This is a genomic window from Actinoplanes sp. NPDC051470, assembly GCF_040682035.1.
In the GTDB taxonomy this organism is placed as follows: Bacteria; Actinomycetota; Actinomycetes; order Mycobacteriales; family Micromonosporaceae; genus Actinoplanes.
Genome location: NZ_JBFBAA010000006.1, coordinates 114,913 through 172,041, shown reverse-complemented (window position 1 = coordinate 172,041; position 57,129 = coordinate 114,913). Strand labels below are relative to the sequence as shown.

Annotated in this window: 50 protein-coding genes (2 of these 50 cut by a window edge); 17 read left to right on the top strand and 33 right to left on the bottom strand. The window is 71.6% G+C overall.

Features of this window, described 5'->3' with window-relative positions; all coding sequences use genetic code 11:
• From AB0M54_RS13680 to AB0M54_RS13670, 3 genes are all read right to left on the bottom strand, one after another.
• Window positions 1-368: the 5' portion of a zinc-binding dehydrogenase gene (locus AB0M54_RS13680; RefSeq protein ID WP_364471029.1), read on the bottom strand. The gene continues 4 nt to the left of window position 1, outside the view; the window shows 368 of its 372 coding nt (coding positions 1-368); the start codon lies at window positions 366-368; its stop codon lies off the left edge, out of view.
• A complete protein-coding gene (locus tag AB0M54_RS13675; RefSeq protein ID WP_364317413.1) occupies window positions 365-562 on the bottom strand; it encodes a hypothetical protein in 198 nt (65 codons plus the stop codon). The genes AB0M54_RS13680 and AB0M54_RS13675 overlap by 4 nt, the downstream gene beginning before the upstream one ends.
• Window positions 563-649: 87 nt before the next feature.
• On the bottom strand, window positions 650-1,591 hold the full coding sequence (locus AB0M54_RS13670) for an alpha/beta hydrolase (RefSeq protein ID WP_364471027.1): 942 nt from the start codon (window positions 1,589-1,591) through the stop codon (window positions 650-652).
• 77 nt (window positions 1,592-1,668) lie between these two features.
• Here AB0M54_RS13670 and AB0M54_RS13665 point away from each other — a divergent pair, with 77 nt between their 5' ends.
• Window positions 1,669-2,268, top strand: a complete 600-nt coding sequence (locus AB0M54_RS13665) for a TetR/AcrR family transcriptional regulator (protein ID WP_364317417.1) — start codon at window positions 1,669-1,671, stop codon at window positions 2,266-2,268.
• Window positions 2,269-2,383: 115 nt separating this feature from the next.
• On the opposite strand, the gene AB0M54_RS13660 is transcribed toward AB0M54_RS13665, so the two are convergent.
• The 8 genes from AB0M54_RS13660 to AB0M54_RS13625 form a co-directional block, all read right to left on the bottom strand.
• Window positions 2,384-2,815, bottom strand: coding sequence for an MBL fold metallo-hydrolase (locus tag AB0M54_RS13660; protein WP_364471025.1), 432 nt, complete (start codon window positions 2,813-2,815; stop codon window positions 2,384-2,386).
• Window positions 2,812-3,963 (bottom strand): LLM class flavin-dependent oxidoreductase, encoded by a 1,152-nt coding sequence (locus tag AB0M54_RS13655; RefSeq protein WP_364471023.1) that lies wholly within the window; start codon window positions 3,961-3,963, stop codon window positions 2,812-2,814. Before AB0M54_RS13655 ends, AB0M54_RS13660 begins: the two co-directional genes overlap by 4 nt.
• Window positions 3,964-4,172: 209 nt before the next feature.
• The gene (locus AB0M54_RS13650; protein WP_364317420.1) at window positions 4,173-4,844 is read right to left on the bottom strand and encodes a pentapeptide repeat-containing protein; all 672 of its coding nucleotides are present in this window, start codon (window positions 4,842-4,844) and stop codon (window positions 4,173-4,175) included.
• Between the two features lie 9 nt (window positions 4,845-4,853).
• The gene (locus tag AB0M54_RS13645) at window positions 4,854-5,696 is read right to left on the bottom strand and encodes a TauD/TfdA family dioxygenase (RefSeq protein WP_364471021.1); all 843 of its coding nucleotides are present in this window, start codon (window positions 5,694-5,696) and stop codon (window positions 4,854-4,856) included.
• On the bottom strand, window positions 5,693-6,469 hold the full coding sequence (locus AB0M54_RS13640; RefSeq protein ID WP_364471019.1) for an ABC transporter ATP-binding protein: 777 nt from the start codon (window positions 6,467-6,469) through the stop codon (window positions 5,693-5,695). Before AB0M54_RS13640 ends, AB0M54_RS13645 begins: the two co-directional genes overlap by 4 nt.
• Window positions 6,456-7,475, bottom strand: coding sequence for an ABC transporter substrate-binding protein (locus AB0M54_RS13635; RefSeq protein WP_364471017.1), 1,020 nt, complete (start codon window positions 7,473-7,475; stop codon window positions 6,456-6,458). Before AB0M54_RS13635 ends, AB0M54_RS13640 begins: the two co-directional genes overlap by 14 nt.
• A gap of 14 nt (window positions 7,476-7,489) precedes the next feature.
• The gene (locus AB0M54_RS13630) at window positions 7,490-8,341 is read right to left on the bottom strand and encodes an ABC transporter permease (protein ID WP_364471015.1); all 852 of its coding nucleotides are present in this window, start codon (window positions 8,339-8,341) and stop codon (window positions 7,490-7,492) included.
• A gap of 62 nt (window positions 8,342-8,403) precedes the next feature.
• Complete coding sequence (locus AB0M54_RS13625; protein WP_364471013.1) at window positions 8,404-9,240, bottom strand: Rieske 2Fe-2S domain-containing protein; 837 nt, start codon at window positions 9,238-9,240, stop codon at window positions 8,404-8,406.
• Between the two features lie 76 nt (window positions 9,241-9,316).
• On the opposite strand from AB0M54_RS13625, the gene AB0M54_RS13620 reads away from it, so the two are divergent.
• The 3 genes from AB0M54_RS13620 (at window position 9,317) to AB0M54_RS13610 (ending at window position 11,598) form a co-directional block, all read left to right on the top strand.
• Window positions 9,317-9,712, top strand: a complete 396-nt coding sequence (locus tag AB0M54_RS13620) for a hypothetical protein (RefSeq protein WP_364471011.1) — start codon at window positions 9,317-9,319, stop codon at window positions 9,710-9,712.
• Between the two features lie 84 nt (window positions 9,713-9,796).
• Window positions 9,797-10,471, top strand: coding sequence for a DUF6766 family protein (locus tag AB0M54_RS13615; RefSeq protein ID WP_364471009.1), 675 nt, complete (start codon window positions 9,797-9,799; stop codon window positions 10,469-10,471).
• A gap of 41 nt (window positions 10,472-10,512) precedes the next feature.
• Complete coding sequence (locus AB0M54_RS13610; RefSeq protein ID WP_364471007.1) at window positions 10,513-11,598, top strand: sigma-70 family RNA polymerase sigma factor; 1,086 nt, start codon at window positions 10,513-10,515, stop codon at window positions 11,596-11,598.
• Window positions 11,599-11,616: 18 nt separating this feature from the next.
• Here the strand turns inward: AB0M54_RS13610 and AB0M54_RS13605 are convergent, their stop codons facing one another.
• A complete protein-coding gene (locus tag AB0M54_RS13605; protein ID WP_364317436.1) occupies window positions 11,617-11,970 on the bottom strand; it encodes a VOC family protein in 354 nt (117 codons plus the stop codon).
• Between the two features lie 41 nt (window positions 11,971-12,011).
• On the opposite strand from AB0M54_RS13605, the gene AB0M54_RS13600 reads away from it, so the two are divergent.
• Window positions 12,012-12,281, top strand: a complete 270-nt coding sequence (locus AB0M54_RS13600; protein WP_364317437.1) for a DUF6582 domain-containing protein — start codon at window positions 12,012-12,014, stop codon at window positions 12,279-12,281.
• On the opposite strand, the gene AB0M54_RS13595 is transcribed toward AB0M54_RS13600, so the two are convergent.
• Together AB0M54_RS13595 and AB0M54_RS13590 are read right to left on the bottom strand one after the other, a co-directional pair.
• Complete coding sequence (locus tag AB0M54_RS13595) at window positions 12,278-13,522, bottom strand: hypothetical protein (RefSeq protein ID WP_364471004.1); 1,245 nt, start codon at window positions 13,520-13,522, stop codon at window positions 12,278-12,280. The two genes, AB0M54_RS13600 and AB0M54_RS13595, sit on opposite strands and share 4 nt — an antisense overlap.
• 18 nt (window positions 13,523-13,540) lie before the next feature.
• Window positions 13,541-14,344, bottom strand: a complete 804-nt coding sequence (locus tag AB0M54_RS13590) for an SDR family NAD(P)-dependent oxidoreductase (RefSeq protein WP_364317440.1) — start codon at window positions 14,342-14,344, stop codon at window positions 13,541-13,543.
• A 61-nt stretch (window positions 14,345-14,405) separates the two neighbouring features.
• On the opposite strand from AB0M54_RS13590, the gene AB0M54_RS13585 reads away from it, so the two are divergent.
• Window positions 14,406-15,590 carry a zinc-dependent alcohol dehydrogenase gene (locus AB0M54_RS13585; RefSeq protein ID WP_364471002.1) on the top strand — a complete coding sequence of 395 codons (1,185 nt, stop codon included), beginning with the start codon at window positions 14,406-14,408 and terminating at the stop codon, window positions 15,588-15,590.
• Here AB0M54_RS13585 and AB0M54_RS13580 read toward each other — a convergent pair.
• Genes AB0M54_RS13580 through AB0M54_RS13570 form a run of 3 tightly spaced genes read right to left on the bottom strand, consistent with a single transcriptional unit; the run spans window position 15,580 to window position 19,295 of the window.
• Window positions 15,580-16,305, bottom strand: a complete 726-nt coding sequence (locus tag AB0M54_RS13580; RefSeq protein WP_364317444.1) for an ATP-binding protein — start codon at window positions 16,303-16,305, stop codon at window positions 15,580-15,582. The genes AB0M54_RS13585 and AB0M54_RS13580 overlap by 11 nt on opposite strands.
• Before the next feature lie 47 nt (window positions 16,306-16,352).
• Complete coding sequence (locus AB0M54_RS13575; protein ID WP_364471000.1) at window positions 16,353-18,197, bottom strand: CheR family methyltransferase; 1,845 nt, start codon at window positions 18,195-18,197, stop codon at window positions 16,353-16,355.
• Between the two features lie 33 nt (window positions 18,198-18,230).
• Complete coding sequence (locus AB0M54_RS13570) at window positions 18,231-19,295, bottom strand: chemotaxis protein CheB (RefSeq protein ID WP_364470998.1); 1,065 nt, start codon at window positions 19,293-19,295, stop codon at window positions 18,231-18,233.
• Window positions 19,296-19,401: 106 nt separating this feature from the next.
• Here AB0M54_RS13570 and AB0M54_RS13565 point away from each other — a divergent pair, with 106 nt between their 5' ends.
• Entirely contained in the window at window positions 19,402-19,752 is a 351-nt protein-coding gene (locus tag AB0M54_RS13565) for an STAS domain-containing protein (RefSeq protein WP_364470996.1), read from the top strand.
• A 52-nt stretch (window positions 19,753-19,804) separates the two neighbouring features.
• On the opposite strand, the gene AB0M54_RS13560 is transcribed toward AB0M54_RS13565, so the two are convergent.
• The 5 genes from AB0M54_RS13560 to AB0M54_RS13540 form a co-directional block, all read right to left on the bottom strand.
• Window positions 19,805-20,686: a hypothetical protein gene (locus AB0M54_RS13560; RefSeq protein WP_364470994.1), complete on the bottom strand. Its 882-nt coding sequence runs from the start codon at window positions 20,684-20,686 to the stop codon at window positions 19,805-19,807.
• 90 nt (window positions 20,687-20,776) lie between these two features.
• Entirely contained in the window at window positions 20,777-22,279 is a 1,503-nt protein-coding gene (gene dacB / locus AB0M54_RS13555) for a D-alanyl-D-alanine carboxypeptidase/D-alanyl-D-alanine-endopeptidase (RefSeq protein WP_364470992.1), read from the bottom strand.
• A 55-nt stretch (window positions 22,280-22,334) separates the two neighbouring features.
• Window positions 22,335-23,207 carry a class I SAM-dependent methyltransferase gene (locus tag AB0M54_RS13550; RefSeq protein WP_364470990.1) on the bottom strand — a complete coding sequence of 291 codons (873 nt, stop codon included), beginning with the start codon at window positions 23,205-23,207 and terminating at the stop codon, window positions 22,335-22,337.
• Window positions 23,208-23,219: 12 nt separating this feature from the next.
• Window positions 23,220-23,417: a ferredoxin gene (locus tag AB0M54_RS13545; protein ID WP_364317455.1), complete on the bottom strand. Its 198-nt coding sequence runs from the start codon at window positions 23,415-23,417 to the stop codon at window positions 23,220-23,222.
• A gap of 5 nt (window positions 23,418-23,422) precedes the next feature.
• Window positions 23,423-24,625 carry a cytochrome P450 gene (locus AB0M54_RS13540; protein WP_364470988.1) on the bottom strand — a complete coding sequence of 401 codons (1,203 nt, stop codon included), beginning with the start codon at window positions 24,623-24,625 and terminating at the stop codon, window positions 23,423-23,425.
• 109 nt (window positions 24,626-24,734) lie between these two features.
• Here AB0M54_RS13540 and AB0M54_RS13535 point away from each other — a divergent pair, with 109 nt between their 5' ends.
• Both AB0M54_RS13535 and AB0M54_RS13530 read left to right on the top strand, forming a co-directional pair.
• Window positions 24,735-25,385, top strand: coding sequence for a helix-turn-helix domain-containing protein (locus AB0M54_RS13535; RefSeq protein WP_364470986.1), 651 nt, complete (start codon window positions 24,735-24,737; stop codon window positions 25,383-25,385).
• A 136-nt stretch (window positions 25,386-25,521) separates the two neighbouring features.
• Window positions 25,522-26,634, top strand: coding sequence for a hypothetical protein (locus tag AB0M54_RS13530; RefSeq protein ID WP_364317461.1), 1,113 nt, complete (start codon window positions 25,522-25,524; stop codon window positions 26,632-26,634).
• Here the strand turns inward: AB0M54_RS13530 and AB0M54_RS13525 are convergent.
• Window positions 26,606-27,445 (bottom strand): class I SAM-dependent methyltransferase, encoded by an 840-nt coding sequence (locus tag AB0M54_RS13525; RefSeq protein ID WP_364470984.1) that lies wholly within the window; start codon window positions 27,443-27,445, stop codon window positions 26,606-26,608. The two genes, AB0M54_RS13530 and AB0M54_RS13525, sit on opposite strands and share 29 nt — an antisense overlap.
• Window positions 27,446-27,660: 215 nt before the next feature.
• On the opposite strand from AB0M54_RS13525, the gene AB0M54_RS13520 reads away from it, so the two are divergent.
• On the top strand, window positions 27,661-29,193 hold the full coding sequence (locus AB0M54_RS13520) for a heparinase II/III family protein (protein ID WP_364470982.1): 1,533 nt from the start codon (window positions 27,661-27,663) through the stop codon (window positions 29,191-29,193).
• Here the strand turns inward: AB0M54_RS13520 and AB0M54_RS13515 are convergent.
• Window positions 29,190-30,089 (bottom strand): DMT family transporter, encoded by a 900-nt coding sequence (locus AB0M54_RS13515; RefSeq protein ID WP_364317466.1) that lies wholly within the window; start codon window positions 30,087-30,089, stop codon window positions 29,190-29,192. The genes AB0M54_RS13520 and AB0M54_RS13515 overlap by 4 nt on opposite strands.
• Before the next feature lie 71 nt (window positions 30,090-30,160).
• Here AB0M54_RS13515 and AB0M54_RS13510 point away from each other — a divergent pair, with 71 nt between their 5' ends.
• Both AB0M54_RS13510 and AB0M54_RS13505 read left to right on the top strand, forming a co-directional pair.
• Entirely contained in the window at window positions 30,161-31,078 is a 918-nt protein-coding gene (locus AB0M54_RS13510; RefSeq protein ID WP_364470980.1) for a LysR family transcriptional regulator, read from the top strand.
• 21 nt (window positions 31,079-31,099) lie between these two features.
• A complete protein-coding gene (locus AB0M54_RS13505) occupies window positions 31,100-32,149 on the top strand; it encodes a S66 peptidase family protein (protein ID WP_364470978.1) in 1,050 nt (349 codons plus the stop codon).
• A gap of 160 nt (window positions 32,150-32,309) precedes the next feature.
• On the opposite strand, the gene AB0M54_RS13500 is transcribed toward AB0M54_RS13505, so the two are convergent.
• The 4 genes from AB0M54_RS13500 to trpB form a co-directional block, all read right to left on the bottom strand.
• Window positions 32,310-32,927, bottom strand: coding sequence for a GNAT family N-acetyltransferase (locus AB0M54_RS13500; RefSeq protein WP_364470976.1), 618 nt, complete (start codon window positions 32,925-32,927; stop codon window positions 32,310-32,312).
• 111 nt (window positions 32,928-33,038) lie between these two features.
• The gene (locus tag AB0M54_RS13495; RefSeq protein WP_364470974.1) at window positions 33,039-33,959 is read right to left on the bottom strand and encodes a GntR family transcriptional regulator; all 921 of its coding nucleotides are present in this window, start codon (window positions 33,957-33,959) and stop codon (window positions 33,039-33,041) included.
• 11 nt (window positions 33,960-33,970) lie between these two features.
• Window positions 33,971-34,747 (bottom strand): tryptophan synthase subunit alpha, encoded by a 777-nt coding sequence (gene trpA, locus AB0M54_RS13490; protein WP_364470972.1) that lies wholly within the window; start codon window positions 34,745-34,747, stop codon window positions 33,971-33,973.
• Entirely contained in the window at window positions 34,744-35,895 is a 1,152-nt protein-coding gene (trpB, locus tag AB0M54_RS13485; RefSeq protein ID WP_364470970.1) for a tryptophan synthase subunit beta, read from the bottom strand. The genes trpA and trpB overlap by 4 nt, the downstream gene beginning before the upstream one ends.
• A gap of 105 nt (window positions 35,896-36,000) precedes the next feature.
• Between trpB and AB0M54_RS13480 the strand changes: the two genes are divergently transcribed.
• Window positions 36,001-37,320 carry a GH1 family beta-glucosidase gene (locus tag AB0M54_RS13480; RefSeq protein WP_364470968.1) on the top strand — a complete coding sequence of 440 codons (1,320 nt, stop codon included), beginning with the start codon at window positions 36,001-36,003 and terminating at the stop codon, window positions 37,318-37,320.
• A 376-nt stretch (window positions 37,321-37,696) separates the two neighbouring features.
• The gene (locus tag AB0M54_RS13475) at window positions 37,697-39,478 is read left to right on the top strand and encodes a phospholipid carrier-dependent glycosyltransferase (protein ID WP_364470966.1); all 1,782 of its coding nucleotides are present in this window, start codon (window positions 37,697-37,699) and stop codon (window positions 39,476-39,478) included.
• Between the two features lie 129 nt (window positions 39,479-39,607).
• On the opposite strand, the gene AB0M54_RS13470 is transcribed toward AB0M54_RS13475, so the two are convergent.
• Window positions 39,608-42,781 carry a penicillin acylase family protein gene (locus AB0M54_RS13470; RefSeq protein WP_364470964.1) on the bottom strand — a complete coding sequence of 1,058 codons (3,174 nt, stop codon included), beginning with the start codon at window positions 42,779-42,781 and terminating at the stop codon, window positions 39,608-39,610.
• A gap of 114 nt (window positions 42,782-42,895) precedes the next feature.
• Between AB0M54_RS13470 and AB0M54_RS13465 the strand changes: the two genes are divergently transcribed.
• A complete protein-coding gene (locus AB0M54_RS13465; RefSeq protein WP_364470962.1) occupies window positions 42,896-44,047 on the top strand; it encodes a ring-hydroxylating oxygenase subunit alpha in 1,152 nt (383 codons plus the stop codon).
• On the opposite strand, the gene AB0M54_RS13460 is transcribed toward AB0M54_RS13465, so the two are convergent.
• The 4 genes from AB0M54_RS13460 to AB0M54_RS13445 are packed head-to-tail and all read right to left on the bottom strand — an operon-like array spanning window position 44,028 to window position 48,297.
• Entirely contained in the window at window positions 44,028-45,011 is a 984-nt protein-coding gene (locus AB0M54_RS13460; RefSeq protein ID WP_364317485.1) for an alcohol dehydrogenase catalytic domain-containing protein, read from the bottom strand. The genes AB0M54_RS13465 and AB0M54_RS13460 overlap by 20 nt on opposite strands.
• Complete coding sequence (locus AB0M54_RS13455) at window positions 45,004-45,837, bottom strand: patatin-like phospholipase family protein (RefSeq protein WP_364317487.1); 834 nt, start codon at window positions 45,835-45,837, stop codon at window positions 45,004-45,006. The genes AB0M54_RS13460 and AB0M54_RS13455 overlap by 8 nt, the downstream gene beginning before the upstream one ends.
• Before the next feature lie 46 nt (window positions 45,838-45,883).
• Window positions 45,884-47,608, bottom strand: a complete 1,725-nt coding sequence (locus tag AB0M54_RS13450) for an ATP-binding protein (RefSeq protein ID WP_364470960.1) — start codon at window positions 47,606-47,608, stop codon at window positions 45,884-45,886.
• Window positions 47,605-48,297, bottom strand: coding sequence for a response regulator transcription factor (locus AB0M54_RS13445; protein WP_364318120.1), 693 nt, complete (start codon window positions 48,295-48,297; stop codon window positions 47,605-47,607). Before AB0M54_RS13445 ends, AB0M54_RS13450 begins: the two co-directional genes overlap by 4 nt.
• A 186-nt stretch (window positions 48,298-48,483) precedes the next feature.
• On the opposite strand from AB0M54_RS13445, the gene asnB reads away from it, so the two are divergent.
• Both asnB and AB0M54_RS13435 read left to right on the top strand, forming a co-directional pair.
• Window positions 48,484-50,379, top strand: coding sequence for an asparagine synthase (glutamine-hydrolyzing) (gene asnB / locus AB0M54_RS13440; protein WP_364317490.1), 1,896 nt, complete (start codon window positions 48,484-48,486; stop codon window positions 50,377-50,379).
• Window positions 50,380-50,502: 123 nt separating this feature from the next.
• A protein-coding gene (locus AB0M54_RS13435; RefSeq protein ID WP_364470958.1) for a LamG-like jellyroll fold domain-containing protein crosses the window boundary here: on the top strand, window positions 50,503-57,129 show its 5' portion. Its footprint extends 2,343 nt past the window's final position; only the first 6,627 of its 8,970 coding nucleotides appear in the window; it begins with the start codon at window positions 50,503-50,505; the stop codon falls past the right edge of the window.

Sequence of the window (57,129 nt, the reverse complement as noted above, 5' to 3'; positions counted from 1 at the left end):
TCCTCCGCGACCCGGAGGACCAGCTTGCCCCGGGTGCGCCCGGTCTCGCCGCGCCGGTGTGCCTCGGCCGTGTCGGCCAGCGGGAACACCTCGTCGACCTCGGCGGCCACCGCGCCCGCGTCGATCAGGGCCGCGATGGTGGTCAGGGCCGCGCCGTCGGGCTCGACCAGGATGCCGGTGGCGCGCTTACCGGCCTGCTGCGCGGCCGTCGCGAGCTCGGCCGAGACCCCGCTGGGTACGGCGATGACGAGCCCCCCGGGCCGCAGAGTTCGCAGCGACCGTACGCCGGTCTCCCCGCCCACCAGATCGAGCACGACGTCGACATCCTCGGCCACGTCTTCGAACCGGGTGGCGTGGTAGTCGATCATCTCGTCGGCGCCGAGGCTCGCGAGCCACTCGTGCCGGCGCGCGTCTTCCAGTCGACCGGGTTGATCCCCGCCGCGGTCACGCGCACCAGCACCTCGGTGGGCAACGGCTCCGGCCGCGGCGCCCGTTCCACGGTCAGCACCTCGGGTCCACCGAACTCGCGCTGGGTGACGGCCCGCATGGTGTTGTCGGCCATTGCTCCTCCTCGGCTCAGGTGCGGTCGACGTCAAAAAACCTTTACCCGGTTACCCGCAAGGCCCCCGGCTCACCTCAACGATGCTCCTCAGGCTTTCCTGCTGCCGAGAAAGCCGACCAGCGCCTCGTTCACGATCTCCGACGCCTCGAGCTGTGGCCAGTGACCCACACCCGCTATCGGCAGGAACCCCTTGAGGTTCGGCACGGTCCTGGCGACATCCTCCTCCTTGAACGCTCGCATCTTTACTGTGCCGTCCGCTGTGCCGAACGCGAAGAAGGCGGGCTGTTGGATTGTCGCCCCGGCGAAGGCTTTTGCCTCGTCGAAGTAGGGCTGCATGGCGCGGTAGATGTTGAGCGGGCCGTGGAAGCCGTCGCGTTCGAAGCCGGCGATCGCCGCCTCGACGTCCTCCCGGTTGGCGAAGGGCGGAATGCCGATCGGCGACGGCCGGTTGAGGCTCTTCTTCGGGTCCATCGGATCCCATGCCTCGGAAGCATCGGGCAGGCCCGATGTCCAGTAGAGCATGCCGGGCAGGGTCGTGGCGGCGTCCGCCCACTCCCTGTCGGCCTCCGGCCGCATCTGCCTGAACATGTAGAAGTCGTCCTCCTTGCCAGCGGACTTCAGCCGCTCGAGCATGCTGGGACCACCCGGTAGCACCGGCGGGACGCTGAGACAGAAGACCGCGTCGAACAGATCCGGCCGCATCATCGCCGCGCTCCAGCTCACCGTCGCCCCGAAGTCGTGCCCGACCAGGGTGGCGCGCTCGATCCCGAGTTCCGCGAGAACGCCGACGAGGTCCCCGACGTGGTAGAAGACCGTGTAGAGCGCGGGATCCTCGGGCTTGGATGTGCCGCCGTAGCCTCGCGTATCAAGCGATATCGCGCGGTAACCCGCGGCCGCGACCGCTGACATCTGCCGGCGCCAGCCCCGCCAACCGTCGGGGAAGCCGTGCACGAACAGCACTGCGGGGCCTTCGCCTTCCTCGACGACGTTCAGCGTGATGCCGTTGGACGCGATGTGCGCCTGCTTCATGGAGGTGCTCCGATCTGTAGCGGTGACTACAGAAGGACGCTACCAGAGATCTGTATTCGGTGTTATAGAATCGGCGCATGGCAGCGTTGGGGCGACCACGTGGATTCGACCGCACCGTCGCACTCGAGGATGCGCTGCAGGCGTTCTGGGAGCAGGGGTTCGAGTCGACCTCGATCGCCGATCTGACCCGCCGCCTGGGCATCAGACCGCCGAGCCTGTACGCGGCATTCGGCGACAAACGCGCCCTGTTTCTCGAGGTTCTGGACCTCTACTACGACCGCTTCGTCCGGTTCCTCGACCTGACGCTCGAGGCGCCGGGTGCCAGGCGGGACGCGATCGCCGCGATGCTGCTGGGCATCGCGCGGTTCTACTCGACGCCGGGACTGCCGAAGGGCTGCATGGTGAACACCATGGCGGTGCCGACCGGGGAACCTACGCTGCTCGCACGGCTCGCCGAGTTGCGGTCATCGGTGCAGGAACGCCTGCGACGCGAGATGCGCGCGGCGGCCGACGCCGGTGAGCTGCCACGAGACATGGACCCGGATGCGCTGGCCGCGGTGATCTGGACCACCGTGCTGGGCATGTCCATGCGGTCCCGCGACGGCGCCGACCGGAACGAGCTCGAGGCGACCGCGCGGTCGATCATGACGATCTGGCCCCCGCCTGATGACTGCTGACTCCGCCAGGAGCGGCCGCGACCAGGGCGGCGAGCCGGGGCCGCTCATGTCGTGGTTGCCGAGGTGGTGGAGCACCGGTCCGGGAAGGTCGAGCAGGTCGCGGGCCGGCTCGTAGTCAGCGGATCAGCAGCCACAGAAGACCGCCGAAGCAACTGACGAGCATCAGGGCCGCGGCCAGGAAGAGCTGGCCGCAGCCTCGGTAGTCGGACTCGCCCCACTCGCTCATGACGTGAGGCCGGCCGCCACGGCGTTGTCCCACTGGTCGTCGACGTGGACCACGTGGTGGCCGGCGCGCAGCAGCAGGCTGGCGCCCGCGGCGGCCCAGGTAGGCCGCGCCGGTGACCCGGGCCAGGGCCAGACCGCCGGACACGTAGTCGTTGTGCAGGTGGGTCTCGGCGACGTGGGTGATGCGTACGCCCAGCCGGCCCGCGGCCGCGAGCACCCGGTCGATGTCGCGCTGGGGGTCGATCACGACCGCGACGTCACCGTGATGCAGCAGGTACGTCCGGTCGCCCAGGGACGAGGTCTCCACCACGGTCACGTTCATGAGGCCGCCGTGGGTTCGGGCTGCGCGATGCCCGCGAACGGCACGGACGTCAGGGTCTCGGTTCTGTCCGGATGGCGCCAGAGACCGCGGCGGGTCAGTTCGGGGAGCACACCCTCGCCGAACCAGTACGCCTCCTCGAGATGCGGGTAGCCGGAGAGGATGAACTCGTCGATGCCGAGCGCCGCGTACTCCTTAATCCGGTCGGCGACCTCGGTGTGGCTGCCGACCAGGGCGGTTCCCGCGCCGCCGCGGACCAGGCCGACGCCGGCCCACAGGTTCGGCGAGACCAGCAGGCCGTCGCGGGAGCCGCCGTGCAGGGCGAGCATGCGCTGTTGCCCGACCGACTCGCTGCGGCGCAGCCCGGCCTGCACCGCCGCGATCGCGTCCGGCGAGATGCCCTGGAGCAGGCGGTCGGCCTCGGCCCAGGCCTGCTCGGCGGTGTCCCGGGTGATCACGTGCAGGCGGATGCCGAAGCGCAGGTGGTCGCCGCCGAGGCCGCGGATCCAGGCCAGCTTCTCGGCCACCTGGGCCGGTGGTTCTCCCCACGTCAGATAAACGCCCGCATGATTCACGGCCACCGGGCCGGCGGCCGCCGAGGAACCGCCGAAGTAGATGGAAGGGATCGGGTCGGGTAGGCGGCTGAGCCGGGCGCCCTCGACGTGCAGGTGTTTGCCCTCGTGGGTGACGGTCTGGCCCTGCCACAGGGCCCGGATGATGCTGAGGAACTCGTCGGTGCGGGCGTACCGCTCGTCCTTGCTGAGGAAGTCGCCGTACGAGCGCTGCTCGGCCGCCTCGCCCCCGGTGACCACGTTGAGCAGGAGCCGCCCGCCGGACAGCCGCTGGAAGGTGGACGCCATCTGGGCGGCCAGGGTCGGCGAGATCAGGCCGGGGCGGAAGGCGACCAGGAACTTCAGGCGCTCGGTGACCTCGGTCAGCATGGCCGTGGCCAGCCACGCGTCCTCGCACCAGGCCCCGGTCGGCGTGAGCGCCCCGGTGAAGCCGAGCTGCTCGGCGCTGCGGGCGATCTGGCCGAGGTAACCGACGGTCAGCGGCCGGACGCCGCCGGCCGAACCGACCGGCGTGCCGTGGCCGCCGCCGACGATGTCCCGGCTGTCGCCGTTGGTCGGGAGAAACCAGTGGAAGTCCATACCTCACCCTACCCACAATCCCTATCTACTCGATAGGGTTAGTCAATGCTGACCGTACGGAATCGGCGCGGCCGCCCTGGCCGCCGCCTGCCGGGCCCTCGCCGGCGCCGACCGCAGCGGCGAGAACGCCCTGGTCAGCCTGTTCCGGTCGGCGCTGGCCGGGCTGCACCGGGTCGAGGAGCGTGGACCGCCTGATCAGCTGCCTGGCCTCACTCGGCTGAGATGGCGATGCCCAGCGCGCCGGCGAGAGCGCGGGACAACGCCGGCAGGTCGTCCGGGTGCACGATCGCGCCGGCCCAGCTCGTGATGCCGCCGACCCCGTCCAGCTCACAGTGCCGGAACCGGCAACCCGCCATCCGCGCCTGGTCGAACTGGGCCCCCGACAGGTCACAGTCGACGAAGGTCGCGCCGCGCAGGTCGGCCTGGCCGAAGTCGGCCCTGGACAGGTTGCACGTCTCGAAGGTCACCGCGGCGAAGCGGGTGAACCGCCAGTTGGCCAGGTCGATCTTGCAGTCGGTGAAGGTCGCGTCGATGACCACGCCGTCGTTCCAGGCCAGCCCGGTCAGTCGGGCGCCGGTCACCCGCACCCGCTCCATCGCGCTGCGTTTCGCCCGCAGGTTCGACAGGTCGGACGTCTCGACCAGGCAGTCGGCCATCCGCAACCGGTCGAGCTCCGACCCGGCGAGGCGCGCCTTGCGGAACCGGCACTGGAGGAACTCGACCCCCTCGGCCCGCACGCCGGAGAGGTCGCTCTCGTCGTAGGCGACCTGCTTGACCGTCTGCTCGTCGGCGAGATCGAGCTGGACGCCCTCGGCGAGCCGGAGATCGGCGGGCGCCTGGGGCCGTTTCGGCGGCCCCGGGCGTGGGGTACGGCGATTCACGCCGCCAGGTTAGCCGGTGGGACCCTTCGGGATGTCGCCGCGGAGGGTGATCCGGTGCATGACCCGGCGCTCGGTGCCGTAGTCGCGGTTGGCGTAGTGGGACGTGCTGCGGTTGTCCCACAGGGCCACGTCGCCGAGGCGCCAGCGGTGCCGGACGATGTGCTCGGGCTTGGTCAGGTGGGCGTAGAGCAGGTCGAGGATGGCGCGGCTCTCGAACTCGGACACACCGACGATGTGCGACGTGAAGCCCGGGTTGACGAAGATGCCCTTGCGGCCGGTCTCGGGATGCACCCGCACCACCGGATGCTCGACCGGGTCGAGCTTGGTGACGATCTCGCCGTCCCACTCGTTGCCCTGGCCGCCGCGGCGCTGGGCCAGGTAGTAGCCGAACTCGCGGGTGCCGTCGTGCACGGCGGTGAGCTGGTCGGCCAGCCGCCGCACGGGCGCGGCCAGCGAGTCGTAGGCCAGCTGGGAGTCGGCCCAGTTGGTGTCGCCGCCGGTCGGCGGGAGGATCACCGAGCGCAGGATCGAGCCGAGCGGCGGCCGCTTCATGAACGTGACGTCGGTGTGCCACACGTCGGCGAAGCCGTTGTCGGTGCTGTCCAGGGCGTACACCTCGGGGTGGGCCGCGTCGACGCCGCCGACCACCGGGTGCGAGGCGGTCAGCTCGCCGATCCGCCGGCCCAGGTCGACCTGGGCGTCGTCGTCCAGCTTCTGGTCGCGCAGGAACAGCACCTTGCGGTCGACCAGGGCGGCCCGCAGCGCCTTGACGTCGTCGTCGGACGCGGTCAGCAGGTCGAGCCCGTGGACGATCGCACCGAAGTGCGGGCTCAGCGGTTCGAGGTCGCTCATACCGAGGTTCCTTCCAGACGGGCGGCGGCACGCACGGCGTGGCCGATCTCGGATCGCAGGGCGGCATAGGCCGGCAGGCCGCGCAGTTCGTCCGGGGCGATCCCGCTGCGGGGCAGCTCGATCGGCAGGTCGAGGACGACCCGGCCGGGCCGGGCGCTGAGCACCACGACCCGGCTGCCCAGGAACACCGCCTCGTCCACGCTGTGGGTGACGAAGACGGACGTCCGGCCGGTGGCCCCGCTGACGTTGCGCAGATCTTCCTGGAGACGCTCGCGGGTGAGCGCGTCCAGCGCCGCGAACGGCTCGTCCAGCAGGAGCAGCGGGTTCTCCACCGCGATGGCCCGGGCGATCGCCACCCGCTGCTGCTGCCCGCCGGAGATCTCCCAGACCCGCCGGTGGGCCACGTCGTGCAGGCCGACCCTGGTCAACAGCTCGTCGACCTGGGAACTCCCGGAGGAGAGGCCGGCGTAGCGCAACGCCAGGGCGACGTTGCCGCCCACGGTCTTCCAGGGGAACAGCCGCGGCTGCTGGAACACGATCCCGGCCCCCCGCCCGGGCACCGGCGGCTTCCCGGCCGTCACCACGGTTCCCCGGGTCGGCTGCTCGAAGCCGGCGATCAGCCGCAGCAGCGTGCTCTTGCCGCAGCCCGACGCCCCGACCAGGACCAGGAACTCGCCCTCGGGCACGGTCAGGTCGACCGGGCCGACCGCGGTGACGTCGCCGTAGGAGTGCTCGACGCCGGTGATCGCGACGGCCGGGTCAGCCGAGGACATCGGGCAGCCCCTTCACGTACACGGCCTTCTGGACGGTTTCGAGCGTCGGCACCGCGTCGATCTTCTGCTGGTCCTTGAGGAACTGGGCCGCGCTGACCAGGTTGTCGGCCAGCTTGCCGACCTTGGCGTCGGTGCCCAGCCACTCGGCGCTCGCCAGGTAGGCCGGCTTGAGGTAGACGCCCTGGCTGAGCTGCTTCTGCGCCTCCTCGGGGCTGAGGTTGAGCTCGGCCCCGATCGACTTCGACGCGGCCGCCGGGTCACTCCCGATCAGGTTCAGCGCCTGCGCCTCGGCCTTGCGCCACGCGTCCACCGCCTCCGGGTGGGCCTGGATGAACGCGGTCGACACCACGCCCAGGTCGAGCGTCGGCTTGCCCGCGGTGGCGAGCTGGCGGCTGCTGATCAGGACCTTGCCGGTCTTCTTGAGCTCGTCCAGGGACGGCAGCCACGAGTACGCCGCGTCGATGTCGCCCCGGGTCCAGGCGGCCAGGATGTCCTGCGGCTCCAGGTCGACGATCGTGAGCTCGGACTCCTTGACCCCGGCCTGGTCGAGCGCGGCGAGCAGGCTGTAGTGCGAGGTCGAGGCGAACGGCGTGGCCACCTTCTTGCCGCGCAGCCCGGCGACGTCGGTGACGCCGCTGCCGTTGCGGGCGACCAGCGCCTCGTTGTCGCCCGCAACGTCGAGGACGAAGGCCACCTGGTACGGGATGTTCAACGGGGCGGACAGCCCGCGGGCGACCGGGCTGGACCCGATCGCGGCGATGTCCACGCTGCCGGCCACGAACGCCGTGTTGATGCTGGCCCCGGAGTCGAACTTGGTCCAGGTGATCTTGTAATCGGGCAGTGCCTTCTCGAGCAGCCCCTGGTTCTTCACGACCAGGTCACCGCTGGGGAAGGCCTGGTAGGCGATCCGGATGGTCTTCGCGTCGGCGGCCGGGCCGCCACTGGCGGCGCCGTTGCCGCAGGCGGCCAGGAACAGGACCGTCAGAAGAGCGAGGGCTTTACGCACGGGAGGTTCCGTTTCTATGCACGGCCCCGCCACGGGATCAGCCGGTTCTCGGCCGTCCGCAGCAGGGCGTCGATCAGCAGGCCGGAGAGGCCGATGGCGAAGAGGCCGAGGACGACCACGTCGGTCTGTGAGTAACGCTGGGCGTCGCGGACCATGCCGCCGATGCCGGGGATGCCGTTGATGGTCTCGGCCGCGACCACCGACGAGTACGCGATGCCGACCGCCAGCCGGATGCCGGTGAAGATCTCGGGCAGGGCGCTGGGCAGCACCACGTCCCGGATCACCTGCCCCCGGCCGGCGCCCAGCGCCCGGGCCGCCTCGACCAGGCCGGTCGGCGCCGAGTAGACCGCCGAGGCGGTCGCCACCGCCACCGGCGGCATGGCGGCGATCGCCAGCAGCCACAGCTTGGGCGTCTCGTCGATGCCGAACCAGATGATGAAGAGGCTGAAGTACGCCAGCGGCGGCAGCGCCCGGACGAAGGTGACCACCGGCTCGGCGACCACCCGGATCCAGCTGACCGTGCCCATCACCACCCCGGCGACCAGGCCGGCCCCGACGCCGACGACCGAGCCGATCAGGATCCGGCGCAGGCTGACCCCGAGGTGCTCGATCAGCAGGTGACCGCTGTAGCCGCGGACGCCGTCATGGACGGTCGAGGTCTCGATCAGCTGGTGCCAGACGGCCGCGGGCGCCGGGATGAACGTCGGGTTCCGCATGACCCGCGCGGTGATCTCCCACAGGGCATAGAGGACGGCCAGCGACAGCAGTCGCAACAGCACGCGGCGTCGCCGGCCACCGCGCGGGGCCAGGGCGCCGGGTCGGGGCCCGGTGTCGGCCGGCGCGGGCGCCGTGAGGGTGGTGGTCACCCCCAATTCCTATGTTGCCGATGGACTTAATGGCAATGGGCTACACAGGTCTGTAACACATGTCAGCGCGAGCTGACCTCGACCGAGCCGCCGGTGACCCGGGTCCGCAGCAACGGCTGGTCGTTCGCGGCCGGCCCGTGCACCACCTTGCCGTCGATCAGCCGGAACGTGCTGCCGTGCCACGGGCAGACCACGCAGGCGTCGCGGGCCTGGCCACGCACCTCGCCGTCGCCCAGCGGACCGGTCTCGTGGCTGCACCGCTCGATCATCGCGGTGACCCGGTCGCCCAGCCGGTAGACGAGCAGGGGCACGTCGGCCACCGTCCGGACCACCGGCTTGCCGTCCGGCAGGTCGGCCAGGGAGCCGATCACGGTCCACTCCTCGGGCACCCGGATGGTCTCCGGCGCGGCCTGGTTGGTGCCGCCGGCCTGCGCGTACGCCAGGTGGCCGCCGAGGTAGGCGCCGAGGCCGGCGGTGGACAGCCCGGCGTACCCGAGGAGTTTGCCCAGCCCCGCACGGCCCCGGAGGCGCGCGACCAGCGACCCGGCGTAGAGCCCGAGCGCGACGCTGTTGACCGCCGCGTGCACCAGTCCGACGCGGCGGCGCTCCGGGCCCATCTGCGACCAGTCCTGCAGCCCGGCCGCCATGGCCGGCGCCGAGCCCGCCAGCCCGGCCGCGATCAGCGTCGTGGCCGCCCGCCCGCTCCCCCGGCCCGGCAGCAGGTCGAGCAGGGCGGCCGACGCGAACGAGCCGATCGGGAACTGCACCAGCACCGGATGCAGCGGATGGCCCAGCCAGGCGCCGTGCAGGAAATCCTTCAGACGCTGCGGCTTCGTCGCGGCCGTGACCGCGCTCTGCAGCTTGTCACCGGGAGCGTCCAGGAACCGGGCTTCTTCCACGCGGCGGAGGATCTGCATGACAACACGCATTCCCCCGATGCGCCGCCCCAATCGTGCCGGGGACTAATGTCGGCTCGTGATCAGATCGGTCCTGGCCGGCGTCACCGCGCTGGCCCTGCTGACCGCCTGCTCCCCGGCCGGTGGCCGGGAGCAGGCCGCGGATGAGGTCGCCGAGCGGCTGTACGCCGCGCTCGGCGCGAGTGACGGCCGCGCCGCCTGTGACCTGCTGGCCCCGGACACCGCGGCGTCGGTCGCGGACGATCAGCCGTGCGCCGAGGCGATCCTGGACGAAGATCTCCCCGATCAGCCGGGCCGGGTCACCCGCACCGCGGTGTACGGCCAGCAGGCGCAGGTCAAGCTCGCCGGCGACACCGTGTTCCTGGCCGCCTTCCCCGGTGGCTGGCGGGTCGTCGCCGCCGGGTGCACCGCGCGCGGCGGTGGCCGGCCCTACGACTGCGAGCTGGAGGGGTGACGCGATGCGGGCGTTGTTCGTGCTGACTCTCGTGGTCGTCGTGGTCGGACTGGTGTACTTCACCGCGCTGGGGGTGCTGCACCGATGAGGCGGCGGCTGCGGGACAACTCGCTCGGGCTGGTCTTCGGCGGCCTGTTCCTGGTCGTGCTCGGTCTGCAGGCGCTGGCCGGGCACGCCGACTTCAACCAGCGGCAGCTCACCGAGGGCCTGCCACCGATCAGCCTGGGCCGTTACGTGACCTCGGCCAGCTTCGGCGCCGACGTGGCCGAGAACTGGCAGTCCGAATACCTCCAGTTCTTCCTCTACGTGGTGCTGACCGTGTTCCTGATCCAGAAGGGGTCGCCCGAGTCCAAGGCGCCCGGCCAGTCCGGCCTCGAGTCGGACAAGGAGCAGAAGATCGGCGCGTACGCCGAGGAGCAGTCGCCGCGCTGGGCCCGCACCGGCGGCTGGCGCACCCGGCTCTACAGCAACTCGCTCGGCTTCGCGATGGGTGTGATCTTCCTGGGCTCGTGGCTGGCCCAGTCGATCGCCGGGGCGGCCGCCTTCAACGAGGAGCGCCTCGGTGACCAGCACGACCCGGTCTCGTGGGCGCGCTACCTGACCGAACCGGACTTCTGGAACCGCACGCTGCAGAACTGGCAGTCCGAGCTGCTCGCGGTCGCCTCCTTCGCCATCCTGGCGATCTACCTGCGCCAGCGCGGCTCTCCCGAGTCGAAGCCGGTCGGCACCCCGCACACCGCTACCGGGATCGAAGGATAGAACGGCGTTTAAGGGGCACGCGCGCGGGCACCCGGCAGTGCGTGGTAGATCTCCGCATCGCCGCAGCCCGGGATGACGACCTCGATCTCGCCGCGGCAGAATATGCCGCCGGCGAGCGTCCGGCCCGTCGCGACGACTTCATCCACTACTGCCTGCCCTTCGCCGACCGGCTCGCGCACCGCTACGCCGGGCGCGGCGAGCCGCTCGACGACCTCGAACAGGTGTCGCGGATGGCGCTGGTCAAGGCCATCGACCGGTACGAGCCGGACCGCGGGTCGTTCACCGCGTACGCCGCCCTCACCATGCACGGCGAGCTCAAGAAGCACTTCCGCGACCGGACCTGGGGCGTGCACGTCACCCGCCGGGTCCAGGATCTCGGCTTGGCCGTCGGCCGGGCCGTCCGCGACCTGACCGGCGAGCTGTTCCGGCCGCCCACCACGGCCGAGATCGCCGACCGGGTCGGTGCGACCGTGGCCGCGGTCGACGAGGCGCTCCTCTCGTCCGCCGGGCACACCACCGCCTCGCTCAACGCCCCGATCCGGGAGGGCGAGGGGGACGAGCTGGGCGACCTGTACGGCGGCGCCGACCCGGATCTCGCGTCGGCCGACGACCGGCTGACGCTGGCCGTCCTCCTCCGTCGCCTGCCCGCCCGCGAGCAGCGCATGCTCGCCCTGCGCTTCCACGGCAACCGCACCCAGCAGGAGATCGCCGCCGAGTTCGGGGTCTCCCAGATGCACGTGTCGCGGCTGCTCGCCCGGGCCCTGACCTGGCTACGGGAGTCGATGCTGAGCGACGCGGCCCCGACCTGGCCGGGTGTCGAGGGGACGGCGTGGGACCTCACGGTCCGGCGGGCCGCCGGGGTGCCGACCGTGCGGGTGCGGGGCGAGGTCGACCGGGACACCGCCGGGTCGCTCCGGACCTGCCTGATCCAGGTCGTCGGCGCGGCCGGGCGGGGCGACACCGTTGTGCTCGACCTGACCGGGGTGCCGCTGATGGACGCGGCCGGCGTGGCGGTGCTGGCCGACGCCGCCCGGGCCGCCGGGATGGCCGGGGTGGACCTGCGGCTCGCCGGCGTGCAGCCGACGGTGCGAGCAGTGCTCGACGCCCTCAGGTCCGCATTGCGCTGAACGGCCGCCGCGGCCCGTTCAGAAGACCAGGCAGAACGGGTGACCGGCCGGGTCGGCGTACACCCGGAATCCTCGGTCGGGGGTGTCGTCGAGCAGCGTCGCGCCCAGGGCGAGCACCCGCTCCTGAGCCGCCTCGACGTCGTCGACCCGGATGTCGAGGTGCAGCTGCTGCGGGTGGTCCGGGTCGGGCCAGCTCGGCGGCACCCACTTCTCGGCGCGCTGGAACGCCAGCTGCCGGGCGCCCGGCTCGACGCCGATCACCACCCAGTCGGGGCTGTCCTCGTTGACCCGCATGCCGAGCACCGCGGCGTAGAAGGCGGCCAGCTCACGAGGGTCGGGGCAATCAATGACGGTCTTCTCCAGCACAGCCATCGTCCGTGCATACCCGGCTCGGGACGGGGTATGTCACCGACATGGCTGGAAAGACGAAGAGCAACGAACTGGACGCGGCCGAACGGAACGCGATGCCGGACAGCACCTTCGCGTTCCCGCGGGTTCGCAAGGAGCCGCTCAACGACGCCCGGCACGTCCGGAACGCCATCGCGCGGTTCGATCAGGTCCGCGACGTGAGTGACGCCGAGCGCGAGGAAGCGTTCCGCCGGATCAAGCGGGCGGCCAAGAAGCACGGCGTCGAGATGACCGAGACGCGCTGGCAGGACCTCGGCAAGCCGAGCGCCGGCTAGTCGGCCGTACGCCGCACGGCCACCACCCCGGCCAGGCCGGCCACCTCGTCGGTCAGGGCGGGGAAGGTGGCCGTGTTCGACAGGTCCACATCGAAGTAGTACGGCAGCGTGGCGACCGCTTCGTCGGGCACCGGCCCGCCGCCGCAGTAGGTCTCCCGGAACCCGGACGAGCTCGGCTCCCAGACCAGCTCGCCCAGGCTGCCGGCGCGGCTGCGGAAGATCGCCGCGTCGATCAGCGCCCGCTCCTGCGGGGTGGACGTGTTGCTCACGAAGATCTTCACGTGGGTGCTGTCCCGGGCCTCGGCCGGCAGCCCGCTGGGTTCGCACGGCGGGACACCGGCCATCCGCAGCCCCCACGGCAGCACGGCGGCGAGCAGCGCGACCAGGGCCACCGCCCCGACGACGCGCGGCCGGCGGGCCAGGAATCGGACGGTCGCGCGGACGGCCGGTTCGCGGGTCAGCGCGTACAGCAGGATCGCGCCGCAGATGATCGCGGCCAGGACGGCCGGGCCGAGCCCGAAGTAGTAGAAGCCGCCCCACCAGGGACCGTCCATCGGGGTCTCCTGACCGGGGGTCAGGGTGCTCGGCAGCATCAGGGCCACCGAGACCAGGGCGCCGACGGTGAGCGGGCCCCGGGCGGCGGGCCGGGCCCGGCGGTAGACCCACATGGTCAGCAGCAGGACGATCGCCGCGCCGCCGATCGCGCCGCCCCAGGCCGCCGCGGGCATCCACGACGGTTCCTGGCGCCACAGGTCGAAGGCGGCGGCGCCGGTCGAGTCGTACGCCGGGCGCCCGGTCCAGAAGTGGTCGGAGAAGCTCAGGACCAGGCCGGGGCGGGTGGCCCAGAACGTGGCGTCGTACGCGTTGCCGCCGTCGACCAGGGCCTCGGGGGTGGCCACGTCGTAGTCGTGCACCGTCCAGCCCGCCGCGGTGAGCCGCTGCCGGACGCCGGCGCTGTACGCCGCCACGTCCTGGGTCGCGGTGGTGTGCTTGACCCAGTAGCCGACCGAGCCGTAGCGGATGCCCTCACCGTCGCCGTACGGCTCGATGATCTTCGCGTTCCCGCCCCCGTAGACCTGAAGCCCCGGGAACGCCGTCTCCTTGAGCCGCCCGGCCGCCGCCCCGGAGGGCAGGTCAGGGGCGAACTCCCAGGCCAGGCGGCTGCCGGCGAAGGCGCCGACCCACGCCCCCGCCAGCATCACCAGCATCGCGACCACGATGATACGCAACCGTTTCGTCATCAGGTCGAAGACGATAACTCATCCTTGCAATTGCTCTCCGTCGGTGGCGCCGCCCGGCTCGGCCATCTTCCGGTGCATGGCCGCCTTGGCGCTGTCCGGCATCACCTTGGACGCCGTACCCTGCACCTTGGTCTTCACCGAGCCCGCGACCACCTTCTCCTTGCCCTTCCGCATCGCCTCGAAGCCCTGCTTGGCGACCAGCGCCGGGTCGTCCTTCGAGCCGGCGCCGACCGGGGTGTCGTCCATCTCGGCGCGGTGGAAGAAGTTGGTGTCGGTCGGCCCGGGCATCAGCGCGGTCACCGAGACGTCGGTGTCCCGCAGCTCGTCCCGCAACGCCTCGGCGAACGACTGCACGAACGACTTGGACGCGTTGTAGACCGCCTGGTAGGTGCCCGGCATCATGGACGCGATCGACGACGTGAACAGCACCTGGCCGCCGTGCTCCAGCATCTCCGGGAGCAGGCGCTTGGCCAGGTGGACGGTCGACGTCACGTTCACGTCGATGATGTTGATCTCTTCGATCAGGTCGGTCTCGCGGACGAAGTCGCCGCCGAGGCCGCGACCGGCGTTGAGCGCCAGGGCGTCCAGCCGCCGCCCGGTGCCGATCACCGCGCGATAGACCTCCTCACAACCCTCGTAGGTGGCCAGGTCGGCCTGCACGGCGGTCGCGCCCAGCTCGGCCGCCTTCTCGTGGATTCCCGCGTCCTCGGCCACGACGAGCAGGTCGTAGTCGTGCTGGGCGAACTGCTTGGCCAGCTCGTACCCGATGCCGCTGGACGCGCCGGTGATCACGGCGAACTCTCGTGTGTCTGGTGTTGTCATGCTGACTGCATCCCCCGCGCGGGCCATGATTAACGCGTCGGCGTCCGGGCATCCGCCAGACATGCGAGCACTCACCTGGCAAGGCACCGGCAAGGTCGCCGTCGAAACCGTCCCCGACCCGAAGATCCAGGAGCCGACCGACGCGGTCGTACGCATCACCTCCACGGCGATCTGCGGGTCCGACCTGCACCTGTACGACGTGCTCGGGATGTACCTGGACAAGGGTGATGTCCTCGGGCACGAGCCGATGGGCATCGTCGAGGAGGTCGGCGCCGGGGTCACCCACATCAAGCCCGGCGACCGGGTGGTGATCCCGTTCAACATCTCCTGCGGGCACTGCTGGATGTGCTCCCGCGGCTTCTACGCCCAGTGCGAGACCACCCAGGTCAAGGACCAGCACAAGGGCGCCTCGCTGTTCGGCTACACCAAGCTGTACGGGCAGGTGCCCGGCGGCCAGGCCGAGTACCTGCGGGTTCCGCAGGCGCAGTTCGGCCCGATCAAGGTGCCGGACGGGCACCCGGACGAGCGCTACCTGTTCCTCTCCGACGTGCTGACCACCTCGTGGCAGGCGGTCAAGTTCGCCGACGTCCAGCCGGGCGACACCGTGCTGGTCACCGGGCTCGGCCCGATCGGCCAGATGTGCGCCCGCATCGCCCGCCACCTGGGCGCCGGGCGGGTCATCGCGGTGGACAACGTCCGCGAGCGGATCACCATGGCCGAAAGGCACGGCATCGAGGTGCTGAACTTCGACTCGATCGACGACATCCCGGCCGCCGTGCTCGACCTCACCCACGGGCGCGGCGCCGACGGCGTGATCGAGGCGGTCGGCATGGAGGCGCACGGCACGCCGTTCCAGTCGGCCGCGATGAAGGCGGCCGGCCTGCTGCCGGACCCGCTGGCGCGCAAGGCCACCGAGACGTTCGGCGTCGACCGGATGGCCGCGCTGCGGACCGCTTTCGCGAGCGTACGGCGGGCCGGCACGATCTCGATCATCGGCGTCTACGGCGGTGAGGCCGACCCGTTCCCGATGATGGACCTGTTCGACAAGGGCGTGACCATGCGGATGGGTCAGGCCCACGTGAAGCGCTGGGTCGACGACATCATGCCGCTGCTGACCGGCGACGACGACCCGCTGGGCGTGGACGACCTGGTCACCCACCGGCTGCCGCTGGACGAGGCGCCGCACGCGTACGACATCTTCAAGAACAAGCAGGACGGCTGCATCAAGGTCGTGCTCAAGCCGTGACGGCGAGCGTCGCCCAGACCACCTTGCCGCCCTCGGTGGGCAGCCAGCCCCAGCTGTGCGCCATGGCCTGAATCAGCAGCAGACCACGGCCGCGCACGGCACGCGGGTCGTCCGACGGCACCGGCGGCTCGGACGAGCCGTCCTCGACGGCCATCATCAGGAAGTTCGGACGCAGGGTCAGACGCAACGTCGCCATCGTGTTCGCATGATCGGCGACGTTGCTGACCATCTCGTCCACGATCAGGCTGGCCGGGCCGACCAGGCCGGGCAGCTCCCAGCGGAGGCAGGCCTCAGTGGCGAGGCCGCGCGCCTCCCGCACCGCGCCCGCGATCGGCAGCAGCTGATCAGAGATCGAGGGCAGGCTGTGCCGATAGTCGTCCACCTGGGCCGCCGCCCTCTCGATGGTCGGGAACACCGGGAGCCGGCGGTACGCCGGCCGGGCCAGCATCGCGCCGACCAGCGCCGCCGGAGCACACAGCAGCACCGGGATGCCGGGCCAGCGGGCGGCCTGCCGGGACACCGCGGCGAGCACCGTCAGCGCCAGCGGTTCCGCCACGGTCAGCTCGGACAACTCCACGAACAGGGCGTGCGGCTGCTCGGCCAGGCACTTGAACAGGCGCAGCCGCAACGAGCCCACGTCGGACATGGTCAGCGAGCCGCTCAGCGCGACCTGAAGACCGGCCTCGTGGTCCGTGACCACGCAGGTGACCGCCATATGTGCCCGCCTTCCCTACCGAGATCGCGTTCCCCGGGTTGTCCCGGTCAAACGCTTCTCGCCTCGGTGGACTCCATCGCGATGATCGCACCGTCCTTGCCCTCCGAGGCGTTGGCCGGTCCCAGCGGAACGCACGACACGCGGACGAGAACCGCGCGGCCGCGCCGGTTGACGGCCTCGATCTGGGCCTCCCCCGGCTCCCCGGCCAGCGCCCCGCGCAGCATCGGCCGCAGCCGCTCGAACGGCAGGCCGATGTCCAGGTTGAGGAAGTGCTGGCCGATCACCTCGTTGGGACGCAGGCCCCAGAGCTCCACGGCCTGCCGGTTCCACGTCCGGATCCGCAGGTCCTGGTCGACCACGGCGACGCCCGCGCGCAGGCTGGTCAGCACGGCATCGAGGAACGCGTTGGTCTCGTCCAGCTGGTCGGTGCTGAACCGGAGCTGGTCATTGATGGTCTGCAGCTCGTCGTTGGTGGACTGGAGCTCCTCGTTGATGGTCTCCAGCTCCTCGTTGGTCGACTGGAGCTCCTCGTTGGTGGTCTCCAGCTCCTCCACGGTCGACTGCAGTTCCTCGTTGGTGGTCTCCAGCTCCTCGTTGGTCGACTGCAGTTCCTCGTACGCGGTCTCGAGCTGCTGGTTGGCGTGCTCCAGGTCGTCCTGGAGGTGCCGCGCGACGGTGACGTCCTGGAAGACCACGTGCACGCCGAGCAGGCTGCCGTCGGCATCGGTGAGGGGGCTGAGCTGCACCTCCAGGTGGGTGATGTCGCCACCCCGGTTCCATTCGACGCCGGTGACACGCACCGTCCGGCGCTCGACCTGGGCCTGCTCGATCGAGCGCCGCAATTCGACCGGGCGGTACGACAGGTCGAGATCGCGGAACGGGCGGCCGACGTCCCGGGTCGAGACGCCGAACACCTTCTCCAGCTGGCGGTTGGTGATCGCGATCAACCCGTCGGCGGTGAGCACCATCTGGGCCAGCGGGTTCACCGCGAACGCCTCGCTCCGCAGCTGATCGAGGTGGGTCATCGGGCCTGGTGGCAGTCGCGGGTAGTCGGCGGGATCGGACCCGGCCGGTGGCGTCGCCCGCGGCGCCCGGCGGAACACCCGGCGCTTGAGGTCGACCGGCGTGAACAACCGGCCGTGGCTGAGCAGCATCTCGGCCTTGCCCAGGAACAGGGCCCCGCCGTCGTTCAGGGCGAAGTGGAACCGGCGGAGGATCTTGGCCTGCGTCTCCGCGTTGAAGTACATCAGCGTGTTACGGCAGGTCAGCAGGTCGATCCGGGAGATCGGCGCGTCCTGCACCAGGTCGTTGCGACCGAAGATCACGCAGCGCCGGATGTCCTTGCGGAACATGAAGCGGTCGCCGGCCGGCTCGAAATAGCGTTTCCGCAGCTCGGCCGGCACCGCCTCGATGTCCCGCGCGGTGTACACGGCCTGCCGCGCGTCGTTGAGCTGCTCCTCGTCGACGTCGGTGGCATAGATCTTGACGCGGTCCCGGAACGCCTCCGGCCCCATCGTCTCGGCCAGCACCATGGCCAGCGTGTAGGCCTCCTCGCCGGACGCGCAGCCGGCACACCAGATCCGGATCACCGCTTCCGGGGGCTTGGCCGCCAGCAGCGGGCCGAGCACCTCGGCCCGCAGGTAGTCCCACGCGTCCAGGTCGCGGAAGAAGCCGGTCACGTTGATCAGGATCGTGTTGAACAGCGCGGTGAACTCGTCCGGGTGAACCTGGAGGTGGTCGAGGTAGTCCGGGTAGCCGGCCACGTCGACCTGGCTGAGCCGCCGATCGACCCGGCGCACCAGGCTGGACCGCTTGTAGCCGGTGAAGTCGAAGCCCCGCACCTCTTTGAGATAGGTCAGCAGCGATTCGAAGCCGGGATCGGTGGGTTCCATGAGGCCTTCCGGTGCGTCAGCGGCGCGATGACGTTAGCGCACGCCGGGCGCCGGATCGGTCAGCGTGCCTGGACCGCCGGTCGGCGGCGCGGGATCGTCCGTCGCGGGCAGCGAGGAGCCCACCTGCGAGATCAGCTGACGGATGGTCTGGCCCGCCGCCTCGGCGTCGGCCGCGATCCGGCGGAACCGGTCGCCGCTGGACCCGTGCCGCCGCTGATCCCGCCCGGCCAGCCGCCGGCTGAGCGCCGACTTCTCCTCCAGGGCACGCAGCGCCATCCAGAGCGCGCCCTCGAGGGCGATCGCCTGCTCGTCCAGCAGGCTCTCCGGCGACCAGGCGTGCCCGACCCGGCAGCGGTACCGAGGCGTCCGGTCGACATCGATCTGGAACAACGCCCCGCCGCACGACGGACAGCCGTAGCCGGACGGCGGCAGGGCCAGCTCGTCGGAGGTGAGCGGGCCCAGCTCCGACATGCTGACCTCGGCGTCCAGCATGGCGTCGGACAGCCGGGCCTGCGTGTTCTCGGGCAGGTCCATGGCGGTGATCCCAGCGATCAGGCCGCCGAGCTTGGCGGCGGACTCGACGTGCTCGGTGTCCACCTCGGCGAGAGCGGCGCGCGGCATCCAGGGGTAGAGGGCGTCGTCCGGGTCCTGGACCACCGCGGTGCCGCCCCGCCCCACGATGCTGGACAGCCCGGCGGCCCCGTCGTCACGGGAGCCGGAGAGCACCACACCGACCGCCCGGGGGCCGACCGCCCGCGCCACCGACCGGAACAGCGGGTCGACCGCGGGCCGATGACCGTTCTCGGCCGGTCCACGGGTCAGCCGGAGGTGGCCGTCCAGCAGCAGCAGGTGGTGGTCGTTGGGGGCCACGTAGATCCGGCCCCCGCGCAGGTGCTCGCCGTCGACGGCGGTCGCCGCGGGCAGCGGGCCACTGCGGCTGAGGATGCCCGGGAGGGCGCTGGGAGCGTCGCGTGGCACATGCAGCACCACCAGCACAGCGCCCGGGTAGTTCGGCGGCAGCCCGCCGACCAGCGCACGCAACGCCTCGACGCCCCCCGCGGAGGCGCCGACCGCGACCACATCTCGATGACCCGCCATCGGTCTGTCATACCCCCGGACCCCGAGATTACGCCTCGTGTCGACCCGTGCCGCATCGATCCGGCCCGGGTAGGGTGAGAGCAGTTCCTCGACCCGGGAGTACGGGATGACACCTCGTCAGCTCTCCCTCGACTCGGTGGGCGAGCCGATCTTCCAGGTTGTCGAGCCGAGTCACGCCGGCCACGACGGTTCCGTCCTCGCCGTGACCGGTGAGCTCGACCGCGACACCGCCGGCCTGCTGCTCGATGCGCTGGTCCGGGCGCCGGGCGCCGGCGGCACGATCGCCCTCGACCTCGCCGGCCTGACATTCATCGACGCCGCCGGCGCCCGTTCCCTGCTCGCCTGCCGGTCCATCGCGGCCGGGCACGGCATGATGCTCACCGTGCGCAACCTGCGCCCCGCCGTCCGCCGGGTGCTCGAGATCCTCGACATCCTGGGCCGTCTCGAAACCCCCTGAGCGCGACCACGCACGCGGCGCGGCCGGGACTCCCCGGCCGCGCCGCTTCGTGTCACGCCGACTCGAACACCGTGAACTGCGTGCCGGCCGCCGTGCCCTCGATGACCGTGCCCTTGTCGTCGGCGCCGGCGTCCACCCGGACGTTGGCCTCGAACTCGGTCCACGCCGAGTCGGTGAGGAACGGGAAGGTCAGCGTGGCCGACGCCCCCGCGGCCAGCGGCTCGGCCTGGCACACCGTCTTGTCCCGCTGCCCGAACACCACCGGGCAGTCGCTCCACAGCGTGTGCTCCGGCGTGCCGGCGCTGCTCGGGAAGCTGATCAGCGGGTACGGGACGGCCCGCTTGGTCAGGTTGGTGATCGTGACGGTGGTGCTGCCCCGCCGGAACCCGTCCTCCTCCACCGGCCCGTACCGCAGGTCGGTGGCGGTGATGTCGAAGGCGCCGGTCAGCTTGGCGAACGACACCCGGTAGCTGGTCCGGCTGACGGTGCCGGCCTCGACGTTCCCGTCCCGGTCGAGACCCTTTTCGATGCGTACGTGAGCCACTCCGCCCGGCGGCCGCTGGTTGGTGCCCCACGGCAGCGTGAGCGTGGTGGTCTCCCCCGCCGCGATCGGCTCCGTGATGCAGACGAGCTCGTTGGAACGCCCGAACATCACCGGGCAGCCGCTCCAGTCGGCGTGCATGGCGTGGTCCCGCCCGTTCACCGGGAACGTCAGGACCGGGAACTCGATCGCCTCCGACGTGGTGTTGGTGAAGGTGACTGTGTTCTGAGCCGACCGCCACCCGTTGAGGTCGGGCTGCCCGTACTTCAGGTCGGTGGCCGAGATCGTGAACGGCCCGTCGGCCGGCGCCGCGACCGCGGCCCCTGCCCCGCTCAGCGCCACGAACGCACCGACCAACGCCGCGACCACGCCGCGGCGAATCCCCCGTGTCATGTTGTGCCTTCCGCTTTCTCCCGCGGACCCCCGTGGTCCACTCCGGACCGAAATGCAACCAGACGCCGTCAAGCCCCGTGGTCGCGGGAGTCAGCAGGCCTTGACCCAGGCGCACTCGACGTCGTCGGCGGGGGCTGACGCGGGCGGCGCGATGCGGGCCGTGGCCGGCGTCGAGGCGCCGGCGTTGGCCAGGGTCACGGCGGCGGCGTCGAGGATGGGTGTGGCGCTCACCAGGGACGTGTTGACCAGCATGGCGAAGACCAGGCGGCGGCCCGAGGCGTCGGTGACGTAGCCGGACAGGGCGTTGACGCCGGTCAGGCTGCCGGTCTTGGCGTGCACGTTGCCGGCCGCGCGGGTGCCGGTCATGCGGCTGCGGAGGGTTCCGCCGACCAGGCGGTCGGGCTGGCCGGCGATCGGCAGGGCGGCGTACCAGGTGGTGAACCACGGGCGGGTCTGTGCGGCCAGCAGGGCGGTGGTGAGCTGGCGGGTGGTCAGCCAGTCGCGGCGGCTCAGGCCGGAGCCCTCCACCGAACGGATCACCGCGGTGTTGACGCCCAGCGCGGACACGGCGCCGTCGATCGCGCGCATGCCGGCCGGCCAGGAGGCCTCGCCGGAGGCCTGCCGGCCCATGGTCTTGACCAGGACCTCGGCGTGGATGTTGTTGGACAGCTTGAGGAACGGGGTCAGCATCTCGCTCAGGGGCATCGACTGGTCGGTCGCCACGATCTTGGCGTCCGCCGGGGTGGCGCCCGTCGTCACGCGGCCGCGGAGTTTGACGCCGTGGCGGGCCAGGGCGTCGCGGAAGACCGAGGTCGCGTACGCCGTGGGGTCCTCGACCGACAGATAGTCCTGGCCGGCCGTGGTCGCGCCGGCCGGGACCGAGCCGGTCACCAGGATCGTGTTGGTGCCGTGCGACCGGACCGCCGACAGGGTGTTGGCGCTGCCGGGCGCGCCGGTGGTCGCCCGGTTGACGACCCGGACGTAATGGTTCGGCGGGACCAGGGTGATCGCGGCCCGCGCGCCGGCCGCCGGGCCGGGGCGGGACTCCACGATGACGGCGCCGCCGTCATAGTCGGTGTCGGGGGCCAGGGTCAGGGCCGAGATCGGGGCGGCGTACGAGTACGGCTCGTCGTCCCAGGCCCAGTCGGTGCCCAGCGGGACGTCGTCGAACCAGGTGTCGTCGGCCACCAGGTCGCCGCGGACCACCCGGACCCCGGAGCGGGCCACCTGGGTGGCCAGGGCGTCGAGGTCGCTCGCCAGCACGGTCGGGTCGCCGGTGCCGCGCAGGTAGAGGTCGCCGTGGTGGGTGAGCACGTCGGTGTGGAAGCGGTGGCCGGGCCCGAGGAGCTCGAGGGCGGCGATCGAGGTGAGGACCTTCTGGTTGGAGGCGGGGATCAGCCGCTGGTTGACGGCCCGTTCGTACAGTGAGGCGCCGGTCGCCGCGTCGCGGACCTCCACACCGGTCGTCGCGCCGGCCAGCCGGGCGTCGGCGAAGACCTGGTCGAGGGCGGCGGTGAGGGCCGGATCGCCGGGGGCGCCGGACACCTGGGACGCCGGGCCGACCGCGCCGACCAGCGCCACGACCGCACTCACGATGAGGATTCGCCTACCCCTGGTGACCATGGGGGTCAGCATAGGGGCAGCCTGGTCAGTTCCGCTGACCCACGGCGTGGAAACGATCCGGTGCGTCGTCGTAGCTGAGCAGGGACCAGCCGGTGCGGGACATCACCGCGGGCAGGACGTCGGCGGCGAGCAGTTCGGACGGATCGAGGGTGCGGCCGTGGCGGGCGGCCAGGGTGGCCCGGCCGGTCGGGTGGAAGAGGATCAGGCGGCCGCCGGGGCGGGTGATCCGGGCCAGTTCGGACAGCGCCTCGTCCTGCTCGGGCAGATGTGTCACCAGGCCCGCGGCGAACAGCGCGTCGGCCGTACCCGTCGCGAACGGCAGTTGACGGGCGTCGCCCTGCACCAGGGTGGCGGCGGAGGCTCGCGCCCGCCCGGCCGCGACCTGGAGCATCTCGGGCGTGTGGTCGACGCCGATGACCGTGCCGGCCGGCCCGACCGCGTCCCGCAACGGCGGCAGCGCCCGGCCGGTGCCGCAGCCGATGTCGATGGCCACGCCGCCGGGCCGGACCGACGAGGACGAGACCGCCGCCGTGTACGCCGGGAGATCGTCGCCGAACTTGGCGTCCCAGCGCGCCGCCCGCACCGCGAAGAACGCCCGTGACTCGGTGCTGTACCAGCGCTCGGCCGGCAGCCGGGCCGGGTCGGCGTGGCTCAGGATCGGCCACGACGGGTCGGACAGGTCGACGACGGCGGCGACGTCGTCCCGGCGGCCGTCCGAGCGCGAGGTACGCGCCCGGACGACCACGTCACCGGACGGCGAGACCTCGATCGAGCGGGCGCGCAGCCGGGCGGCGAGCAGGGCGGCCGCCTCGGCCGGACCGTCCACCGCGATCACGCCGGTCGGTCCCGCCGCGGCGGCCAGGTAGGTCAGCACGGTGTCCCAGCGGCGGTCGCTCATCCGTACAGGATGTCACTGCTCCCGAAGGGTGATGGCGACCGCCGGGCAGAGGGCGGCGGCCTGGCGCACGTCCTCGGCCGACGAGGCGTCCGAGGCATCGACGAGCAGGAACGCCACGCCGTCCTCGTCGCGCTGGTCGAAGACCTCGGGGGCGGTCATCACGCACTGGCCGGAGGCAACACACTTGTCCTGATCGATGTCGATGTTCATCGGATCTACCACCTCACCGGGAGTTCGTGGACGCCGTAGATGACGCTGTCGTGCTTGAACGGGATGCGGTCGCGGTCGACGGCCAGCGCCAGCGTGGGAACGCGCCGGTAGAGCGTGCGGTAGACCACCTGGAGCTCGACCCGGGCGAGCGGCTGGCCGAGGCACTGGTGCACGCCGAACCCGAAGGCCACGTGCCGCCGGGCGTCCCGGGTGACGTCGAGGCGGTCGGGGTCGTCGAAGACCGACGGGTCGCGGTTGCCGATGTCGTTGGCCATGATCAGGCCCTCGCCGGCGCGGACCAGCCGACCGGCCACCTCGAGGTCTTCCAGCGCGACCCGGCGCCGTCCGTTGTGGGTGATGTTGAGGTACCTCAGCAGCTCCTCGACCGCGCCCGCGATCACCTTGGGGTCGTCGGTGTCACGCAGGAGGGCGAGCTGCGACGGGTTGTCCAGCAGCGCCATCGTGCCCAGCGCGATCATGTTGGCGGTGGTCTCGTGCCCGGCGATCAGCAGCAGCACGCCGATGCCGGCCGCGTCGCCGCGGGTCAGCTCGCCGGCCCGGACCCGCTCGAGCAGGCCCGAGAGCAGGTCGTCGCCGGGCCGCTCCAGCTTCTCGGCCAGCAGATCGTCGAGATAGTCGTGCAGCGCCTGGAACGCCGCCCCGCGCTGCTCGATCGGCGCCGACCGGCTGATCAGCTGTCTGCTGTTGTGCTGGAAGAGATCATGGTCGCGGTACGGGACCCCGAGCAGCTCACAGATCACCAGCGAGGGTACGGGCAGCGCGAACGCCTCGACCAGGTCCACCGGGTTCGGCCCGGCGAGCATGGCGTCGATGCGGTCGTCCACGATCCGCTGGATGGCCGGGCGCATCGCCTCGACCCGCTTGATCATGAACGGCGCGGTGACCATCTTCCGCAGGCGGGCGTGCTCCGGATCGTCCATCAGGATGAAGCCGATCTTGCCCGGGCCCTCGCGGACCGGGCCGCCACGCGGGTAGCCGGGGTGCGTCATGTCCGAGCTGACCCGGCGGTCGGCGAGCACGGCGCGCTGGTCGGCGTGCCGGGTCACCACCCAGGCGGTGGCGCCGTCGGGCAGCCGTACCCGGGCGATCGGAGCCTCTTCCTGTAGTTCCTTGAGCGCCGGCGGCGGGTCGAACGGGCACCCGGCGGCCCGAGGCATCGGAAATTCACGGACATCTGTGTCGGGCATGGAGCGTCCTTCCCTAGCGGGGACGTATCACCGCGAATCAGCCAACCGCACCCGCCGCCCTCAATCAAGTGACTGACTTAGGCACAGAGCGCCTATTCTGACCATCACCATGAGTTCCCCGCCGCGAGTCAGCCGTACCGAACAGGTGTCGCACACGCGCGGGCTGATCCTGGCCGCCGCCGAGCGCCTGTTCGCCGAGCACGGTGTCATCGCGGTCTCCAACCGGCAGATCAGCGAGGCCGCCGGCCAGGGCAACAACACCGCCGTCGGCTACCACTTCGGCACCAAGGCCGACCTGGTCCGCGCCATCATCCAGCGCCACTCCGGCCCGATGGAGAAACAGCGGGAAGAGCTCCTTCGGCGGTACGCCCGGAGCACGGCCCTGCGCGACTGGGTCACCTGCGTGGTGCTGCCGTTCACCGCGCACCTGGCCTCGCTGGGACCACCCACCTGGTACGCCCGCTTCGCCGCCCAGCTGCTCACCGAACCCCAGCTGCGCGAGCTGGCCAGCGTCGAGATGCACGACGCCCCGACGCTGCACGCCGTCGTCGCCGGCCTGAACCGCTGCCTGCCCGGCCTGTCCCCGCCGGTCCGGGCCGACCGGGGCGAGATGGCCCACACGCTGCTGGTCCACCTGTGTGCCCAGCGCGAACGCACGCTGCCCGCCGACCCCGCGGCCGCCGCCGAGGTCTGGTCGGCGACGGCGGCCGGTCTCGTCGACGCGATCGAGGGTCTGTTCCGAGCCCCGGTCACCCGCTGATCCACAGTGGCGCGTAGGCTGCGCGATCGTTCGTGCCGCTTGCCCAACGGGGATTGTCGATTTGTCGCACTCACAGACGTTCTCCGAGGTCACCGCCGCTATTCCGGCGCAGCGGCGGCCTCCGGCACGCTCCACTGTGAGCATCGGCGTCCGCGCCGCCTGGCCCGCGGTCGCCCTCTACGCCGGACTCCGCCTGGTCGGCCTGGTGCTCGCCGCGCTCTTCGCCGCCGACCAGGGCAAGAGCTTGTGGACGATGCTCGGCCGGTACGACGCGATCTGGTACGCCGACATCGCCTCGAACGGCTACGACACCGCCATCCCGCTTAAACCGGACGGGTCCCTCGGGCTCACCGACCTGGCGTTCTTCCCGCTCTACCCCGGACTGACCGCGCTGCTCGACCCGGTCCTCCCCGGCGGCGCCCGCGGCGCCGGCATCCTGCTGTCCTGGCTGGCCGGCCTCGGCGCCGCCTGGGCCCTGTACGCGATCGGCGCCCACCTGCGCGACCGCGCCACCGGCATCATCCTGGCCGGCCTGTGGGCGGTGATCCCGCACGCGATCGTCCAGTCGATGGGCTACACCGAAACCCTGTTCACCGGCCTGACCGCCTGGGCCCTGTACGCCACCCTCCGTCGCAAGTGGCTGACCGCCGGCCTGCTCTGCCTGCTGGCCGGCCTGACCAGGCCGACCGCCGCCGCCGTGGTCCTGGTCGTCGGCCTCAGCGCCCTGCTGGCCGTGATCGGCCGCCGCGACGGCTGGCGTCCCTGGCTGGGCGGTCTGCTCGCGCCGCTGGGCCTGCTCGGCTACATGGCCTGGGTCGGCTACCGCCTGGGCCGCCCCGACGGCTACTTCCACGTCCAGAACGACGCCTGGAAGATGTCGTACGACGCCGGCTCGTACACCGTGAGCACCACCCACGGCCTGCTCACCAAGGCCAACCCGCTGGCCTTCTACACCGTCGTCCTGGTCCTGCTGGTGGCCGTGGCCCTCCTGGTCATCCTCCTGTTCGACCGCGTCCCGTGGCAGCTGACCGTCTACGCGGCCGCCATCGTGGCCATGTCCCTGTTCGGCGACGGCTACTACAACGCCAAGGCCCGTCTCCTGATCCCGGCCTTCCCCCTGCTCATCCCGATAGCGTTCGCCCTGGCCCAGGCCCGCCGCCACGTCACCATCACGGTCCTGGCCCTGCTGACCGTGATCTCGGCCGGCTACGGCGTCTACCTCATGATGGTCTGGGGCTACTCGCCGTAGGCCGGGGGCCGGCGCAGACGAAGGCGCCCATCACGATCGGGCTGGTCAGCCTGCCACCCTGCCGGTTGGCCCACTCGGCCGCGACCTGCGACGCGGCGCCATCGAGGTCGGCGCCCGTCTTCTCCACGGCGGCACGGAACCGCCCCGTCGTGCGGTAGGCCGCGACCAGCTCGGCGGCGTCCGCGAACACCTGCTGGTCGCGGAAGGTGTGCAGGGTGACGTCGTGGAACGACCGGCGCAGCACCGCCTCGCCGTTGCGCAGGGAGAACGTGGACGGTTCCGCCGGCTCGGCCGGGGCGCCGATCCGGTCCAGGGCCGCCCGGTGCAGGTCGATCACCGCCACCGGGATGTCGTCGGCGTTCGTGGTGGCCACGAGAACACCGGCCGGGCGGGTCACCCGGGCCAGCTCCCGGACGCCTCGATCGAGGTCGGGCAGGTGGTACAGCACGTGGTTGGCCAGCACCAGGTCGAAGCGGCCGGCCGGGAAGGGCAGCGCCTGGATGTCGGCCACCAGCGTCCCGACCGTCACACCCCGCTGGACGGCCGCCCGGGTGATCGTGCGGAGCATGCCGTCGAACAGGTCGGCCGCGACCACCCGGGCCGGCCGGTCGGCGAGGCGCTGCGCGACCGGCAGCGTGAAGCGGCCGACCCCCGCCCCCGCGTCGAGCACATCGCCGACCTTACGAAGATCGAGACGCTCGAGGACCCAGCCGGCGAAACCGGCGCCGGCGTAGGTCTGCTGCCGATCACGAAGGAGATCGGGGTCGGCGTAGAAGGTCCGGAGGTTCTCCGGCGCCGTTTCGGAAGTCACCCCGATGGCCTACCACACGCCGGACTTGACGGCGTCTGGCGGCTATTGTCCGTTTGTTCGACAAGTCACAGGAATGGACGTATCCCCGAAGTCCGCACAACGTTTCCTCCGGACACGGCATCTGACCGTTCGTGCGAATCACACATTGGAGAGTCGCGGCAGCCGCGGCCTCTCTCGTCGCGATCGTCGTCGTCACGGCGGCGCACGTGACGGACATGGGGGAAAAGCTGACGGGTGGGCCGGAACCGGCCTGGCCGACCATCCAGGCGTCCGATGCGCGATGCGGTCCACCGGCCGCCGACCGCGTCGCGGACACCGGCCGGGTCACGGTGAACCTGCCGCCGGCCAAGCCGTTCATCGTCGGCCGCATCCCGGCCGAGACCTGGCGCCGTACACCGATCGGGGATCTGAGCTGGAAACTGAAGTTCCTGGGCCTGTCCTGGATGCGGCCGATCGCCGGGCGCGCGCACGCCGACGGCCAGACCGCGGTGCTCGACGCGCTGGTCGCCCAGGCCGTCGCGTTCCACCAGGAGAACCCGGACACCGGCCGCCAGGCCGAGGGCTGGGACGAGGGCACGGCCATGCGCCGGCTGGAGGCCGAGAACTGCCTGTACACGCTGACCCGGTCGGCGGATCTGGTGCCGGGCATGGAGGCCGACGCGGCGGTGCAGTTCAGCGGCCGCTACTACGGCCCGCCGCACCACACCGTGCACAACCACGGGCTGATGGCCAACCTTCAGCTGGTACGGGCGGCCGACCTGCTGCACCGCGCCGGCTGGAAGCGGAACGCGCTCGACCGGATCGCCCGGGAGGCGCCGCGAGCCTTCTCGCCGATGGGTACGTCACTCGAGCAGTCGGCGCAGTACCAGCACGTCAACGCGGTGCTGTGGGCGGAGGCGGCCGACCTGCTGGAGACCTCGCCGGGCAGCCGGGACACGGCCTCGAAGATCCGCCGGACGGTCGACGACGCGTACCGGATGCTGGCCTGGATGACCCAGCCGGACGGGAACCTGGTGCAGTTCGGCGACTCGGACGAGGGCAAGGGCCGGCCGCTTGATCTGGGCGCGACCCCGTCGGTACGCGACGACGTGGCCGGGTTCTTCGGCGGGCGGTGGAGCTGGACCGACCCGGAAACCACGCACTACACGGTCCGCTACGGTCCGGACCGCCGCGCGCACGGGCACCGCGACCAGGCCGGCGGCGTGACCTTCTGGGCCGACGGCGTCCGGGTGCTGGTCGGGGCGGGGCGGCACAGCTACAACCACGACGATCCCTTCCGGACGTATCAGCTGACGCCCCAGGGCGAGAACGTGGCCGTACCCGAACCGGGTTTTGTCGCCGGGGGCAAGGCCAAGCTCACCGAGGCGTCGATCACTCCGCAGAAGCACATCGTGACCGTGCGGGACGAGTTGTTCCTGGTGCCGCACACCCGCGCGATCGAGGTCGAGCCGGGCAGCATGACGGTGTCCGACTCGTTCGAGAACACCGAGAAGTGGAGCCAGTCGTGGCACCTCGATCCGAAGTGGAAGCTGACCAGCCGCTCCGGTGACTGGATGGTGTTCAAGCACCCGGGCGGGCGCACGCTCACGGTCACCACGACCGGCCGGATCGCCAAGGTGCAGCGGGGCGCGGTCGGCACCGAGACGGCCGGCTGGCATTTCCCGTCGGCGGGGGTGAAGCAGCCCGCCTACCAGATCACCATCGCCAACAACGGCCGCGAGTGCACCACCCGCTTCCAGGTGCGTTAGACCATCGCCGACGGTTGCTTCGGCAGTTCCGCCGGCGGAGCTGCCGGGGCCGGGCGCCGCGTGGACAGCCAGCAGCCCACGGCGACCAACCCGAAACCCACCAGGGTGTGTACGCCGAACCTCTCGTTCAGCAGGACCACGCCGAGGAGCACGGCGACGACCGGGTTCGCGTACGTGACCAGGCCGGCCCGGCTGGGCCCGGCGATCGCGATCAGCTCGTAGAAGGCCAGCATCGCCAGCGCCGTGCAGAGCAGCCCGAGCGCGACCAGCGCGGCCCAGGACAGCGCGTGCACCGGGGCCGTGGGCAGGGTCAGCAGGCCGATCGGGGCCAGCAGCACCGCGGCGACCGAGGTGGTGCCGGCCGCGAGCGCCTCCGGCGGCAGGCCGGCCGCGCGGCGCTGCACCATGATCGTCGCCACCGCGTAGCTGAGCGCGGCGAGCAGCACCATCCCGGCGCCGAGCAGGCCGAGCCGGTCGCCGGAGACGTCCAGCCCGACCAGCACGGCCACGCCGGCGAAGCCGACCACGAGACCGGCCGCGCGGCCGGGGGTCAGGGGTTCGCGGCGGATCATCAGCAGGGCGATGGCCGCGGGCTCGATCGCGATGAGCAGGCCGGTCAGGGACGAGGAGATGTGCGTCTCGCCGTACGTGATCAGCAGGAACGGGATCACCACGTGGATCACCGCGATGGCGGCCACGGTGCCGTACCGGCCGCGCAGGGCCCGCAACGAGCCCCGCCGCGCGGCGATCGGCACCAGCACCAGGGCGGCGATGGCGACCCGGCCGGCGACCACGAGGCCCGGCGACAGGTCTTCGATGGCGACCTTGATGAGCAGGTACGGGATGCCCCACAGGACGGAGACCAGGACGAAGAGGGACCAAGCTCGGCGATTCACAAGGTCCAGCCTCTCGGCGTACGGTATTAAGCGGTAGTGGCGACTTGCTTGTGCCGTGTTAAGGAGCGCTAATGATCGACGTACGCCGCCTCCAGATCCTGGCCGAGGTGGCCCGGCACGGCAGCTTCAACCGGGCGGCGGCCGAACTCCGGCTCACCCCGTCGGCCGTGTCCCAGCAGATCAGCGCGCTCGAGCGGGCGGTCGGCTCGGCGGTGGTCGAGCGCAGCACCCGCGGTGTCGAGCTGACCGAGGCCGGGCGGCTGCTCGTCGCGTCGGCCGAGGCCGTGACCGCGGAGCTTTCGCGTACGCGGAAAGAGCTCGACCGCCTCGCCCACGCCCGCACCGACCGGATGACCGTCGCCACGTTCACCAGCGGCGGCCAGCGACTCCTGCCCGCCGCGCTCCGGCGCCTGGCCGCCGAGCGCCCCGGCGTCGAGTTCACCGTGCTCGAGCAGGAGCCGGAAGACAGCCTTCCGCAGGTCCGCTCGGGCGCCGCCGACCTGGCCCTGGTCTACCACTTCGACGGCCCGCCACCGGTCGGCCCCGACGACCGCACCGGCCTGATCTGGACCCCGCTGATGGACGACCCGATGTTCGTGGTGCTGCCCGCCGCCCACCCGCTGGCCGGTCGCGACACGCTGACCATCGCCGAGCTGGCCGGCGAGCGCTGGGTGCACGGCTGCCTGGAGATGGGCGACATGCTCGACCGCTACGCGGCGATGGCCGGCTACGAGCCGCGCGTGGCCTGCCGTGGCACCGACTACGTCTTCGCCCAGTCGCTGGTGCGGGCCGAGGTCGGCATCAGCATGATCCCGCAGGTGGCGCTGGTCGCCGACCAGGGCGGGCTGGTGCCGGTGCCGCTCACGCCGCCCGGCCCGACCCGCTACGTCGGCGTGGTGACGGCCCGGCGCCGCCGCCCCGACCCGCTGACCGAGGCGCTGCTGCAGTCGCTGCGCGACACGGTCGCCGCCCTTCCCGCCGCGGTGTAGCCGTAGCTGTTGAATGTCGGCATGAGGCATGAGCTCGCACGTCCGCGGAAGGCCCGTCCCGGGGACCAGATCGCCGTCATCTCGCCGTCCTTCGCCGCGGCAGGCGCCTATCCCCAGCTTCACGAGCAGGCCATGCGACGGCTCGCCGACGTGACCGGCCTCGTTCCGGTCGAATACCCGACCACCCGGGTCGTCGGCGCGGCACCGGAGGCGCGAGCGGCGGACATCAACGCCGCCTTCGCCGACCCGCAGGTCCGCGGCGTTCTCGCCGTCATCGGAGGCGAGGATCAGATCACGGTCATCCCGCACCTGGACGCCGGCCTCGCCCGAGCCGATCCGAAACCGTTCCTCGGCACGAGCGACAACACCAACCTGCACCACTGGCTCTGGGCCCTGGGTCTCGCCAGTTTCTACGGCGGATCGTCGCAGGTTCACCTCGGTCCGGGCCCGGCCGTGGACGACATCCACGCGCGGTCGTTGCGGGCGGCGCTGCTCACCGGAGAGCGGTTGGAGATCACCGATCCGGGCGAATCCGAGGACTACGGAATCGACTGGGCCGATCCGCGGGCCCTCGAGTCCTTCGGGGAACGTGAGCCGACCGAGCCGTGGAGCTGGTTCGGGCCGCGGCGGTCCGTCACCGGCGCCACCTGGGGAGGCTGCCTCGAAGTCATCCAGTGGATTCTGACGGCCGGGCGGTTCCCGTTCCCCCCGGAGGTTCTGCGAGGCGGGGTGCTGATCATCGAGACGTCGGAGGAGCTGATGCCCGCCCGCGAGGTCGGCTGGATCGTCCGTTCCCTCGGCGAGCGTGGCCTCCTCGGCATGGTCGACGCGGTCGTGGTCGCACGTCCGCCGGTCTCGGATCCCACCCGGCGACCGGCCGCCGCGCATCGGGCGCGGTTGCGTGAACAACAGCGGGATGCGGTTGTCGAGGTGGTGACTCGCTACAACCCCGAGGCGGTCGTCTGCGTCGGGGTGCCGTTCGGCCACACCCGGCCGCAATGGATCCTGCCGCACGGTGGTCAGGTCACCGTTGACGGCGCGGAGCGCAGGATCTTCGCCGACTATCGCTAGGAATCGCCCCGATCCCGCGATTCTGCGCCCACGCCCACGTCATTTCTCACCCACTCCCAGGACCGACCCACCCCACTCCCAGGACCGACCCACCGACCGCCAGGACCGACTCCCCCACTGCCAGGACCGACGCAATCCTGACAGGACCGACGTGCTCGGTTCAGGTGGTGCGGTAGGCGGTGAAGGTCACCCGCCTGCGCAGGGCGAAGCCGATCGACTCGTAGAGGCGGATCGCCGACAGGTTCCGGGCCGAGGCGTGCAGGAACGGGGTCTCGCCGCGGGCGTGGATGCCGTCGGCCACGGCCCGGACCAGCCGGGTGGCGTAGCCGCGCCCGCGGAAGGCGGGATCGGTGCACACCGCGCTGATCTCGGTCCAGCCCGGCGGGTGCAGCCGCTCGCCGGCCATCGCCACGAGCCGGCCGCCGTGGCGCAGGCCCAGGTAGGTGCCCATCTCGATGGTCCGGGGCAGGAACGGGCCGGGCTCGGTGCGCCGGACCAGATCCAGCATCTCGGGCACGTCGGCCGGGCCGAGCAGCAGCGCCTCCGGGTCGGGTTCGGTGCGCAGCGCCACGTCGACCAGTTGGACGCCCTCGAAGGCGAGGCCGCGTTCCCAGCCGGGATGCTCCGCCTCGCTCACCCCGGCCAGGGTGATCTCGGCGCCCGGCCCGATCAGTGCGGCCAGGTCGGCCCACGCCACGGGATCGCGCGAGTCGGCGAGGCCGTGCCAGGGCGCGACATCGGGCTGATAGCGCCCGGCTCTCCCGCGTACCTCGGCCAACTTGGCATGTGGGCCGTTCAGCGAGGCCCACGCGGGTTGTCCAGCACGTCCCGGCCGACCGTCTCGGCGATGCTCATCGTCACTTCCCGTCGATCGTCCGGCCGGCCCGCGCTATCGCAGGCTGGGGTAGGACGAACTGCTCGCGCCGGCGGTGTGCACCGCGCGGACCTCGATCAGGTCGCCGAGGATGGTCGCCCGGTCGAAGACGATCGGCGTGTCGCCGCCGGCGTAGGTGATGCGGTCGCTGTAGAGCACCGGAGTGCCCGCCGGCCGGTTCAGCAACGCGGAGAGGCTCTCCTCCAGCAGAGCCGGCGCCAGTCGCTCCTCGGCGCGGACGGGCGCCATCCCGGCCGAGGTCAGCGCGTCGTAGAGCGACGTCACGGTCAGGTCGGCCCCGGCCAGCAGCCGTGCGACCCGCTCGGGAAGCCACGACGTCTGGTGGATCGCCGGGGTGGCCCCGAGCCGGCGGAGGCGCTCGATGCGCAACCCGGACGCCCCGCCCTGGGCCGGCTCGCTCCCGGCAATGTCGCCACGTCTAGCGTGCACCGGGTCGCCATTGCCACGCCCGGCGGGCACGCCGGCGATGTCGCCGCGGCCGGTGGGCGGACCGGCTATGTCGCCACGGCCGGCGGACGGACCGGCGATCTCGCCACGCTCGGTGGGCAGGCCGAGTTGCTCGGCCACCCACTCAGGCAGGGGACCCTCCTGCCGGGCCAGCACGATGGTGTCGACCGTGTGGCCCTGGGCCCGCAGGTCGTCGGAGAGGCTCCGCAGCGGGCCCATCGTGTGCGCCGCCTTCGGGCCCGACACGAACGTTCCGCGGCCCGGCTCCTGGCTCACCAGCCCCTGGTCGGTGAGCAGCCCCAACGCCTGCCGCAGGGTCATCAGCGTGACGCCGTAGGAGGCGCTCAGCTCGCGCTGGGGCGGCAGGGCCTGGCCGGGGCGGAACTCGCCGATCGCGATGCGGCTCTGAAGATCGGCGGCGATCGTGGCGTACTTCGGCTCTCGCCGCTCGCCGTCTCGCACCGCCACGGGCTGCTCCGTCAATCATCGGGCCCGTCCAGCGCCGCGCGCATCTCGGCGACACGGACCCCGACATCGGCCGGCGAGGCGCCCTCGAGCACCTGCTGCATCAAGGTCGACGCCACGATAACACCGTCGGCCCGGGCAGCCGCGGCACGCGCGCCGGCCGGCGAGGACACGCCGAACCCGAGCAGCACCGGCAGATCGGTCACCGCCTTGACGTTCTGCGCCAGCTCCCCCGCCGTGGCCGGCAGCGCCTCCCGCGCGCCGGTGGTTCCCATCACGCTGACGGCGTACACGAAGCCCCGGCTCCGCCCGGCGATCTCGCGCCGGCGCCCGGGCGGGGTGGCCGGCGACACGAGCAGCACCAGGTCGAGCCCGGTGGCCGCCGCCGACAACTCGTCCACCTCGTCGATCGGCACGTCCGGCACGATGAGCCCGGCGACGCCGGCGTCCCGCAGGGCCGAGCAGAACCACTCGGCGCCCCGGCGGAAGACCAGGTTCGCGTAGGTCATCGCGACCAGCGGCACCCGCAGGTCGAGCCGCGCCACGTCGCGGAGGATGCCGTCGACCGTGGCCCCTCGGGCGAGCGCGGTGTCCGAGGCGCGCTGGATGGCCGGGCCGTCGAGCATCGGGTCGGAGAACGGCAGCCCGATCTCCACCACATCGGCCCCGGCATCGGCCGCGGCGTGCAGATAGTCGGTCCAGTTCGCGGTCAGCCCACCGGTCACATAGGGGACGAGCAGCTTCCGCCCCGAGTCGCGGACCCCGCGAGTGTGCTTCTCCAACGTGTTCATGCCAGCTCCATCAGGGTCGCCATGTCTTTGTCGCCTCGGCCGGACACCGTCACCAGCACGCAAGCCCCGGCCGGGATCTCGCCGGCGGCCACCGCGTTGATCAGCCAGGCGACGGCGTGGGCGGACTCGAGGGCGCAGATGATTCCCTCGGCGCGGGCGAGCCGGTGGACGGCCGCGACCACGTCGGTGTCGCCGACCGTGACGTAACGCGCCTGCCCGGTGCTCGCGAACCAGGCGTGTTCCGGGCCGACGCCGGGGTAGTCGAGTCCTGGCGCGATCGAGTGGGCCTCGGCGATCTGGCCCTCCGCGTCCTGCAGGAGGCGGGTGCGGAACCCGTGCAGGATGCCGTCCGAACCTCTGGTCACGGCCGCGCCGCCCTCGGCCTCGACGCCGATCAGGGCGGCGTCGGTGTCGAGGAAGCCGGCGAACGTGCCCGCCGCGTTGGACCCGCCACCGACACAGGCCACCACGAAGTCGGGCACGGCCGGGACCTGGCGGCGGGCCTCGTCGCCGATGACCCGCTGGAACTCACGCACCATCACCGGGTAGGGGTGTGGGCCCATCACCGAGCCGAGGCAGTAGTGGCTGTCGTCCACCGCACCCACCCAATGTCGTAGCGCCTCGGTGCAGGCGTCCTTGAGCGTGCGGCTGCCCGTGGTCACCGGGACGACCTCGGCCCCGAGCGTCCGCATGCGAAAGACGTTGAGCGCTTGCCGCTCGATGTCACGCTCACCCATGAAGACGGTCGTCGGCAGGCCGAGCAACGCACCGGCGGTGGCGGTGGCGACGCCGTGTGAGCCGGCGCCGGTCTCGGCGATGAGCCTTCGCTTGCCCATCCGCTCGGCGAGCAGCGCCTGACCGAGCACATTGTTGATCTTGTGGGACCCGGTGTGGGCCAGGTCTTCGCGCTTCAGCAGGACGGTGACGCCCAACTCGGCCGACAGCCGCAGAGCCGGCGTCAACGGCGTGGGCCGGCCCGCATAGTCGCCAAGGAGACCGGACAGCCGGTCGCGGAACGCGGTGTCACCCCACGCCTCGTGGAACGCCCGCTCCAGCTCTTCGCAGGCTCCCACCAGCGACTCCGGGATGAAGCGCCCACCGTACCCACCGAACCGGCCGGGCCGGGCGGCCACTGTTCTAGAACTCATGGCAGTATGTGTAGCACATAGAAGGCCAGAGTTCTAGAACGAGGAAAAATCGTGAGGCTGAGCGTTCAGATGCCGGTCCGTCCGCGGGTCGGTAACGTGACCGGCGTGGATGCACTGGCAGGGTTTCCGGACAGGTTCGAGGTCGGAGTGTCGACGGCGGCCTATCAGATCGAGGGTGCGGTCACCGAGGATGGGCGCGGGCCTTCGGTGTGGGACACGTTCGCGCACACGCCGGGGCGGGTGAAGAACGGCGACACCGGCGACGTTGCCTGCGACCACTACCACCGCTGGCCCGAAGACGTCGCCCTGATGGCCGACCTGGGCGTGGACGCCTACCGCTTCTCGATCTCCTGGCCGCGCGTGCAGCCCACCGGCAGCGGCGCGCTCAACACCCCCGGCCTCGACTTCTACGACCGGCTGGTCGACGCGTTGCTCCAGCGTGGGATCGCCCCGCTGCCGACGCTGTTCCACTGGGACCTGCCGCAGGCGCTCGAGGACGAGGGCGGGTGGCTGAGCCGGGCGACGGCCGAGCGGTTCGCCGAGTACGCCGGGCACGTCGCCGACCGCCTCGGCGACCGGGTGCGCCGGTGGATCACGCTGAACGAGCCGGTCGTGCACATGGCCGAGGGACACGCGTGGGGTGGCGGCGCCCCGGGGCACAGCCTGATGTTCGGCGCGTTGCCGGTGGCCCACCACCAGCTGCTCGGGCACGGCCTGGCGGCCCGGGTGCTGCGCGAGCGCGGCGCGACCCAGGTGATGATCACGAACAACTGCACTCCGGTGCTGCCGGCCAGCGACGACGAGGCCGACGTGATGGCGGCGGCCATGTACGACAGCTTCCACAACCGGCTCTTCAACGACCCGATCCTGCTCGGCGCCTACCCCGAGATGCTCGCCTCCTTCCTCGGCGACCTGGTGCAGGAGGGTGACCTGGAGATCATCCACGCACCGCTGGACGCGCTCGGGATCAACTACTACAACCCGACCCGCATCGCGGCCGCGGCGCCCGACGCCGACCTGCCGTTCGACCCGCAGCCGATCGAGGGCGTGCCGATCACCGCCTTCGGCTGGCCCGTGGTGCCGGGCGGCCTGCGCGACCTGCTCGTCGGCCTGAAAGACACCTACGGTGAGGCGCTACCGCCGATCTACATCACCGAGAACGGCTGCTCGACCGCCGACGGCACCGACGACGCCTTCCGCATCGACTACCTGCGCGGCCACCTCGACGCCCTGAAGAGCGCCATCGACGCCGGCGTGGACGTGCGCGGGTACTTCATCTGGTCGCTGATGGACAACTTCGAGTGGTCCGAGGGCTACAGCCAGCGGTTCGGCCTGGTCCGCGTCGACTTCGAGACCCAGGAGCGCACTCCGAAGGACTCCTTCCGCTGGCTGCGCACCGCCCTGGCCGCGCGAAAGCCGGCGTAACGCGCGGAGTCGGCTGCGCGTTACGCCGGAGTCAGGACCGGCGTAACGGCCTCAGCCGCCCGGCGCGTGGTTCGGAGTCACGCCGGCGTAGCGGGCCTGAGCCGCCCCACGCGCCGGCCGGAGCCACGCCGGCATCATGGCCTGAGCCGCCCGCCTTGTCGGCCGGGAGTCGAGCCGGCGCAACGCGTTGGGCCGGCCGCGCGTTGCGCGGCGGCCGGAGGTCTGGACGGACGAGGCCGGGAACGGGCGGCCCGGCCGACTATGAGCGCCGTTCGGGCGATGCCGATCAGACGAGTGTGCACTGTGTACTGTTCCGTGGCGATGTAACCGAGATGCGCACGGGCGCACCTCTTCTGTCGCCTCAGGACGGTCCTTCATGGTCAGCACGATCCCCGCGGGGACGATGCCCTCGGCGACCGAGTCGTGGGCCGAGCAGCGGCCGGGCTGGGACCGGCGGATCGTGTCGCTCTTCGCCGTCGTCGCCTTCCTGGTCGCCGTGTTCGGCTGGATGGCCTTCGCGATGGTCACGGCCGCGCGGGAGCAGTCGCCGTCCTCGGACGAGCCGGTCTATGTCGGGGCGGCGGTCGTCCAGGTCGAGCGGCACAGCCTGGCCTACAACTTCGAGCATCCGCCGCTGGCCAAGCTGATCGTCGGGCTCGTCCTGGCCGACAACGACATCCACGCGCCGGCGAACCCGGACGGGAACCAATGGGTGCTCGGGCGCTCGGTCATCTATGGCCAGGGATACGGCGCCGAGCGGGTGCTGTTCCTGGCGCGGCTGCCGATCATCGTGCTGACCATGCTGTTCGGGCTGGTGGTGTTCCACTTCGGGCGCGACCTCGGCGGGTTCTGGGGTGGGGTGGTGGCGCTGACGCTCTACGCCTTCACGCCGGACGTGCTGGCTCACGGGTCGCTGGTCGGACTCGACCTGCCGGTGGCCGGGTTTCTGCTGACCACGGTCTGGTTGCTGTGGCGGGCGCGGCTCCGGCCGTACGTCTGTCTGCCGCTGGCCGGGGTGGCGCTGGGCGCGGCCATCGCCACCAAGATGAACGCGTTGGCGGCGGTGCCGCTGGTGGTGATCTGGTGGGCCGGGTGGCTGGTGGAACGGCGCCGGGGACGATGGTGGACCGCGATTCTCGGCGGCATGGCCGGAGCGATCGGCGTGGTGGCCGTCGCGGTCGGGGTCGTCTGGCTGTGTTACTACGCCGTCGATCCGGCGCTGCGGTGGAACCCGATCTTCGTCAAGGGGCTGAGCGATCCGCTGGTGGCGATGTTGCCGTTCCCGCGGCCGTTCCTGGACGGCATGAACTATCAGCTGAGCCTGGAGAGCCGGGACTTCAGCGGATTCCTGCTGGGCGAGTGGTACAGCGGTCATCGGTGGTACTACCTTCCGGCCGCGCTGCTGATCAAGGAACCGCTGGGGTTGCTGGGCCTGGGTCTGGCGGCGGTGTTCAGCCGGCGGGGATGGGTCGCGCTGGTTCCGGCGGTGGTCCTGCTCGGCGCGGCGATGACGGGCACGCGGGACTGGGGCGTCCGCTACGCGATCGTCGTGCCCATCCTGTTCGCCGTCGCCGCGGCCGGCCTCTTCCGGCGCAAGCCCCCCGAAGCGCCGACCAGGAAGGAAAAGCCGACCACGGCGAGGCCGGCCAGAAACGAAGCACCGACCAACGCGGAACCGGCGGAGCTGGACACCCCGGCCGGGAAGGAGGCGCTGGTCAAGGCCAGGAGAGGAGCCCTGGTCAAGGTGAGGGCGGTGCTGATTTCGGTGATCGTGTTGTCGGTCGTGGTCAGCACGGTCCGGGCGTTTCCGTATTACCTGCCGTACTCGAATGAGGCGTTCGGCGGGCCGGCGAAGACCTATCTGCGACTGACCGACTCCAACGTCGATTGGGGGCAGGATCTGGGGCGGCTCGGCGAGAGGCTGCGGCGTGACTATCCCGGGGAGCCGGTGTGGCTGGTCTATCGGGGTAGCGGGGACCCCGGCTACTACGGGATCACCGCGCGGGACCCGATGAAGGTCCCGCCCGGTGAGGTCCGCGGTCTGCTGGTGGTGCCGGCTCGATTCCTGCCGGACGCGAAGCCTGAGCTCCGCGTCCTGATCGACACCAGCACCCCGGTCGGCGATGTCGGCCACTCGATCCTGATCTACCGCCGATAGAGGCCGGCGGCAGGGCCACGGGTAGAGCCGGCGGTGGGGGCAAAGGGCGAGGACAGAAGGCGGAGGCGGAAGGGCGAAAGCGGTAGGCGAAGAGGGAAGGGCGAAGGGCGAAGGCGGCAGCGGTCAGGCCTACCGGCCGTAGGCCTCCACTTCGTAGATGGAGAAGCCGTAGGACGTCGCGCGGGTCTGGCCGAACGCCCGCAGGTAGCGGGCCGTTCGGGCGCGGAACGTGACGGTGTCCAGGCCGCCGTCGCCGGCGGTCACCGTGGCCGCGGTGGTCCAGGTCGTGCCGTCGGTTGAGGTTTCGATGCGGTACGTGGACGCGTACGCCGACTCCCACCGGATCAACGTCCTGGCCACCGTGCGGGACGCGCCCAGGTCGACGCGCAGCCACTGGTTGTCCGCCCACGAGCTGGCCCACCGCGAGCCGGGGTTGCCGTCGACCGCGTTGGCCGCGGGATTGCCGAGCTGCGTGCTCGACGCGGTCGCCGGGCGGCCGACGGCCAGGTTCGTGATGTCGTCGCCGCGTCCGGCCGGGAACGAGATGACCTGCTGGTAGGTGGGACGGTTCTGCCAGGCGATCATCCGGTGCTTGATGCCGCCGAGCGGCGACTGCACGATCGCGTCGGCGCACCACTGGTCGCCGGCCGCGCAGAACGAGTCGGCCGGGTAGGTGGTGGCGGCCGGCTCGGCGAGCGCCCCGGACAGGCTCGACAGCAGCCCCGCCCGGCAGGCCGGCACGGCCCCGCCGCCGCAGAAGGACGTCGGCCAGCCGGGCACCGCGTCGCCCAGCACCGACCGCAGGTCCTTGTCGACCCAGCTCCACCAGCCGTACTGGAACGAGGATCCCTTGTGCCCCTGCGACTCGTTGGCCGAGGTGGGCAGCGTCGACACCGGCCCGGTCTGCCCGCCCGACGGCGACTCGTTGATCTGCAACGTGTCCACCAGCGAGGTGAACAGCGGGGAGCCGAGCGGCGCCTGGAACGCGGCCACCACCAGCCGCGGCCACCAGGCGTCGAAGAGCCGGATCGCCTCCGCGTCGCGATAGACGCGAGAGCCGGTCCCGGTCTCCTGCCGATGGGCCCCGGCGGCCAGCCAGGCCCGCAGTGTGGTGAGGGCGGCGGCCTGGGCCGGGTCGGTGACCGGCGCCGTGTCGATCACCCGCAGCAGCACCGGCAGCACGGAGGACCCCCGCAGGTCGACGGTCGCGGCGGATTGCACGAGGCGAAGAAGCGCCGCCCGGTCGTAGCGCTGCCCGGCGGCGATCCCGGCCGCCAGCGGCGCGTCCAGCAGGTCGCCCCGGTGCACGGAGCCGAAGCTGAAGTTGCCGTCCGCCGCCGAGTATCCCAGAGCCTGCTTGTTGTTCCAGCTGACGAAGTAGTCCTGGTTCACGGCCTGCGGATGCGCGGCGTCCGGCACATAGGAAGCGGTGTTGAGGGCCGGATCCCAACCTTGCCACTCGAACAAGGGAACAGCCCGGGTCGGCAGGTTCGGATCGGCCCCGGTGGCCCGCACCGGCTGGGCGCCGGAGGTGAACATCGCCGCGTCGGACGAGTTCACGTAGAACCAGTTGAAGGCGAACGAGATGGCCGAGGCGCTGTTCCGGAACGCGGCGGGCGTACCCATCTGGTCGGTCTCGTTGAACATCTGGAACCCGATCGCGGAGTCGGCCTCGTGCCGGTAGGTCGACCGGAGCTGGGTGAACGCGGTGGGCGCCCCGCCGACCAGCCCGCGCCACGAGACGAGGCCGTACCGGGTGCGTTGCACGGTCAGCCGGTAGGAGCCGGCCGCGGTGCCGTCGGCGGTGGTCGGCTTCCAGGAGTTGGTGCGGGTCAGGTTCTCCATCGGCAGGCACTGGCCGTGGTAGAGGTAGCTCGTCGAGTTGACCGTGGGCGCCGAGCCGTTGGCCTCGCACAGGGTCACCGCGAATGTGTCCGTGATGTCCTGGATGGACGAGGTGGCGCTCCACGCGTAATCGGTTCCGCGGCCGATCAGCGTGTAGAGGTTGAGGCCGCTGAACGCGATGCCCCGGGTGCGGATGCCCGGCCCGTTCAGCTCCTGGAGCATGAGCAGTTGCGGCGCGAAGTAGCCGGTCTGTGGTCCGAAGACCGCGACCGGGTGCCCGGTCGCGCTGTGTGCGGCGGAGACGATCGCCGCGTTGGACATGCCTTTATGAGAATCAAGGCTGAGGGTACGCAGGGAGTCCGCGATCGCCGAGGCTCCGGAGGCGCCGGTGGCCGCCGACCCGGTCCGGTCGAACACGATCGGGGCGGGCGTCGCGGTCCCGGCGTCCGGCATCGCGACCCCGGCCGCGTCCGGGTCGCCCCCGCCGTACGGGAAGGACTGCCCGTTGTGCAGGGTGAGCACGGTCTCGGGGTCGTTCTGCGACCGGAACTGCTGCCACACCTGATCGCCGGCGGTGGGGCCGTACTTGGCCCGCGCGGCGATCCGCACCAGCGCCGACTGCATCTCGTGCCCGCCGCCGCCACCGAAGAGCCCGCCGATGACGCCGCCGATCGCGATCAGGTCCTCGGGCACGAACGGTTCCGGCCCGCCCTCGTTGGTGATCGCGTCGAGGTGCCCGGTCAGCACGTACTCCCCCGGGCAGTCCCGGGCGGCCATGCAGTCGGCGATGTACTCGTTGATGCCGGCCAGGTAGCTCTGCACGTCGTCGTAGAGCTGCGCGCCGCGCGTACCCGTGTTGCGAAGGGTGTTGATCTGGGTGGTCAGGTCGCTCTCCAGGTAGGGCGAGGTACGCCAGACGCTCTGCTCGAGCTCGCGGTTGCCGTCGGCGCCACCGGCGAACGGGGTGAGCGTGCCCCGCCCGACGTGCCGCATCAGGTCCATCAGGAACAGCCGGTCCTGGGCGCCCGCATAGCCGGCGCCGAACATGGTCCCGGCCCGGGTGGTGCCGGTGATGTGCGGGATGCCGGCCTTCCGGTCGCGGACGATCGTGACGTCGGAGCGTGGCGTGATGGTCCGTTCGACGTCCCCGGCCGCGACACCGAAGGACCCGTCGTTGAAGAACGAGTTGATCTGGTCGCCGGTCAGGCCGGTGTATCGGTAGCCCAGGTCGGCGTACGGCGTGAGCTGGTCGTCGGAGTGCGGCGGCATGGTGCCGAACGCCTGGTTGGCGAGGATCTGGGCGAGATCGGCGTCACCGTTCTGGCCCGGCGGCAGGATGTCCGAGCACTCGCCGAGGCAGTAGTCGCCGGGGGAGAACGCGGCGGCGGCCGGTTCCGCGGGCAACGGGACGAGGAGGGAGGGTACGAGGAGGAGGACGAGGAGCGCGCGTCTGACCATGGGGACCTCGCAGAACACGAAGGTGTTTCACGAAGGTTAAGACTATGACGGCGGTTACGCCATAGACGACCGTGATATTGAACGCTCGTCCAACTCTCCGGTTACGGTGCCGGCATGGCTCCCGTCACCGCCGCAGAGGTCCGCGCCGTTGCCGCGGGGTACCACGCCGACCCCGCCCGGTCCCTGTCCCTGAACGCCGACGCCTACACCGATGACCGCTGGCACCAGGCCGACCTGACCGGCATCTTCGCCCGTACCTGGCAATGGGTCTGTCATGTCGAAAAGCTCGCCGCGCCCGGCAGCTACGTCTCGGCGACGGTGGCCGGGATGCCGATCGTGGTCGTCCGCGACCGGGCCGGTGAGCTGCGCGCCTTCTACAACGTCTGCAAGCACCGGGCGCACGAGCTGCTTTCCGGGTCCGGGACGGCCACGAACATCGTCTGCCCCTACCACGCCTGGGTGTACGACCTGACCGGCCGGCTCACCGGCGCCCGCCGCGCCGACCGGATGGAGACCTTCGACAAGTCGCAGGTCTGCCTCGACCGGATCAAGGTGGAGGAGTTCGGCGGGTTCGTCTACGTCAACCTCGACCCGGGCGCGGCATCCATGGCCGATCAGGCGGGCGACCTGCTCGGCGAGATCCGGCACTGGGCGCCGGACGTCGAGAGGCTGACCCATGCCAAGCGGCTGACCTACGACATCCGGAGCAACTGGAAGAACGTCGTCGACAACTTCCTCGAGTGCTACCACTGCCACGTCGCCCACCCGGAGTTCGTCGACCTCGTGGACATGAGCACGTACGAGGTGCGGACGCACGGCATCTGGTCGAGCCACTTCGCGTCGGCGGGCACCCAGCCCAATGCGGCCTACGACGTGTCGGACGCGACCGTCAAGGAGCACGCGGTCTGGTGGCTGTGGCCCAACACCTGCCTGTTGCGCTACCCCGGCCGCGGCAACTTCATGGTGCTGCAGATCCTGCCCGCCGGCGTCGACCGCACCCTGGAGACCTGGGACTTCTACTTCGAGACGCCCGAGTTGCAGGAGGCCGAGGCGCAGTCGGTGCGGTACATCGACGAGGTCCTCCAGCCGCAGGACATCACCATCGTCGAGAGCGTGCAGCGCGGCATGCGTACGCCCGCCTTCACCCAGGGCCGCATCGTCTACGACCCGGCGGGCTCCGGCCTGTCCGAGCACGGCGTGCACCACTTCCACGGCCTGGTGCTGGAGGCGTACCGGTGGATCGCCCTCAGCCCTGGGGGTGGATGACCGTCTTGAGGCCGGTGCGGGCGACCGCGGTCTTGAGCGCGGCGTCCATCTCGGTGAGCGGGTACGCGCCGGTGACCAGCGACGGCAGGTCGAGGCGGCCGCTGGTGGCCAGGGCGATGGCGCGCGGGTAGACCTCGCCCATCCGGCGGGACATGACCAGGGTCAGGCCCTTGCGGCGGGCGATCGAGGCGGAGAACGAGGTGCGGTCGCCGTCGGGGATGCCGACCAGCACCACCCGCGCGCCGGCCCGGGCCAGCCGCAACGAAGCGTCCACCGATTTGTCGTTCCCACCGACCTCGAACACCACGTCGGCCGTGCCGTCATCGTCAGGTGAAGCCGGCGACGCGCCGAACGTCACGGCCGCCGCCAGACGGTGTGGCAGCGGGTCGACGGCCAGCACCCGGGTCGCGCCGGCCAGCCGGGCCAGCTGCACCAGGAACAGCCCGATCGGCCCGCAGCCGACCACGCCGACCGTGCCGGCCACGCGCAGGTGACCGAAGTCGAGCGCGTGCACGGCCACGCCGAGCGGTTCGAGCAACGCGCCGTCGTCGTCGGAGAGCGCGTCGGGCAGCGGCACGAGCCGGTGGCTGGGCCAGGCCATCAGCTGCCGGAGGCCGCCGTCGGTCGCGCCGTGCCCGGCGAAGACGATGTTCCGGCAGAGGTTGACGTCGCCCCTCGCGCATTCGGGGCAGGCTTCGCAGGGTACGGCCGGATCGATCGCCACCCGCCGGCCGTCGTCGGGCCCGCCCCGGATGATCCCGGCCATCTCATGACCCAGCACCAGCGGCCGGGACACCGTGGCGTCGCCGATGCCACCCTCGGTGAACCAGTGCAGGTCGGATCCGCACAGCCCGACCGAGGTCACCTCGACCAGCGACTCCCCCTGGCCCGGGGCCGGCGCCGCCTCGCGCCCGACCCGGACGTCACCGGCGCCGTGCAGCCTCGCGGCGAGCTGGTCAGACATGCGGACCTCCAGGTTGGGCTCGTTCCCACTCCCGGCGGGCCGCGGCGGTGGTGGTCAGGGCGGACAGCAGGGGCAGCGCCTGCTCGGCGGCGGAGCGGCCGGCCTGCTCGAACTCGGTGACCCGGGACAGCTCCCAGAAGGCGTACCCGTCGACCTCGGGCGCGAGGACCAGGTCGGCGTCCTCGGACAGCCGGTGGGTGCCGCCCGGCTGCAGGGCGGCGACCGCGACCATGACGTGCACCAGGGTGGTCGGCGGGCGGCGGGGCAGCGGGCCGGAGACGTCGACCGCGACCACGATGTCGGCGCCCAGCTCGCGGGCCAGCCGGGCCGGGACCATGTCGACCAGGCCGCCGTCGACCAGCATCCGGCCGTCCCGGTCGACCGGCGGGAAGACCCCGGGGATGGCCGCGCTGGCCAGGACCGCGGTGGACACCGGGCCGTCCCGCATGACCACCCGGTCACCCGTGGTCAGGTCGCAGGCGACCGCGGCGAACGGGCGGCTGAGCTCGGTGAACGCACGCCCGCCGAGCAGCTCGTCGAGGTAGGCCCCGAGGTGCCGGGTGTCGAACAGGGCCTTGCGGGTGCGGGCCGGGCGGACCAGCCGGGCCCAGCGCAGCGAATGCGCCTGGGCGCTGATCTCGGCGGCGCTCATCCCGGCCGCGTACAGCGCCCCGACCAGGGCCCCGGCGCTGGTGCCGGTGAGGATCGCCGGTTCCAGGCCGGCCTTCTCGAGCACCTCGAGCACGCCGATGTGTGCGGTTCCACGCACCGCGCCGCCACCCAGCGCGAGCCCGATGCGGATCGGTTCCTCCTCCGACGTGGTCACCAGGCCACGGTGTCACGATCCGCCCCGGGGATCCAGGCGAAGGCGGTCACGACCCGCCCCACGGGTCCAGCGGCAGGCGGACGGTGAAGGTCGAGCCCGAGCCCGGCGTGCTGGTCACCTCGATGCGGCCGCCGTGGTCGGTGACGATGCGGTGGGCGATGGTCAGGCCGAGGCCGCTGCCGCCGGTCGCCCGCTGCCGGGCCGGGTCGGCGCGCCAGAACCGGTCGAAGACCCGCGGCTGATCCTCGAGCGCGATGCCCACCCCGGTGTCGCGCACGATCAGCACCGCCTCGAACTTGTCCCGGCGCACGGTCAGCGTCACATGGCCGCCGTCGTCGGTGTAGCGGATCGCGTTGGTCAGCAGGTTGCCGATGACCTGGCGCATCCGGTCGGGGTCGGCGCGCACCCAGGTCCCGCCGGGGGCGTCCACCTCCAGCTCCACGCCCGCCTCGGCGGCCACCGCCCGGTGCGCGGTGCCGCTGGTCGAGGCCAGCTCGGCCAGGTCGAACGAGGTCCGGGTGTAGGTCAGGTCGCCCGCCTCGGCCAGCGCCAGCTCCTGGAGGTCGTCGAGGATGCGGCGCTGGAGCAGGGTCTCCTCGTGCAGCGACACGAACAGCTCGCGGCTGGGGTCGACCACCCCGTCGGAGAGGCCTTCGAGATAGCCGCGGAGGTTCGACAGCGGCGTACGCATCTCATGGGCGATGTCGGCGATCAGCCGGCGCTGGCGCTCCTCGCTGCTCTGCACCGCCTCGGCCATGGCGTTGAACGACGCGGACAGCAACGCCAGCTCCCCGCGGCCCCTGATCGGCACCCGCACGTCGAGCTTGCCGTCGGCCAGCCGCAGGGACGCCTCGGTGAGCAGCCACACCGGCCGGCTCACCCGGCGCGCGATCACCGCGGTGCCGATCAGCGCCACCACGATCAGGCCGGCCACCCCGATCAGGGCCGGCCGGCTGAGGTCGATGATCGAGGTGGTGTTGCGGAAGCCCAGGAAGAGCCGCAGGGGCGTGGCCGCGAACCCGCTGAGGCCCCGGTTGAAGGACTGCTGGAGGCAGCTCTCGATGCGCTCGCGGTCGTTGCGGCCGGGTACGCACGGCGAGAGCATCTCGACCATCTCGGTCAGCCACACCTTGTCGCGGTTGACCTTGTCCGTCCCGAATGTCACACACTTCGGGGAGTCCTGGATCTGCTGCCGGGTCAGGTAGGGCGCCCGGCTCGCCTGCAGCACCGGCTCGGCCGTGCCGTTGTCGGACATGCACCGCACCGCGAGCAGGGCGGCCCGATACTGCGCGGCCTGCCGCAACGCCCTCTCGGCGGGACCGGCGCCGGGACTGGGCCCGGAGCCGAAGAGGTCGGCCGGAAGCGCGAACGGCCGGCCGACCCGGACCGGGATCGGCTCGCCCGGCCGGACGGTCGGATCGAGCGCCGGCAGCGGGTCGATGGTGAGGGCGGCGCCGCGGACCGGGCCGGACGTGTTGCCCTCGAGCGTGTCCGAGTCGGTCAGCACCGTGCCGTCCGGGGTGCGCAGCTGGATGTGCAGGCCGGTCGACTCGGCCAGGCCCCGGACCACCTGGTCGACGCCGGGCCAGCGGCCGTGGCGCAGGCCGTACTCGCGGATCTCCTGCACGATCCGGTCCTGGTGCTGAGCTTCGGCCGCCTGCGAGCGGGTCACCTCGCGGGTGGTCAGGCTGAGCGTGAGCCAGGCGGTGGCCACGATCGCGCTCACCGCCACGAGCACCACCAGCGCGAAGATGCGCAGGCGGAAGCTCACTGCTCGGCCATGCGGTAGCCCCGGCCGTACACGGTCTGTACGTACTTGGGCGCGGCCGGGTTGGCCTCGATCTTGCGACGCAGGTTGACCACGTGGGCGTCGACCGTGCGCTCGGAGACGTCGTGCTCGAAGCCGAACGTCTTGTCGATGATCTGACCGCGGGTGAAGACCCGGCCCGGCTCGCGGGCCAGCAGTTCGAGGATGCCGAACTCCTTGGCGGTCAGGTTGATCGGGTCGCCGCCCACCCGCACCTCGAAGCGGCCGGTGTCCACCTCCAGGTCGCCGACCAGGACGATCGACGACGGCTCCTCACCGGCCCGGACCCGGCGGAGCAGGGCGCGGACCCGGGCCGTCAGCTCCCGCGGGCTCACCGGCTTGGCCAGGTAGTCGTCGGCGCCGATGTCCAGCCCGAGCAGCATGTCGTTCTCCGAGGACCGGGCGGTGACCAGCAGGATCGCGACGTTGGACTCGGCGCGCAGGATCCGGCACACGTCCAGCCCGTCGACCAGCGGCATCATGACATCGAGCACGATCAGGTCGGGGCGCCGGGACCGGGCCACCTCCAGAGCCGCCCGGCCATCACCGACAGTCATCACCTGATGTCCCTCCCGCTCCAGATACAAGCGGATGAGCTGGGCATGCTTCGGATCGTCGTCAGCTACCAGAACACGTGCGGTCACGACCGCGATTCTCGCTCACGGACGCAAACCCGGCCAAGAAATGCTGGATTCCTGTGAAGAAACAGACCGATTCCGATGAAGGTCGAGATCTCCCACGTTTCCACACAGGTTCTTCACATCGACGGCCTTAGTGTTCCGCTCGCACCTCTCCGCTACCCGACAGGAGTGACCCCCATGTGTGGCCTCAGCGTCTTTGTGAGCAGTCGCCCCGGCGCCGGCCCGCCCGACCCGGCGACCGCCGCGGCGTTCGCCGGCGCGCTGGAGACCATGCACCACCGGGGGCCGGACGACACCCGCGTCGAGTTCGCGGACGGGCTCGCCTTCGGCTTCAAGCGGCTGGCCATCGTCGACCGCGACGAGAGCGTCCAGCCGGTGCACTACGGCGACCGCTGGACCGTGGTGTTCAACGGCGAGATCTACAACTACAAGGAGCTGCGCGCCGAGCTGACCCAGGCGCACGGCGCCCAGTTCGCCACCGAGGGTGACAGCGAGGTGCTGGCGGCGGCGTTCCACCACTGGGGCGTGGCCGCCCTCCCCCGGCTGCGCGGCATGTTCGCGTTCGTCGCCTACGACACCCATACCGGGACGGTGCACGCGGCCCGGGACCAGTTCGGCATCAAGCCGCTGTACGTGCTGGAGACCACCAACGGCCTGTACCTGGCCAGCGAGCGCAAGGCCCTCGAGCCGTTCGCCGGTGACCCCGGGGCGGCGCTGGACACCGAGTCGCTGGCCCACTACCTGACCTTCCAGTTCGTGCCCGAGCCGGGGACGCTGCACCGGCACATCAAGCGGCTCGCGCCCGGCCACCGGGTGACCTGGACCGCCGCCGGTGGCCAGCGCATCGAGCGCTACTTCCAGCCGTCCCTGCGGCCGCTGAACGTGCAGCCGGAAGCGGCATACCACGCGATTCAGGACGCGCTGCGCGACAGCGTACGAAAGCACCTGAACGCCGACGTTCCGGTCGGCGCCTTCCTGTCCAGCGGGGTCGACTCGTCGGCCGTGGTCGCGCTGGCCCGCGAGGTCAAGCCCGACCTGCAGGTGTTCACCGCCGGCTTCGACGACGCGGCCTACTCGGAGATCGAGATCGCCACGGACACGGCGGCCCAGCTCGGCGTGCGCCTGACCCCGACCGTGGTCACCGAGGACGACGTGCTGCGGGAGCTGCCCCGGATCGTGCACCTGCTCGACGACCCGGTGGCCGACCCGTCGCTCGTACCCCTGTATTTCCTCGCGCAGACCGCCTCGCGGAACGTGACCGTGGTGCTCTCCGGCGAGGGCGCGGACGAGCTGTTCGGCGGCTACACCATCTATCGCGAGCCGGCCTCGCTGTCGCGCATCGATCAGCTGCCGGACCGGATGAAGAAGGGTCTGCGTACGCTTTCGCACGCGATGCCCGAGGGCATGCGGGGCCGCAGCTTCCTGGACCGCGGGACCACCCCGATCGAGGAGCGCTACTACGGCAACGCGCGCATCTTCTCGCCGGCCGAGAAGCCGGCGCTGATGCGCTTCACCGCGCCGCCGCACACCACGGTCACCCAGCACCTGTACGCGGAGACCGCCGACGTCGACGACGTGGCCTCGATGCAGTACGTCGACCTGCACACCTGGCTGCCCGGCAACATCCTGGCCAAGGCCGACCGGATGTCGATGGCCCACTCGCTGGAGCTGCGGGTGCCGTTCCTGGACCAGGCCGTCTACGCCGCCGCGGCCGGCCTGCCGACCGAGCTCAAGCTGCCCGCGCACAGCCGGGAGACCAAGCACGCCCTGCGCGAGGCGATGCGCGGCATCGTGCCCGAGTCGGTGCGGGACCGCCGCAAGCTGGGCTTCCCGACCCCGACCCGGGTGTGGCTCAAGGGCAAGATCGGCGACTGGGTGAGCTGGCTGTTCTCCACCTCCCAGGCCGGCTACCTGCTCGACCTCAACTATGCCCAGCAGCTGCTCACCGCGCACCGGGCCGGCGAGGCCGACAACTCCCGCAAGGTGTGGACGGTGGCGATGTTCTGCCTGTGGCACGCCATCTTCATCGAGAAGACCATCAACCCGCAGCCCTTACAGGCCAACTACGCCCCGGCGCCAGCCCCGGCCTGGTGAAATCGATCACCCACAGTGGAGGGTGAATTACGCGTAGTGCATAAAGGTCTTTATTGATCGTCGTACGTCTATGGCTTCCGTGTATAAACCGGGGACGGTGACTCGGTTACGGGGGGACGGGCCATGGCGTTGATGCGCGCGGTGTCGAGTGCGGCGGCGGTGTCCCTCGCGATCAGCGGGGCAGTGCCGCTGCAACTCGCCGGAACGCTCGAACATCCGGCCCCGATCGGCGAGGTGCTCGCGTCGGTCCGGGCGGCGTACGGGTTCGCGATGCGCGATCCATCAGACGACGCGTTCCGCAAGCTGCCGAAACAGGCCGACGGCGGCAAGGCCAAGGTCACCCAGGACACCCGGGCCAACGGCGGCGCCGGCCGCAAACCGGGCAAGGGCCTGGGCGCGTTGCCCCCGGAGAGCTCGCCGCGGCGGGTGGTCGAGGAATCGACCACCCCACGCACGGTGGCCGGCCGCGCCCTGGTCGCCAATGTTCCGCCACAGATCGACGCGCAATATCCGGCCACCGGCGCCCCGGTGCCGACGCTGACCCCGGAACTGCTGGCCGCGGGGCACGACCCGGACGGCGGCTCGCTCACCTACTCGTTCGTCGTCACCAACGCGGCCGGAACCGCGGTGGCCCAGTCCGGCGCCCGGTCCGCGCGCAGCTGGACCGTCCCGTCCGGGGTGCTCCGCTGGGGTCAGACCTACGCCTGGACGGTGACCGCGAGCGACGGTTCGGCCGTCAGCACCTCCCAGGAGAGCAACGCCCTGCTCCCCCGGTTCCCGCAGCCGCTGGTCGGCAGCGGCCTGTCGCAGAACGGCGACCGCGGCTTCGACCCGAACACCCGCAACTACACCACCACGGTCACCGACGTCACCGTGCCGACGGTCGGCCCGGCCCTGGCCATGGAACGCTTCTACAACACCCTCGACGTGCGGCGCGACACCGCGTTCGGGGCCGGCTGGTCGAGCATCCTGGACGCCAGGGCCACCGAGACCCGCGATCGGGCCGGAACGCTGCAGGGCGTCGTGGTCACCTACCCGAACGGGCAGGAGATCGGCTTCGGCCGCAACGCCGACGGGTCCTACGTGCCGCCGAGCGGCCGGTTCGCCACCTTCACCGCGGTCAGCGGCGGGTACCGGCTGGTCGACAAGGACGGCACCGCGTACGTGTTCACGGTCGCCGCCGGCACCGGCCGCTACCGGGTCACCTCCATCACCGACGTCCAGAACCGGGCCCTGACCTTCGCGTACGCCGACGGGCGCACCGAGTCGGTGACCGCCGCGTCCGGCCGGCGGCTGTGGATCGACTGGATGGCCACCGGCTCCGGCCGCTGGCACGTGCGGTACGTCAGCACCGAGCGCCTCGACCCGGACGACCCGGAGACCAGCTACACCCACGAGTACCGCTACGGCCCGGACGACGAGCTGACCCGGGTCTGCCCGCCCGGCAACGACGGCACCTGCACCGGATACCAGCACACCTCGGCCTCGCAGCACCCGTCGATCGTCGGCAACGCCGGGCCGGACGGGTACTGGCGGCTCACCGAGACCACCGGCGCCGCCGCGGCCAGCGCGGTCGTCACCAACCAGGGCGTCGACGCCGCCGGCTACGTCGACGTGGCGCTGGGGCAGCCGGGACCGCTGACCGGCGCCAGCGCCACGGCGGCCGGCTTCAACGGGACCTCGTCGCGGGTCGAGCTGCCGGCGCAGCTGGCCGACGCGGCCGGCGTGCAGTCCCTCTCCCTGTGGTTCAAGGCGGCCCCCGGCGACCGCGGCGTGCTCTACGGCTACTCCGCCGATCCGGTCACCAGGAGCACGACCAGCGCCCACTTCACCCCGGCGCTCTACATCGGGGCCAGCGGGAAGCTGCACGGCGGCCTCTGGGACGGCTCGCGGACCACGATCGCCACCGCCGCGGCGGTCAACGACGACCGGTGGCACCACGTGGTGCTCGTCGCCGGGGCCAGCCGGCAGTGGCTCTACCTGGACGGGGCCGAGGCGGGGAGCAAGACCGGCGCGGTGGCCATCTCCGCCCTGAGCGCCAAGAACCGCCGCTACCTCGGGGCCGGCTTCAACGGCGGCGGCTGGCCGGACCAGTCGTCGGGCACGGTCGCGCCGAGCTTCTTCAAGGGCGCGCTGGCCGAGGCGGCCCACTTCGACCGGCCGCTCGCCGCCGACGAGATCGCCACCCTGCACCGGTCGGGCACCACCGACTCGCACCCGGTGATCAAGATCCTCCGGCCCTCCGGCAGCACCACGGCGGCCATCGACTACGACCGCGGCGACGGCACGGTCAGCGCGGTCACCGACATCAACGGCGGGGTCTGGCGGCTGAACAAGCCGACCGTCTCCGGCTCGAGCAAGGTCTACCAGGCCGCGGTGCTCGCCGCCCGGCCGCAGGACTACTGGCGGTTCAGCGAGTCCGGCACCTGGCACGCGGTCAACCAGGTGATCGGCAACGACGCCTCGTACAGCGACGTCGGCCTGGGCCGCACCGGCGGCCCGTTCGAGGACGACAAGGTCGCCTCCTTCGACGGCGAGGCGTCACACGTCGGGCTCAGCGACGCCAACGTGCCACAGGCCGGGCCGGCCTCGGTCAGCCTCTGGTTCAAGATGGACGCCGGGTCGGCCACCGGCGGCGTGCTCTACTCGTTCCAGTCCCACGAGATCTGGAACGACCCGGACGAGGCGGCCGACAGCTGGATCCCGGCCCTCTACGTCGGGCGCGACGGCAAGCTGCGCGGCCAGTTCTGCTACTGCGACGGCGCCACGCCGACCACCACGTCCGGCACCGTCAACGACGGCCAGTGGCACCACGTCGCGCTGGCCGCCGGCACCGGAAGCCAGACGCTCTACCTGGACGGCGCCTCGGCCGGCACGGTCAACCGGGCGATCGAGCCGTCCGGCGCCTGGAACCCGTACGTGGGTGCGGGCACCACCCTGAACTGGCCGTCGGCGGCCACCGACACCACCAACGGCTTCTTCCCCGGGCACCTCGCCGAGTTCGCCTACTACCGCTCGCAACTGTCCGCGGCCCAGGTCAAGGCGCAGTTCGACGCGCGGGCCCGCACCTCCGGAAAGCCGGTCAAGCAGGTCATCACCGTCGACCCGAACGGCAAGTGGCTGACCGACACCTACGAGCTGCCCAGCGACCGCAAGGTCTCGTCCACCGACGCGCTGGGCAAGACCACCAGGTACGGGTACGACACGGCCGGCTTCCTGCGCACCACCACCGACCCGAACGGCAGCACAACCACCGAGGAGCACGACGTCCGCGGCAACGTGGTGTCGTCCACGACCTGCCAGGACCAGTCCGCCGGACGCTGCTCGACGGTCTACTACACCTACTACCCGGACGCGACCTCGGCCCAGCTCACCCCCGACCCGCGCAACGACGTCCTGCTCACCATGCGCGACGGGCGCTCGTCGTCGGCCGGCGACAACCGGTACCTGACCACCTTCAGCTACGACGCCAAGGGCAACCGGACCGCGGCCACCGACCCGCTCGGCCGGGTCACCCGCACCGTGTACTCCGACGGCGCCGGCGCGGCGACCGGCGGCGGGCTCGTCCCGGCCGGGCTGCCCGTCCAGATGACCACGCCGGCCGGCGCCCGGCAGACCGTCGGCTACTACCGCAACGGCGACGTCGCCACCAAGACCGAGCTGTCCGGCCGGACCACGTCCTACGTGTACGACCTGGCCGGCCGGGTCACCGACGAGACCATCACGACCTCGACCTTCCCGGGCGGCCGCACCACCTCCTACGGGTACGACGAGCTCAGCCGGATGATCTGGAAGGTCGAGCCGCGGGTCACCGACCGGGTCACCGGCGCCACGCACACGGCGAGCACGTCGATGGCCTACGACAACGACGGTTTCCTGGTCGAGCAGCACGTCCAGGACACCACCGGCGGCGACGCGGCCCGCACCGTCTTCTACCACTACAACGACCACGGGCAGCAGGCCGTCGCCACCGACTCGACCGGGCACGAGACCTCCTACACCTACGACGTGCTCGGCAACGTGGTCACCGAGACCGAGCCGGACGGCGACGTCGTCCACAACACCTACGACCTCAACGGGCAGCTGACCGCCACGGTGCTGGAGGACTGGACGGGCGACCCGAACAACCCGTCGCCCGCCCGCGACCTCACCGTCTCGGCCAAGACGTACGACCCGGCCGGGCGGGTGGCCACCGAGGCCGACGCGATGAACTGGGTGACCGCGTACACGTACACCGACAACGATCTGACCGCGACGATCACCCGCCGCGACCCGGCCACCGGCGCCTCGTTCGTCACCGAGCAGAACGGCTACGACGGCGACGGCAACCTGACCAGCCGCAAGACCAACAACGGCATCACCACCACCACGTACGCGGTGGACGCGGCCGGCCGGAACAGCTCGTCCGCCCTGGACCCGGACGGGGTCAACCGGGTGACCGAGTACGAGTACAACACCGACGACGCGCTGGTGGCGACCAACCGGCGGGCCGGGTCCGGCTCGGTCCTGGAGCGGATGAACTACGCGTACGACGCGGGCGGCAAACAGACCTCCGAGTGGCTCTGGCTGACCGGCGCCGACCGCACCGCCCGGTGGAAGCTGGACGGCCTGACCGGCGGCTCGGCGGCCGACGAGGTCGGCAACGGCAAGCTGACCCCGGCCTCGGCCGGCGTCACGTTCTCGGCCGAACGCGGCGGCGCGGCCGTCCTCAACGGCACCGACGGCCGCCTGACCAGCTCGGCCACCCCGGTCGACACCACCCGCAGCTTCACCGTGGCGACCTGGGTGAAGCTCGGCGCGACCGGGGCGACCCGCCAGGCGGTGAGCGCCGACGGCATCAAGCAGAGCCCGTTCCAGCTCCGCTACGACGGGCCCAGCAACCGGTGGCAGTTCATCACCAACCAGTCCGACTCCGGCACGCCCGGCGCGGTCGGCTCGACCTCCACGTCGGTGCCCTCGGCCGGCGCCTGGACCCACCTGGCCGGGGTGTACGACGCCGACGCACAGACCATGCGGCTCTACGTGAACGGCTCGCTGCAGGACACCGACACCGGCGCCCGCCCGTTCCCGTCCTCCGGCGGGATCACGGTCGGCGCCGGCCGGTGGAACGGTGGGGTGACCGACTTCTGGTCGGGGCAGATCGACGACGTCCAGCTCTACCAGAAGGCGCTGAGCACGTCCGAGGTCACCGCGGTCCGCGACGGTGGTGGTCCGGGTGGCGACGCGCGGGTGATCCGTACGTCGTACCGGGTCGACGAGGACGGCCTGGTGCTCGCCTCGACCGACCCGAACGGCGACACCACCGACTACGGGTACGACGAGGCCGCCCGGATGTCCGTGGTGACCGCGCCGGCCGTGCCGATCGAGTCCACCGGCGGCGCGCCGCTGGTCACCCGCGCGGTGACCACGACCGGCTTCAACACCTTCGGCAACGCGGTCGAGGTCCGGAACGCGGCCGGCCACGTCACCGAGACCCGCTACGACGCCGGCGACCGGCCGGTCGAGACCATCCTGCCGCCGTACACCCCGCCCGGCGGCAGCCCGGTGACGCCGCGGTCCACCCGCGCCTACGACGCGCTGGGCCAGCTGACCACCGTCACCGACGCGCTGGGCCGGGCCACCACCTACACCTACGACCAACTCGGCCGGGTGGCGGCGACGACCGGCCCGGGCGGCACGGTCACCAAGCACACCTACGACCTGATCGGCGACCGGCTCTCCACCACCGACCCGACCGGCGCGGTCGACACGGCGACCTACGACTACCTCGGCCGCGTCCTCACCAGCACCGCCGTGGTCCGCCAGGACAACACCGGCCACACCACCCGGTACGGCTACAACAGCGGCGGCTGGCTCGGGTCGACCACCTCGCCGGGCGGGGTCACCCGGTCGCAGACCCACAACGCGACCGGCCAGCCGGTCACCAGCACCGACGAGGCCGGCAGCACCACCAAGCTCTTCTACGACGGGCTGGGCCGGCAGAACGTCACGATCCTGCCCAACGACACCGAGAAGGGCGTCGCCTTCGACAAGGCCGGTCGGCCGGTCGAGACCTGGGAGCTCGCGCCCGGCGGCGACTACCTGGCCGGCACGTTCAGCGAGTACGACCTGGAGGGCAAGACCACCGCCTCGATCGACGAGCGGGGCAGCCGGACGACGTTCACCTACGACGCCACCGGGCTGCTGACCTCGGAGAACCAGCCGGTCTCGGCGACCCGCTCGATCCAGACCAGTTTCGGGTACGACGCGCTGGGCAACCGGACGCGCTACACCAACGGCCGGGGCAACGCGTTCCTCACCACGTACAACAGCCAGAATCTGCCCGAGTCGGTGATCGAGCCGGCGACGGCGCGCCACCCCGCGCCCGCCGACCGCACCTTCACCCGGGTGTACGACGCCGCGGGGCAGATCGTCGCGGACCGCTCCCCCGGCGGGGTCGTGGTCGGCTACGAGTACGACGCCCGCGGCAACCTGGCCCGCCAGACCGGCGCCGGGGCCGAGGTGGCCACCACCGACCGGGTCTTCGGCTACGACGCCGCCGGCCGGATGACCTCGGTGTCCGCGCCCGGCGGCACCGACACGTTCAGCTACGACGACCGGGACATGCTCCGCGGCACCACCGGCCCGTCCGGCGCGTCCACCTTCACCTACACCGCGGACAGCCGGGTCGCCTCCCGGTCCGACGCCGCGGGCACGACCGCCTACACCTACGACAACGCCGGGCGCCTGCGCACGCTGAACAACCAGGCG

Excerpts from the sequence above, each read along its gene's own strand:
- AB0M54_RS13460 (WP_364317485.1), bottom strand. The coding sequence starts at position 45,011 with ATGTCTGACCAGCTCGCCGCGAGGCTGCACGGCGCCGGTGACGTCCGG.
- trpA (WP_364470972.1), bottom strand. The coding sequence starts at position 34,747 with ATGAACACGTTGGAGAAGCACACTCGCGGGGTCCGCGACTCGGGGCGG.
- AB0M54_RS13655 (WP_364471023.1), bottom strand. The coding sequence starts at position 3,963 with ATGGACTTCCACTGGTTTCTCCCGACCAACGGCGACAGCCGGGACATC.
- AB0M54_RS13660 (WP_364471025.1), bottom strand. The coding sequence starts at position 2,815 with ATGAACGTGACCGTGGTGGAGACCTCGTCCCTGGGCGACCGGACGTAC.
- AB0M54_RS13475 (WP_364470966.1), top strand. The coding sequence starts at position 37,697 with ATGGTCAGCACGATCCCCGCGGGGACGATGCCCTCGGCGACCGAGTCG.
- trpB (WP_364470970.1), bottom strand. The coding sequence starts at position 35,895 with ATGAGTTCTAGAACAGTGGCCGCCCGGCCCGGCCGGTTCGGTGGGTAC.
- AB0M54_RS13600 (WP_364317437.1), top strand. The coding sequence starts at position 12,012 with ATGGCTGGAAAGACGAAGAGCAACGAACTGGACGCGGCCGAACGGAAC.
- AB0M54_RS13570 (WP_364470998.1), bottom strand. The coding sequence starts at position 19,295 with ATGGCGGGTCATCGAGATGTGGTCGCGGTCGGCGCCTCCGCGGGGGGC.
- AB0M54_RS13580 (WP_364317444.1), bottom strand. The coding sequence starts at position 16,305 with ATGGCGGTCACCTGCGTGGTCACGGACCACGAGGCCGGTCTTCAGGTC.
- AB0M54_RS13595 (WP_364471004.1), bottom strand. The coding sequence starts at position 13,522 with ATGACGAAACGGTTGCGTATCATCGTGGTCGCGATGCTGGTGATGCTG.
- AB0M54_RS13605 (WP_364317436.1), bottom strand. The coding sequence starts at position 11,970 with ATGGCTGTGCTGGAGAAGACCGTCATTGATTGCCCCGACCCTCGTGAG.
- AB0M54_RS13510 (WP_364470980.1), top strand. The coding sequence starts at position 30,161 with ATGATCGACGTACGCCGCCTCCAGATCCTGGCCGAGGTGGCCCGGCAC.
- AB0M54_RS13560 (WP_364470994.1), bottom strand. The coding sequence starts at position 20,686 with ATGACACGGGGGATTCGCCGCGGCGTGGTCGCGGCGTTGGTCGGTGCG.
- AB0M54_RS13505 (WP_364470978.1), top strand. The coding sequence starts at position 31,100 with ATGAGGCATGAGCTCGCACGTCCGCGGAAGGCCCGTCCCGGGGACCAG.
- AB0M54_RS13565 (WP_364470996.1), top strand. The coding sequence starts at position 19,402 with ATGACACCTCGTCAGCTCTCCCTCGACTCGGTGGGCGAGCCGATCTTC.
- AB0M54_RS13640 (WP_364471019.1), bottom strand. The coding sequence starts at position 6,469 with ATGTCCTCGGCTGACCCGGCCGTCGCGATCACCGGCGTCGAGCACTCC.
- AB0M54_RS13575 (WP_364471000.1), bottom strand. The coding sequence starts at position 18,197 with ATGGAACCCACCGATCCCGGCTTCGAATCGCTGCTGACCTATCTCAAA.
- AB0M54_RS13615 (WP_364471009.1), top strand. The coding sequence starts at position 9,797 with ATGAGGCGGCGGCTGCGGGACAACTCGCTCGGGCTGGTCTTCGGCGGC.
- AB0M54_RS13520 (WP_364470982.1), top strand. The coding sequence starts at position 27,661 with ATGGGGGAAAAGCTGACGGGTGGGCCGGAACCGGCCTGGCCGACCATC.
- AB0M54_RS13470 (WP_364470964.1), bottom strand. The coding sequence starts at position 42,781 with ATGGTCAGACGCGCGCTCCTCGTCCTCCTCCTCGTACCCTCCCTCCTC.
- AB0M54_RS13550 (WP_364470990.1), bottom strand. The coding sequence starts at position 23,207 with ATGAGCGACCGCCGCTGGGACACCGTGCTGACCTACCTGGCCGCCGCG.
- AB0M54_RS13645 (WP_364471021.1), bottom strand. The coding sequence starts at position 5,696 with ATGAGCGACCTCGAACCGCTGAGCCCGCACTTCGGTGCGATCGTCCAC.
- AB0M54_RS13545 (WP_364317455.1), bottom strand. The coding sequence starts at position 23,417 with ATGAACATCGACATCGATCAGGACAAGTGTGTTGCCTCCGGCCAGTGC.
- AB0M54_RS13665 (WP_364317417.1), top strand. The coding sequence starts at position 1,669 with ATGGCAGCGTTGGGGCGACCACGTGGATTCGACCGCACCGTCGCACTC.
- AB0M54_RS13535 (WP_364470986.1), top strand. The coding sequence starts at position 24,735 with ATGAGTTCCCCGCCGCGAGTCAGCCGTACCGAACAGGTGTCGCACACG.
- AB0M54_RS13540 (WP_364470988.1), bottom strand. The coding sequence starts at position 24,625 with ATGCCCGACACAGATGTCCGTGAATTTCCGATGCCTCGGGCCGCCGGG.
- AB0M54_RS13585 (WP_364471002.1), top strand. The coding sequence starts at position 14,406 with ATGCGAGCACTCACCTGGCAAGGCACCGGCAAGGTCGCCGTCGAAACC.
- AB0M54_RS13590 (WP_364317440.1), bottom strand. The coding sequence starts at position 14,344 with ATGACAACACCAGACACACGAGAGTTCGCCGTGATCACCGGCGCGTCC.
- AB0M54_RS13670 (WP_364471027.1), bottom strand. The coding sequence starts at position 1,591 with ATGAAGCAGGCGCACATCGCGTCCAACGGCATCACGCTGAACGTCGTC.
- AB0M54_RS13465 (WP_364470962.1), top strand. The coding sequence starts at position 42,896 with ATGGCTCCCGTCACCGCCGCAGAGGTCCGCGCCGTTGCCGCGGGGTAC.
- AB0M54_RS13675 (WP_364317413.1), bottom strand. The coding sequence starts at position 562 with ATGGCCGACAACACCATGCGGGCCGTCACCCAGCGCGAGTTCGGTGGA.